At 48.8% G+C, this 57,671-nt stretch carries 50 protein-coding genes, 1 tRNA gene and 1 pseudogene (2 of these 52 running past the window's edge); 27 read left to right on the plus strand and 25 right to left on the minus strand.

Translation table 11 applies throughout. The annotated features are described in order from the left end of the window. The 4 genes from nrdD to treR all read right to left on the minus strand — a co-directional run. Nucleotides 1-574: the start of an anaerobic ribonucleoside-triphosphate reductase gene (nrdD, locus tag OGY10_RS06430; RefSeq protein ID WP_286576480.1), read on the minus strand. Its footprint begins 1,565 nt before the window's first position; only the first 574 of its 2,139 coding nucleotides appear in the window; its start codon is at nt 572-574; the stop codon falls past the left edge of the window. 408 nt (nt 575-982) lie between these two features. Beyond that, nucleotides 983-2,635, minus strand: a complete 1,653-nt coding sequence (treC, locus tag OGY10_RS06435; RefSeq protein WP_286576482.1) for an alpha,alpha-phosphotrehalase — start codon at nt 2,633-2,635, stop codon at nt 983-985. A 49-nt stretch (nt 2,636-2,684) separates the two neighbouring features. Next, complete coding sequence (treB, locus tag OGY10_RS06440) at nt 2,685-4,103, minus strand: PTS trehalose transporter subunit IIBC (RefSeq protein WP_286576483.1); 1,419 nt, start codon at nt 4,101-4,103, stop codon at nt 2,685-2,687. Nucleotides 4,104-4,260: 157 nt separating this feature from the next. Then, nucleotides 4,261-5,208, minus strand: coding sequence for a trehalose operon repressor TreR (gene treR, locus OGY10_RS06445; RefSeq protein ID WP_032942194.1), 948 nt, complete (start codon nt 5,206-5,208; stop codon nt 4,261-4,263). Between the two features lie 191 nt (nt 5,209-5,399). On the opposite strand from treR, the gene mgtL reads away from it, so the two are divergent. The 7 genes from mgtL (at nt 5,400) to OGY10_RS06475 (ending at nt 12,827) form a co-directional block, all read left to right on the plus strand. Further along, a complete protein-coding gene (gene mgtL / locus OGY10_RS23705) occupies nt 5,400-5,453 on the plus strand; it encodes a mgtA regulatory leader peptide MgtL (protein ID WP_223240846.1) in 54 nt (17 codons plus the stop codon). A gap of 144 nt (nt 5,454-5,597) precedes the next feature. Then, nucleotides 5,598-8,306 (plus strand): magnesium-translocating P-type ATPase, encoded by a 2,709-nt coding sequence (gene mgtA, locus OGY10_RS06450; RefSeq protein WP_048215054.1) that lies wholly within the window; start codon nt 5,598-5,600, stop codon nt 8,304-8,306. A gap of 375 nt (nt 8,307-8,681) precedes the next feature. Then, the gene (locus OGY10_RS06455; protein WP_008786055.1) at nt 8,682-9,659 is read left to right on the plus strand and encodes a TRAP transporter substrate-binding protein; all 978 of its coding nucleotides are present in this window, start codon (nt 8,682-8,684) and stop codon (nt 9,657-9,659) included. A 62-nt stretch (nt 9,660-9,721) separates the two neighbouring features. Continuing rightward, complete coding sequence (locus OGY10_RS06460) at nt 9,722-10,231, plus strand: TRAP transporter small permease (protein WP_043018240.1); 510 nt, start codon at nt 9,722-9,724, stop codon at nt 10,229-10,231. Nucleotides 10,232-10,261: 30 nt separating this feature from the next. Next, nucleotides 10,262-11,548, plus strand: coding sequence for a TRAP transporter large permease (locus OGY10_RS06465; RefSeq protein WP_003830349.1), 1,287 nt, complete (start codon nt 10,262-10,264; stop codon nt 11,546-11,548). Between the two features lie 192 nt (nt 11,549-11,740). Further along, a complete protein-coding gene (locus OGY10_RS06470; RefSeq protein ID WP_286576485.1) occupies nt 11,741-12,415 on the plus strand; it encodes a hypothetical protein in 675 nt (224 codons plus the stop codon). Then, on the plus strand, nt 12,408-12,827 hold the full coding sequence (locus tag OGY10_RS06475; protein ID WP_267458259.1) for a hypothetical protein: 420 nt from the start codon (nt 12,408-12,410) through the stop codon (nt 12,825-12,827). Before OGY10_RS06470 ends, OGY10_RS06475 begins: the two co-directional genes overlap by 8 nt. Before the next feature lie 399 nt (nt 12,828-13,226). Here OGY10_RS06475 and ridA read toward each other — a convergent pair whose 3' ends face one another. The 5 genes from ridA to pyrL form a co-directional block, all read right to left on the minus strand. Next, a complete protein-coding gene (gene ridA / locus OGY10_RS06480) occupies nt 13,227-13,613 on the minus strand; it encodes a 2-iminobutanoate/2-iminopropanoate deaminase (protein WP_000047544.1) in 387 nt (128 codons plus the stop codon). A 76-nt stretch (nt 13,614-13,689) separates the two neighbouring features. Beyond that, nucleotides 13,690-14,151: an aspartate carbamoyltransferase regulatory subunit gene (gene pyrI, locus OGY10_RS06485; RefSeq protein WP_003025816.1), complete on the minus strand. Its 462-nt coding sequence runs from the start codon at nt 14,149-14,151 to the stop codon at nt 13,690-13,692. Between the two features lie 13 nt (nt 14,152-14,164). Continuing rightward, nucleotides 14,165-15,100 (minus strand): aspartate carbamoyltransferase, encoded by a 936-nt coding sequence (pyrB, locus tag OGY10_RS06490; protein ID WP_286576488.1) that lies wholly within the window; start codon nt 15,098-15,100, stop codon nt 14,165-14,167. A 2-nt stretch (nt 15,101-15,102) separates the two neighbouring features. Next, the gene (locus tag OGY10_RS23710; protein ID WP_106875647.1) at nt 15,103-15,156 is read right to left on the minus strand and encodes a pyrBI operon leader peptide; all 54 of its coding nucleotides are present in this window, start codon (nt 15,154-15,156) and stop codon (nt 15,103-15,105) included. Next, complete coding sequence (gene pyrL / locus OGY10_RS06495; RefSeq protein WP_003025819.1) at nt 15,137-15,238, minus strand: pyr operon leader peptide; 102 nt, start codon at nt 15,236-15,238, stop codon at nt 15,137-15,139. Before pyrL ends, OGY10_RS23710 begins: the two co-directional genes overlap by 20 nt. A gap of 238 nt (nt 15,239-15,476) precedes the next feature. Between pyrL and OGY10_RS06500 the strand changes: the two genes are divergently transcribed. Continuing rightward, nucleotides 15,477-15,929 carry a YhcH/YjgK/YiaL family protein gene (locus tag OGY10_RS06500; protein WP_048215052.1) on the plus strand — a complete coding sequence of 151 codons (453 nt, stop codon included), beginning with the start codon at nt 15,477-15,479 and terminating at the stop codon, nt 15,927-15,929. A 106-nt stretch (nt 15,930-16,035) separates the two neighbouring features. On the opposite strand, the gene argF is transcribed toward OGY10_RS06500, so the two are convergent. Further along, nucleotides 16,036-17,040 (minus strand): ornithine carbamoyltransferase, encoded by a 1,005-nt coding sequence (gene argF, locus OGY10_RS06505; RefSeq protein ID WP_286576489.1) that lies wholly within the window; start codon nt 17,038-17,040, stop codon nt 16,036-16,038. Further along, complete coding sequence (gene argL, locus OGY10_RS23775; protein WP_373371225.1) at nt 17,010-17,105, minus strand: putative translational regulatory protein ArgL; 96 nt, start codon at nt 17,103-17,105, stop codon at nt 17,010-17,012. The genes argF and argL overlap by 31 nt, the downstream gene beginning before the upstream one ends. Before the next feature lie 98 nt (nt 17,106-17,203). Between argL and rraB the strand changes: the two genes are divergently transcribed. The 3 genes from rraB (at nt 17,204) to OGY10_RS06520 (ending at nt 19,435) form a co-directional block, all read left to right on the plus strand. Next, a complete protein-coding gene (gene rraB, locus OGY10_RS06510) occupies nt 17,204-17,629 on the plus strand; it encodes a ribonuclease E inhibitor RraB (RefSeq protein ID WP_003025845.1) in 426 nt (141 codons plus the stop codon). Between the two features lie 51 nt (nt 17,630-17,680). Next, nucleotides 17,681-18,439 (plus strand): tRNA isopentenyl-2-thiomethyl-A-37 hydroxylase MiaE, encoded by a 759-nt coding sequence (gene miaE / locus OGY10_RS06515; protein ID WP_286576491.1) that lies wholly within the window; start codon nt 17,681-17,683, stop codon nt 18,437-18,439. 165 nt (nt 18,440-18,604) lie between these two features. Beyond that, a complete protein-coding gene (locus tag OGY10_RS06520; RefSeq protein WP_060682819.1) occupies nt 18,605-19,435 on the plus strand; it encodes a hypothetical protein in 831 nt (276 codons plus the stop codon). A gap of 26 nt (nt 19,436-19,461) precedes the next feature. Here OGY10_RS06520 and OGY10_RS06525 read toward each other — a convergent pair whose 3' ends face one another. From OGY10_RS06525 to pepA, 4 genes are all read right to left on the minus strand, one after another. Next, nucleotides 19,462-19,965: a GNAT family N-acetyltransferase gene (locus tag OGY10_RS06525; RefSeq protein ID WP_008786063.1), complete on the minus strand. Its 504-nt coding sequence runs from the start codon at nt 19,963-19,965 to the stop codon at nt 19,462-19,464. 206 nt (nt 19,966-20,171) lie between these two features. Next, nucleotides 20,172-23,027 carry a valine--tRNA ligase gene (locus OGY10_RS06530; protein ID WP_008786064.1) on the minus strand — a complete coding sequence of 952 codons (2,856 nt, stop codon included), beginning with the start codon at nt 23,025-23,027 and terminating at the stop codon, nt 20,172-20,174. Beyond that, nucleotides 23,027-23,470: a DNA polymerase III subunit chi gene (gene holC, locus OGY10_RS06535; RefSeq protein ID WP_003830256.1), complete on the minus strand. Its 444-nt coding sequence runs from the start codon at nt 23,468-23,470 to the stop codon at nt 23,027-23,029. Before holC ends, OGY10_RS06530 begins: the two co-directional genes overlap by 1 nt. A gap of 119 nt (nt 23,471-23,589) precedes the next feature. Then, complete coding sequence (pepA, locus tag OGY10_RS06540) at nt 23,590-25,101, minus strand: leucyl aminopeptidase (RefSeq protein ID WP_003025870.1); 1,512 nt, start codon at nt 25,099-25,101, stop codon at nt 23,590-23,592. A gap of 153 nt (nt 25,102-25,254) precedes the next feature. Between pepA and OGY10_RS06545 the strand changes: the two genes are divergently transcribed. From OGY10_RS06545 to lptG, 3 genes are all read left to right on the plus strand, one after another. Then, nucleotides 25,255-25,305: a hypothetical protein gene (locus OGY10_RS06545; RefSeq protein WP_212723231.1), complete on the plus strand. Its 51-nt coding sequence runs from the start codon at nt 25,255-25,257 to the stop codon at nt 25,303-25,305. Between the two features lie 62 nt (nt 25,306-25,367). Continuing rightward, nucleotides 25,368-26,468, plus strand: a complete 1,101-nt coding sequence (gene lptF / locus OGY10_RS06550) for an LPS export ABC transporter permease LptF (protein WP_032942200.1) — start codon at nt 25,368-25,370, stop codon at nt 26,466-26,468. Further along, entirely contained in the window at nt 26,468-27,550 is a 1,083-nt protein-coding gene (gene lptG, locus OGY10_RS06555; protein WP_008786067.1) for an LPS export ABC transporter permease LptG, read from the plus strand. The genes lptF and lptG overlap by 1 nt, the downstream gene beginning before the upstream one ends. Before the next feature lie 103 nt (nt 27,551-27,653). On the opposite strand, the gene OGY10_RS06560 is transcribed toward lptG, so the two are convergent. Together OGY10_RS06560 and ahr are read right to left on the minus strand one after the other, a co-directional pair. Next, nucleotides 27,654-29,156 (minus strand): helicase HerA-like C-terminal domain-containing protein, encoded by a 1,503-nt coding sequence (locus tag OGY10_RS06560; RefSeq protein WP_191226487.1) that lies wholly within the window; start codon nt 29,154-29,156, stop codon nt 27,654-27,656. A 147-nt stretch (nt 29,157-29,303) separates the two neighbouring features. Beyond that, nucleotides 29,304-30,323 (minus strand): NADPH-dependent aldehyde reductase Ahr, encoded by a 1,020-nt coding sequence (ahr, locus tag OGY10_RS06565; protein WP_191226486.1) that lies wholly within the window; start codon nt 30,321-30,323, stop codon nt 29,304-29,306. A 220-nt stretch (nt 30,324-30,543) separates the two neighbouring features. Between ahr and OGY10_RS06570 the strand changes: the two genes are divergently transcribed. From OGY10_RS06570 to OGY10_RS06600, 7 genes are all read left to right on the plus strand, one after another. Continuing rightward, nucleotides 30,544-30,628, plus strand: a tRNA-Leu gene (locus OGY10_RS06570). 199 nt (nt 30,629-30,827) lie between these two features. Beyond that, nucleotides 30,828-32,096 carry a tyrosine-type recombinase/integrase gene (locus tag OGY10_RS06575; protein ID WP_001219052.1) on the plus strand — a complete coding sequence of 423 codons (1,269 nt, stop codon included), beginning with the start codon at nt 30,828-30,830 and terminating at the stop codon, nt 32,094-32,096. Between the two features lie 209 nt (nt 32,097-32,305). Further along, nucleotides 32,306-33,955, plus strand: a complete 1,650-nt coding sequence (gene dptF / locus OGY10_RS06580; protein ID WP_001274541.1) for a DNA phosphorothioation-dependent restriction protein DptF — start codon at nt 32,306-32,308, stop codon at nt 33,953-33,955. Between the two features lie 4 nt (nt 33,956-33,959). After that, nucleotides 33,960-35,285 carry a DNA phosphorothioation-dependent restriction protein DptG gene (gene dptG / locus OGY10_RS06585; protein ID WP_000283231.1) on the plus strand — a complete coding sequence of 442 codons (1,326 nt, stop codon included), beginning with the start codon at nt 33,960-33,962 and terminating at the stop codon, nt 35,283-35,285. Next, nucleotides 35,266-40,329: a DNA phosphorothioation-dependent restriction protein DptH gene (dptH, locus tag OGY10_RS06590; protein WP_000114123.1), complete on the plus strand. Its 5,064-nt coding sequence runs from the start codon at nt 35,266-35,268 to the stop codon at nt 40,327-40,329. The genes dptG and dptH overlap by 20 nt, the downstream gene beginning before the upstream one ends. Next, on the plus strand, nt 40,326-41,531 hold the full coding sequence (locus OGY10_RS06595; protein WP_000700898.1) for a DUF262 domain-containing protein: 1,206 nt from the start codon (nt 40,326-40,328) through the stop codon (nt 41,529-41,531). Before dptH ends, OGY10_RS06595 begins: the two co-directional genes overlap by 4 nt. Then, on the plus strand, nt 41,522-43,132 hold the full coding sequence (locus tag OGY10_RS06600) for an ATP-dependent nuclease (protein ID WP_000021429.1): 1,611 nt from the start codon (nt 41,522-41,524) through the stop codon (nt 43,130-43,132). Before OGY10_RS06595 ends, OGY10_RS06600 begins: the two co-directional genes overlap by 10 nt. Nucleotides 43,133-43,214: 82 nt before the next feature. On the opposite strand, the gene dndE is transcribed toward OGY10_RS06600, so the two are convergent. Genes dndE through dndB form a run of 4 tightly spaced genes read right to left on the minus strand, consistent with a single transcriptional unit; the run spans nt 43,215 to nt 48,274 of the window. Next, nucleotides 43,215-43,568, minus strand: coding sequence for a DNA sulfur modification protein DndE (gene dndE / locus OGY10_RS06605; protein ID WP_000937299.1), 354 nt, complete (start codon nt 43,566-43,568; stop codon nt 43,215-43,217). Then, nucleotides 43,568-45,568: a DNA sulfur modification protein DndD gene (gene dndD / locus OGY10_RS06610; protein WP_001297570.1), complete on the minus strand. Its 2,001-nt coding sequence runs from the start codon at nt 45,566-45,568 to the stop codon at nt 43,568-43,570. The genes dndE and dndD overlap by 1 nt, the downstream gene beginning before the upstream one ends. A 1-nt stretch (nt 45,569) precedes the next feature. Continuing rightward, nucleotides 45,570-47,192, minus strand: coding sequence for a DNA phosphorothioation system sulfurtransferase DndC (gene dndC, locus OGY10_RS06615; protein ID WP_000041165.1), 1,623 nt, complete (start codon nt 47,190-47,192; stop codon nt 45,570-45,572). Next, nucleotides 47,189-48,274 (minus strand): DNA sulfur modification protein DndB, encoded by a 1,086-nt coding sequence (gene dndB / locus OGY10_RS06620; protein WP_000179013.1) that lies wholly within the window; start codon nt 48,272-48,274, stop codon nt 47,189-47,191. Before dndB ends, dndC begins: the two co-directional genes overlap by 4 nt. A 184-nt stretch (nt 48,275-48,458) precedes the next feature. Here dndB and OGY10_RS06625 point away from each other — a divergent pair. The 5 genes and pseudogenes from OGY10_RS06625 to OGY10_RS06645 all read left to right on the plus strand — a co-directional run. Beyond that, nucleotides 48,459-48,608 (plus strand): annotated as a pseudogene (locus OGY10_RS06625) (IS3 family transposase); the annotation flags it as partial. 395 nt (nt 48,609-49,003) lie between these two features. Beyond that, nucleotides 49,004-50,263 (plus strand): S-methyl-5-thioribose kinase, encoded by a 1,260-nt coding sequence (mtnK, locus tag OGY10_RS06630; protein ID WP_065811021.1) that lies wholly within the window; start codon nt 49,004-49,006, stop codon nt 50,261-50,263. 9 nt (nt 50,264-50,272) lie between these two features. Beyond that, on the plus strand, nt 50,273-51,388 hold the full coding sequence (mtnA, locus tag OGY10_RS06635) for an S-methyl-5-thioribose-1-phosphate isomerase (protein ID WP_052900955.1): 1,116 nt from the start codon (nt 50,273-50,275) through the stop codon (nt 51,386-51,388). A gap of 30 nt (nt 51,389-51,418) precedes the next feature. Further along, entirely contained in the window at nt 51,419-52,060 is a 642-nt protein-coding gene (locus OGY10_RS06640) for an L-fuculose-phosphate aldolase (RefSeq protein ID WP_052900952.1), read from the plus strand. A gap of 103 nt (nt 52,061-52,163) precedes the next feature. Further along, nucleotides 52,164-53,168: a GRP family sugar transporter gene (locus OGY10_RS06645; RefSeq protein WP_000471144.1), complete on the plus strand. Its 1,005-nt coding sequence runs from the start codon at nt 52,164-52,166 to the stop codon at nt 53,166-53,168. A gap of 40 nt (nt 53,169-53,208) precedes the next feature. Here OGY10_RS06645 and OGY10_RS06650 read toward each other — a convergent pair whose 3' ends face one another. The 4 genes from OGY10_RS06650 to OGY10_RS06665 all read right to left on the minus strand — a co-directional run bounded on the left by OGY10_RS06650 (nt 53,209) and on the right by OGY10_RS06665 (nt 56,403). Continuing rightward, nucleotides 53,209-54,195, minus strand: a complete 987-nt coding sequence (locus tag OGY10_RS06650) for a sugar-binding transcriptional regulator (RefSeq protein ID WP_000373366.1) — start codon at nt 54,193-54,195, stop codon at nt 53,209-53,211. A 538-nt stretch (nt 54,196-54,733) separates the two neighbouring features. Beyond that, nucleotides 54,734-55,309 (minus strand): YagK/YfjJ domain-containing protein, encoded by a 576-nt coding sequence (locus OGY10_RS06655; RefSeq protein WP_286576504.1) that lies wholly within the window; start codon nt 55,307-55,309, stop codon nt 54,734-54,736. Between the two features lie 197 nt (nt 55,310-55,506). Continuing rightward, nucleotides 55,507-56,100, minus strand: coding sequence for a hypothetical protein (locus OGY10_RS06660; RefSeq protein ID WP_033805134.1), 594 nt, complete (start codon nt 56,098-56,100; stop codon nt 55,507-55,509). A 96-nt stretch (nt 56,101-56,196) separates the two neighbouring features. Next, entirely contained in the window at nt 56,197-56,403 is a 207-nt protein-coding gene (locus OGY10_RS06665; RefSeq protein WP_000213332.1) for a helix-turn-helix transcriptional regulator, read from the minus strand. 483 nt (nt 56,404-56,886) lie between these two features. Between OGY10_RS06665 and OGY10_RS06670 the strand changes: the two genes are divergently transcribed. Further along, a protein-coding gene (locus tag OGY10_RS06670) for a hypothetical protein (RefSeq protein ID WP_286576506.1) crosses the window boundary here: on the plus strand, nt 56,887-57,671 show its 5' portion. Its footprint extends 100 nt past the window's final position; only the first 785 of its 885 coding nucleotides appear in the window; the start codon lies at nt 56,887-56,889; the stop codon falls past the right edge of the window.

A 57,671-nucleotide genomic window follows, 5' to 3' on the forward strand; every position in this document is an offset into this window, starting at 1 on the left:
TACCCATCTTAAAGCCCTGCGTCAGCATACCTTTCAGGTCGATCAGCATGCAGTTAAACATTGGGAAGAACGGAGAGTAGTCGAGATCGTGATAGTGAATATCACCACGCTCGTGCGCCTGGACGACATCACGCGGCAACAGGTGTTGACGCGCATAGTGTTTGGCGACGATACCGGCCAGCAGGTCGCGCTGGGTCGGGATCACTTTGCTGTCTTTGTTGGCGTTTTCGTTCAGCAGAGCAGAGTTGGTTTGCTCAACCAGACCACGAATTTCCTGGTTCAGACGGCCACGTTTTTCACGCTGTATATCACGGTCGTGGCGATATTCGATGTACGCACGGGCGAGTTGTTTGTACGGACCAGACATCAGCTGGTTTTCAACCGCTGTCTGGATCTCGTTGATATCGACCTGGCTGCGCTCATTCATCTGGCTACTAACGACTTCTGCGACGGTGGCACAGTAATCTGCGTCATCGACTCCCGCTGCTTTAGCTGCACGCAGAATGGCTTCTTTGATGCGCTCTGATTTAAACGGCACTTTACAGCCATCTCGTTTCATCACATGCGGTGTCATGATCACTCCATATTTATAAGAACAGGTTATCCACAGAGGTTGGAGAAGCGGCCATGGCTTTATTCATCTATCTGGCCAATGACTTCCCGCAATCCTGACCCACTTTATCCACAATTCCACCGTTAAACGGTGCACTGTAGTTGTAGCAATTGTAGTCGATTAATACAACATATTGGGTCGGCGTGCATTTTAAGTTCTATATGTAGTGATTTGCATCAAGGATGTTTACGATTTATTTGATGTAGCGCAAAGTAAAAATCGGAGCGTACAGATGACGGGCAGTACAGCGATTGTAAATTGTGGGCAGAAAATTCTGATTAATTATTCAACAAAAACAGGAAGCTAAGCTAAGCGTATGTAGCAACGCCCGGTAGCGCTATGCGTACCGGGCCTGAACATAATTGCAAGCTATTTTTGCAACCACCAGACGGCCTCAAAAGGACGCAGTGTCATGTCCCCAGGTTGGCTGGCAACCTCGGCATAGTTGTGCATCAGCACCTGCCAGTTTCCGTCGGTCTGGGATGGCTGCCAGCTCTGGAAGGTATCGCTTAGATTGGCAATGACCAGCAGCCGCTGCCCTTGCCACTCTCGTTGATAGCACCACAGATGCGGGCTGTCCGGTAGCAGATCCTGGTAGTCGCCCCAGGTGATAACCGGCTCCGCTTTGCGCAAGGCGATCAGCTTCTGATAGGTGTAGAACACCGAGTCGGTATCGTTCAGTGCTGCCGCCACGTTGATGTCTGTTGCGTTGTCACACAGATTGATCCACGGCTCGCCAGGGGTGAAGCCCGCGTGTTTGCTGGCATCCCATTGCATCGGTGTGCGGCTGTTATCGCGTGATTTACTGGCGAGGATCGCCAGCAGTTCTTGCGCATCGCGTCCCTGGCCGTTCAACTCGGCAAACATGTTATGGCTTTCCACATCGCGATAATCGGTAATCTGGCGGAAATGCGGGTTGGTCATGCCAATCTCTTCACCCTGGTAGATGTAGGGGGTGCCCTGCATGCCATGCAGCACCATCGCCAGCATTTTGGCCGACGGAACGCGGTATTTACCTTCATCGCCAAAACGCGACACGATGCGCGGCTGATCGTGGTTACACCAGAACAGCGCGTTCCATGCCTGATTGTGCATGCCCTGCTGCCAGTGGCGGAACAGGGCTTTTAGCGCCACATAATCGGGTTTTGCTAACGTCCACTTCTCACCGTTGGGGTAATCTACTTTCAGGTGGTGGAAGTTAAAGGTCATCGACAGTTCACTACCATCTTGTGCGGCGTACTGCTGGCAATGTTCAAGCGTAGTGGAAGACATTTCGCCCACCGTCATCAGGTTGCGTGGGGTAAAAACATCGCGGTTCATCTCACGCAAAAATTCATGCGCGCGTGGGCCGTCGGTATAAAAACGCCGTCCATCGCCGTCGGGATCGTTCGGGAAGTCCTGGTCTTTAGAGATAAGATTCACCACGTCGAGGCGCAATCCGTCCACACCGCGATCGGCCCAAAACTCGCATACTTTCTTAAGCTCGGCGCGGACCGCTGGGTTTTCCCAATTCAGGTCGGCTTGCTCCGGAGCAAAGAGGTGCAGATAGTGCTGCTCGCTTTCGGCGTGCCAGCCCCAGGCGTTGCCGCCAAACTTGGAGCGCCAGTTATTTGGCGGGCAGTCTGGCGTGCCGTCGCGCCAGAAATAAAACTGACGATACGGGCTGTTTTTATCCAGCGCTTCACGAAACCAGGCGTGCTGGGTTGAGGTGTGGTTAAACACCATGTCGAGAATAATACGGATGCCGCGCGCTTTCGCCTGCGCCACCAGTTCATCAAAGTCTTCCAGCGTGCCGTAGGCCGGATCGACAGACGTGTAGTCTGCGACGTCGTAACCGTTATCAACCTGCGGCGAAATATAGAACGGCGTCAGCCAGATGGCATCAACGCCCAGCTTTTGCAGATAGTCGAGGCGCTGCGTCACGCCGCGTAAATCTCCGGTGCCGCTGCCAGTGGTGTCCTGAAAACTCTTGGGGTAAACCTGATAGATAACGCCGTTTTGCCACCAGTGGGGAATAGTCATGGTTGTTTCCTGGAAATACGCTGGGGCGCAACTGCGCCCCGAAGAAAAGTTAGACAATCTGTAATGTGCCCAGACGGTGTTTACGCTGGTAAACGAGTGAGGTCAGTATCATTGGGATGACAATCGCAATGACCATCGCCATACCAAAGACCTGCCAGTAAGTCGGCTGGATGGAGAGGATGCCCGGCAAACCGCCGACGCCAATCCCGTTCGCCAGCACACCGTTCAGGCCGCACAGCAGTCCGGCGAGACCGGAGCCGATCATCGCGCACAGCATTGGGAAGCGGTATTTCAGGTTGATCCCGTACATCGCTGGTTCAGTTACCCCGAGATAGGCGGAGATCGCGGCAGGAACGGAAATTTCACGTTCGTTGTGTTTGCGACTGGAGATAATGATCCCGACCACCGCAGAGGCCTGAGCGATATTCGACAGTGCGATCAGTGGCCATACCGGCGTACCGCCCATGCTCTGAATCATCTGCATGTCGATAGCCAGCGTGGTCTGATGCACACCGGTGATCACCAGCGGGGCGTACAGGAAGCCGAACAGCGCCGCGCCAATCGGAGCAAAACTGCCGGTCAGCAGATGACGGACCGCAAACGCGACACCGTCGCCAATCATGCGGCCAAATGGACCGATAAAGGCATGCGCAAGGAATACCGCAAGGATCAGCGAGCACACCGGGACGATCACCAGATACAGGTAATCCGGGACGATGCGCTTCATGCGTGTTTCAATAAACCCGAGCGCCAGCCCGGCCAACAGTGCCGGAATGACCTGCGCCTGGTAGCCCACTTTCTCAATGCTGAACAGGCCGAAGTTCCACACGTCCGGCACCTGCTGACCGAGCAAATAGGCGTTCATCAGTTGCGGAGAAACCAGGGTCACGCCCAGCACAATACCGAGGATCGGCGTACCGCCCATTTTCTTCACCACCGACCAACAAATCCCGACCGGCAAATAGAAGAAGATCGCTTCGCCAATCAGCCACAGGAAGTCATAGAGGGTTTTCAGCGAAGGATGCATCTGCGCCAGCGTCTGCCCGTTACTCATGGGCAGATCGCCGATCACGTTACGGAAACCTAAGATCAGGCCGCCGCTTATCAGCGCTGGCAGCAGCGGGAAGAAGATCTCCGCGAAGTGAGAAATCAGCTGCTCGTGCCACTTCATGTTCTGCCGCGCCGCTTTCTTTGCCTGCTCTTTGTCGGCACTGGCTTGTCCGGTGGTCGCCAACAGCGCTTTGTAGTAATCGCCCACCTCGGTGCCAATTACCACCTGAAACTGCCCGGCGTTGGTGAAGCAGCCTTTGACCATTGGCAACAATTCGATCTCTTTCGGTCTGGCGTTTGCAGGCTGATTCAGCACAAAACGCAGGCGAGTAATGCAGTGACTCACCGTAGCGATATTGTCGCGCCCGCCAACCAGCTCAATCAGCCGGTCGATGTCTGCTTGTTTTATTTTGCTCATGATGGTGTGTGTTCCCCGTAGACCGGAAAAGACGCTGTTGCGTCGTCATTCGGCAACTCTCTCGTTGTTGGCGCCAGAGTATATCTTCGATGAATATTTAAAAATGGGAACGTTCCCGAAACGCAGCGAAGATCACAAATTAATGCTCAGAAAGCGATCAGGAGAGGGTGGAAGGAATAACGATTTGTCGTGGTTCGCTACGGCCGTTGATCTGTTCGATCAGCTGCGAGGCCGCTTGTCGCCCGGCTTCGGCGTATCCTGGGTCGACGGTGATAATTTCCGGATGGAGGAATTTCATCAGCGGCGTGCTGCCCACGCTTGCCAACTGCAGGTTCTCAATCCGCTGCTCCTGCAGATATTTGCTGACCCCAAGGGCAAGGGTATCCGTCGCACAGACTAAGGCGGTGGTTTCCGGGGTGATAACGTTGGCGGCCTGCTCATAGCCCTGCTTCATGGCCAGACCCGGCAACGCGGCCACAGGATGTAGTTTGTGTTTTTTACAGAATGCCAGGTAGGCCTCATGGCGGCGTTTACCAGTGGTCACATCGCTATGCGGAACACCAAGAAAGCTAATATGGCGATGCTCGCGTTCGTATAAACGCTGCATCAGGGTACGAATGGCACCCTCATCGTCATAGCAGACGGAGGCAAAGCCTTTTGCATCTCTTGCCAGCAGCACCAGAGAATCTTGCCAGGAGGCGAGCATGGCTTCAGTAATGCCGGTAAAACCAAACAGCACCACGCCATCAATGTTGCGGCGTCTGAGCATGCCGAGATGTTCTTCAACCAGCTCGGGCGAGAACTGGCTTTCCATCATGATCGGATCGTAGCCCTGTTCATAAAAGGCGGGCAGCATGGTCTGCACGGCGAGATTTTCTGAAAGAGAATCCAGGCGCGTGACGATAATCGCCACCACCTTGTCGCTTTGTCCGCGCATGGCGCGTGCGGAGCGGGAAGGGGAAAAACCGTGCTGATTCATCACCGCCTCAACGCGTTCGCGGGTGCGTTCACTCACGCCGCTTTCATTGTTGAGCACACGGGAAACGGTTGATTTTCCCACACCGCTTAAGCGGGCGATGTCTTTAATGGTCAGCCGATTTTGCATCCTGTTTTCCCGTGTTGCGTGTGAAGTTATGCCAAATAGAGAATAACTTTACTCAAGCGCGGCGCAATGGGCAAAGTCTGGTATACGTTTGGTTTAGTTTCCATGGTTTATCATACCGCCATAATTGCCACAAACCTTATGGTTTTCTGCGTATAATCCGCGACGCAAATCATTCACTTACCGGAGGCTATATGGATCCCGATCCCACCCCTCTCCCGAGATGGAGAAACAACCCTTTCCGGTAAGCCTGTCTTTCACTGTCTTACCGGAACAGTAAGACAGTGACGTTCTGACGTCCCTGTTGTGATTTTAATATTGCCACCAGGCAAGGCTTTGCCACGCCTGAAGGATTTACTGCGCCTGTTTATACAGGTGCAGAGGGACTGCCTATGTTCAAAAATATGACCCGCCAGCTGTTTGCCCGGCTAAACCGCCATTTACCGCATCGTCTGGTGCATCGTGATCCATTGCCGAATGCTCAGACCGTTGCCAGCACGCCGATCCCGCCATCGCTAAGCGAACATTGCCTGAAAATGGCGCTGATGGACGAAGACGCGCTGTGGAAAACGTTCGGCGCTCATCCGGAAGGCTTAAACGCCGCAGAAGTCGAAAACGCCCGCGAAATACATGGCGAGAACCAGTTGCCGGCGCAGAAGCCGTCGCCCTGGTGGGTGCATCTGTGGGTCTGCTATCGCAACCCGTTTAATATACTGCTGACCATTCTCGGGGCGATTTCCTATGCCACCGAAGATCTGTTTGCCGCTGGCGTCATCGCCCTGATGGTCGTCATCTCTACGCTGCTGAATTTTGTGCAAGAGGCGCGTTCCACCAAAGCGGCTGATGCGCTGAAAGCGATGGTCAGCAACACCGCCACGGTGCTGCGCGTCATCAACGAGAAAGGGGAGAACGGCTGGGTTGAACTGCCGATCGACCAGTTGGTGCCCGGCGATGTCATCAAGCTGGCGGCAGGGGATATGATCCCAGCCGATCTGCGCGTGGTGCAGGCGCGTGACCTGTTCGTAGCCCAGGCTTCGCTGACCGGTGAATCGCTGCCGGTGGAGAAAGTGGCAACCAGTCGCGATCCGCAGCAAAGCAACCCGCTGGAATGCGATACCCTGTGCTTTATGGGCACCAACGTGGTGAGCGGCACGGCGCAGGCCATCGTGATTTCAACCGGAGCCAATACCTGGTTTGGGCAACTGGCCGGTCGCGTCAGCGAGCAGGAAAGCGAGCAGAATGCCTTCCAGAAAGGGATCAGCCGCGTCAGCATGCTGCTGATCCGCTTTATGCTGGTGATGGCGCCCATCGTGCTTATCATCAACGGCTACACCAAAGGTGACTGGTGGGAAGCGGCGCTGTTTGCCCTGTCTGTGGCGGTGGGACTGACACCGGAAATGCTGCCGATGATCGTCACCTCAACGCTGGCGCGTGGGGCGGTGAAGCTGTCAAAACAAAAGGTTATCGTTAAACACCTCGACGCTATCCAGAACTTTGGCGCGATGGATATCCTGTGCACCGATAAAACCGGCACCCTGACTCAGGATAAAATTGTACTTGAGAATCATACGGATATCTCTGGAAAGCCCAGCGAACATGTCCTGCATTCTGCGTGGCTGAACAGCCATTATCAGACCGGGCTGAAGAATCTGCTGGATACGGCGGTGCTGGAAGGTGTGGACGAAGAATCAGCCCGCCAGCTCTCGACTCGCTGGCAGAAAATCGATGAGATCCCGTTTGATTTTGAACGTCGCCGCATGTCGGTAGTGGTGGCAGAAGAAACCGATGTGCATCAGCTGGTCTGTAAAGGGGCGCTACAGGAGATCCTCAGCGTATGTACCCAGGTGCGTCACAACGGTGAGATAGTCCCGTTAGATGACAACATGCTGCGTCGGGTGAAACGCGTTACGGACACGCTGAACCGCCAGGGGCTGCGTGTGGTGGCGGTGGCGACGAAATACCTGCCAGCGCGTGAAGGTGATTACCAGCGTATTGATGAATCAGATCTGATCCTCGAAGGCTATATTGCGTTCCTCGATCCGCCGAAAGAGACCACCGCACCTGCGCTTAAAGCGCTGAAAGCCAGCGGCATTACGGTGAAAATCCTCACTGGCGATAGCGAATTGGTGGCGGCAAAAGTGTGTCATGAAGTGGGCCTGGATGCGGGCGATGTGGTTATCGGTAGCAGCATTGAAGGGTTAAGCGATGATGAGCTGGCTCGGCTTGCTCAGCGCACCACGCTGTTTGCCCGTCTGACGCCAATGCACAAAGAGCGCATTGTCACGCTGCTCAAGCGCGAAGGCCATGTGGTCGGCTTTATGGGCGATGGTATAAACGATGCCCCGGCGCTGCGCGCGGCGGACATTGGTATCTCCGTTGACGGCGCGGTTGATATTGCGCGTGAAGCGGCGGATATCATCCTGCTGGAAAAGAGCCTGATGGTGCTGGAAGAAGGGGTGATTGAAGGACGCCGTACCTTCTCTAACATGCTGAAGTACATCAAAATGACGGCCAGTTCAAACTTCGGTAACGTGTTTAGCGTGCTGGTGGCGAGCGCCTTCTTACCGTTCCTGCCGATGTTACCGCTGCACTTACTGATTCAGAACCTGCTGTACGATGTATCCCAGGTGGCGATTCCGTTTGATAACGTCGACGAAGAGCAGATCAAAAAGCCGCAGCGCTGGAATCCCAGCGAATTGGGCCGCTTTATGATCTTCTTTGGACCGATCAGCTCGATCTTCGACATTCTGACCTTTTGCCTGATGTGGTTCGTCTTCCATGCCAATACGCCTGAACATCAGACGTTGTTCCAGTCTGGCTGGTTCGTGGTGGGCCTGCTGTCGCAAACGTTGATTGTGCATATGATCCGTACCCGTCGTGTGCCGTTCATCCAAAGCCGCGCCGCGTGGCCGCTGATGCTGATGACGCTGGTGGTGATGGTCGTCGGCATTGCATTACCCTTCTCGCCGCTGGCCAGCTATCTGCAATTGCAGGCATTACCGCTGAGCTACTTCCCGTGGCTGATTGCGATTCTGGCGGGTTACATGACATTGACTCAATTAGTGAAAGGTTTTTATAGCCGTCGCTACGGCTGGCAGTAAACATCAAACGCCTCAGCAGGATGGTGTTAATACCATCCTGCATTCCTCATTTTCATTCGAAGATATTACCTCACAACATTAGTGTTTTATTTTTATTGAAATGCTAACGGGTGTTATTAGTATCAAATCGCCTTCCTTGCGTTGTTTTTTTATCAATAAAACGATCTGCATTGCAAAAATGAAACAGTGTGCTAAAAATTTTAAGCATCTACGATTTTTTGTGAACGCAGTCATCGAAATAAATTGTTACACCAGTTAGTCTGCGCAGGTAACGTCGTTAAGAAAGTTTCTCGCTGCCCGTTTTTAATTCCGGCAGTCATTTGCTCTGCAAGCTATTCCTGTTAATGGATATTATGAACTTCTGGAGAAGGACAAATGAAACTGACAAAAAACCTGTTAAGTCTATGTATTGGCGCGTCTGTATTACTGATGAGTCATGCAACGCTGGCACAAACTTTTCGCGCCGCAGATGTGCATCCGGCTGATTACCCTAACGTTGTTGCTGTCAAACATATGGGGGAAAAACTTAGCGCCGCGACCGACGGGCGTCTGGAGATTAAAACATTTCCTGGTGGCGTGTTAGGCGATGAAAAACAGATGATTGAACAGGCGCAATTAGGCGCTATCGATATTATTCGTGTCTCAATGACGCCTGTTGCCGCCATTCTCCCTGAAATTAACGTGTTTACCCTGCCATATATTTTCCGCGATGAGGACCATCTGCATAAGGTTCTCGACGGCATGATCGGTCAGGAGATTGGCGACCGTCTGACGGCTAATACTAAATCGCGGCTGGTGTTTCTCGGCTGGATGGATGCCGGCACGCGTAACCTGATCACCAAAAATCCGGTGGTGAAACCGGAAGATTTACACGGTATGAAAATCCGCGTTCAAGGAAGTCCGATAGCGCTGGATACCCTGAAAGCGATGGGCGCTAACTCCGTTGTCATGGGCGTCAGTGAAGTATTTAGCGGCATGCAGACCGGCGTTATTGATGGCACGGAAAATAACCCGCCAACGTTTGTTGCGCATAACTATTTGCCGGTCGTGAAAAACTATACCTGGAGCAAACACTTTATTATTCCTGAGCTTTTTCTGTTTTCGAAAGCTAAATGGGATAAGTTGAAAAAAGAAGATCAGGATCTCATTATTAAACTCGCCAAGGAAGCACAGATAGAGCAACGAAAACTTTGGCAGGATTATAATGCGAAATCACTGGAGACCATGAAAGCCAACGGCGTTCAGTTCCACGATATTGATACGGACTATTTCTATAAAGCCACGCAGTCAGTGCGGGATAATTACGGTAAAGACCACCAGGATTTGATCAAACGTATTCAGGATGTGAAGTAATTCATCAGGTGGAGGATATCAACCCTCCGCCTGAATCTTTTGATTAATTCGAGGTGATAATTATGGGTGAATGCTATTCATCGGTAATGGATTTTCTTTATCGGGTGTCAATGTGGATTGCCGGTATCGCATTATTGGTCATGGTCGCCATTATCCCCATTGGTATATTCGCGCGTTATGTTCTGAATAACGCCCTGTCATGGCCTGAACCCGTCGCTATTCTCTGTATGGTGACATTCACCTTTATTGGCGCGGCGGTGAGCTATCGTGCAGGCTCGCATATCGCGGTGAGCATGGTGACTGACCGTCTGGGTGATGCTTCTCGCCGATATTGCTCGGTAATCGCTGACGTTATGTTGGTGGCGATAAGTCTGTTCATTCTGTGGTACGGAACCAATCTCTGTCTTGAACTGTGGGACCAGCCCGTGGCGGAATTCCCGCTTTTAAGCGCCGGGCAAAACTATCTTCCGTTGCCGATAGGCTCTGCCATAACGCTGCTGTTTATCGCTGAAAAGATTTTCCGTGGTCCGCAGTACCAACGTCCCGTTGTCATGCTGGGATCGACCAGCTAGTTACCGCCCCCATTTCAGAAAGGAAAGCAGATGGATGCATTTATTCTCGTATTTACGCTCGGCATTATGCTGGCGATTGGGGTACCGGTAGCGTACGCGGTTGGCATTAGCGCCATCATTGGGGCCTGGTACATAGATATTCCGCTGGAAGCGGTAATGATCCAACTGACCAGTGGGGTGAATAAGTTTTCGCTGCTGGCGATCCCATTCTTTATTCTGGCCGGGGCTATTATGGCCGAAGGGGGAATTGCGCGGCGACTGGTGAACTTTGCCTATATTTTTGTTGGTTTTATCCGCGGCGGACTGTCGCTGGTAAATATTGTGGCATCAACCTTTTTTGGCGCAATTTCCGGATCGTCTGTGGCTGATACCGCGTCCATCGGTTCGGTAATGATCCCGGAGATGGATAAAAAAGGTTATCCGCGTGACTTTGCCGCAGCGGTAACGGCCAGCGGTTCGGTACAGGCGATTCTTACGCCGCCCAGCCATAACTCGGTTATTTACTCGCTGGCGACCGGCGGCACGGTGTCGATTGCCGCGCTGTTCATCGCCGGGATCCTGCCGGGGCTGCTGTTAAGCCTCAGCCTGATGGTGATGTGCGTGGCTTTTGCGCACAAGCGCGGTTATCCAAAAGGAGAACGTGTACCGTTTCGCCAGGCGCTGAAGATTTTCGTCGATACGCTGTGGGGCCTGATGACCGTTGTGATCATCATGGGCGGTATCCTGTCAGGTATCTTTACCGCAACGGAGTCTGCGGCAATTGCCTGCCTGTGGGCCTTCTTTGTCACCATGTTTATCTATCGTGACTATAAATGGTCTGAGCTGCCGAAGCTGATGTTCCGCACGGTGAAAACGGTCACTATCGTCATGATCCTGATAGGCTTTGCCGCCGCGTTCGGTGCCGTCATGACTTATATGCAGTTGCCGATGCGTATCACTGAAGCCTTCACCAGCATCTCGGACAACAAATACGTCATCCTGATGTGTATTAACATCATGCTGCTGTTGATCGGTACGCTGATGGATATGGCACCGCTGATCCTTATTCTGACGCCGGTTCTGCTGCCGGTGACCAACGCGCTCGGCATTGATCCGGTTCATTTTGGCATGATCATGCTGGTGAACTTAGGGATCGGCCTGATTACGCCGCCGGTAGGGTCGGTGCTGTTCGTGGCCAGTGCGGTGAGTAAACAGAAAATAGAGCAGGTGGTGAAGGCGATGTTGCCATTCTACCTTGTGCTATTCCTGGTGCTGATGCTCGTGACGTACATTCCGGCGATTTCGCTGTTCCTGCCGAAACTGTTTGGTGTGATGTGATAAATGCCCGGTGGCGCTCGCGCTTACCGGGCCAACCTAAATTCATTCCGGGCTTCCATGCCCGTTTTTTTTGTGTTTCAACCAATACAGCTAAATATTTTCTGAATTATGGCATTGCCAGTGTCTTCCAACAGAATATGCTAGATTATAAATGTTAACATCTTGTCATGTTAATTATTCTTAGGAAGTATTATGTTCGGTTATATATTGGGGAGAGAGGAACCTGAATATAGTGTTGATGTTGGAAGTGGTGAATGGTGCAGTGCGGGGCATTTTTCGGATCAATTTTATTATTATAAATATTACCTGGAGCAGTTGATTGATGGGAGCTTATATTTAAAGTATCGCTATCCTTTTGCACGAGAAAATTTACTGCATTATTTGCAAAATACGGGTGAAGACATACATATTAACTTAACTGATATGATGGGAAAATCAGCCCAGTTAAGGGATAATTATGTACAATTATTGGATGAGGCAAAGAGTTTTTGTATAACATTACCGCCAGGTCAACATGAGTTTACTTCTGCGCATGTTAATACTGATGATTTTATTTCTAGCGATCCAGACTTGTTTTATGCTATAGGAGGTTATCAATACTGGGGTAAAGGTCGGGTGCAAATTACCGAAGATAAGTATAAAAATACGATGAGCAATGGTAGTAGATTATGTAGTTATAATTTGACATTTCAGTTTAAGTTTTTTGACAGGTATAACTGGAATGTAAGTGTCGCAAATTCTGGCGTTCGTTTAGGTAGTGTCGTTCCTGTGAATGATACTTTTATGGGGAGGTTTCATCAGGAGTGTCTGGCCAGAGAGTACAATATTTTTGGTGCCATTGAGTCAGAGGTAAAATGGCATGACTGAGCATAGCACTTTATTTTTCATGGAAAAAATACTCACTTTCGCTTTAGTTTGTGCCTTTTGTTATATGCTGTATATTATTTCGGTTTGCTGGTTACCCGTGCGTGAAAGTCACTATCTTCTGGTTGTACAATGGTGCCGTAACGATGATTCAAATACCCACTATGCAAAGAATTTATCTTGGCATGGTTTATATGTTTATTTGGAGAAATCGTCTGGGAATATTATTGTAAGGGAAATGAACACTCCTCTACATGATCCATTTCAGCCTTACCGGTACGTTTACCGTAAAATTGCACATGAAAATGATATATCCTTGGTCGCAGAGAAATGGGGGATAATTAAGTGTCAGGAAAAAAATAAAGCGCTCATTGGTTCATCTGGCTATTCTTTTTTATGGGGACATGATCAATGAACACTTTTATAAGACGAATTACTCTAAAAATATTTTTTTTAATAATTATAATGTTTATCTGTGTTTTTTCTATTAATTCAGTTGAAAGATATAACAATATTGTTAGTTTCAATATTCACAATAAGATAGTTTATACATTGGAAAAGATGAAAAATGATAGTGATAATGATATTAAAATTAATGTTTATAGTTCAAGGTCGAACTGGGTTTTAGGACAAACCTGTTTCTCAGAGAATATAGAATTACAGCAGAAGGGGGAAATGGAATTATATAATTGGGGAATAGGGATAATCGAAAATGAAACTATCACCTTAAAGAATAATGGAAGAGAATTGATTTTTTTAGTTATAGGCTGCAATACTTAAGGAACCCTGCCTGAGCAGGGCTCTCTAATAAGACTTAGCGACGAACGGCGATCGCTTCAATCTCGATTTTCACGTCTTTCGGCAGACGGGCAACTTCTACGCAAGAACGCGCAGGGAAGGTCGCGTTGTGTTCGGTGAAGAATGCTTCGTAGGTCGCGTTTACGGTTGCGAAATCGTTCAGGTCTTTAACGAAAACGGTCGTTTTTACGATGTCGCCCACTTTCAGGCCTGCTGCTTCAACGATAGCTTTTACGTTTTCCAGCGACTGACGTGCCTGAGCGGACACGTCTTCCGCTACGGCACCGGTTTTCGGATCGACCGGGATCTGACCGGAAGTGATTACCATGCTACCCAGGTCAACGCCCTGAACGTATGGGCCGATTGCTGCTGGTGCATTTTCCGTCGCGATAGTCTTGCTCATGATTTCTCCTGAATTACAGCGGTAGTAGAATGTTCCCGCTCATTATAGGGAGCCGGGATCTCATAACCAACCCCAATTAGTTGGCCAGCACCACATAATGCGAAAACTCTTTTTCACAGTATTTGCATTTGAGTGCGATGTCATCGGCACGCTTTTTCACTGCAAAACTGGAGGAAACCGGCTCAGCATGGCTGATACAGTTGCTGTTCGGGCAAACCAGTACGTTGTCGATACGCTCTGGCAGGCTCGGACGTGATTTACCCACCACGTCGTAATCGTCAATGCGGTTTACCGTTGCCTGCGGGGCGTACAGGGATAGCTGGTTTACCTGCTCGTCGGTCAGGAACGTGTTTTCAATTTTAATCAGGTCCTTACGGCCCATCTCGCCTGACGGCAGGTTCAGACCGATGGTGATACGCTGGTCGGTTTCTGTCAGTTTGAACAGCGTCAGCAGCTTAAAACCAACCTGTGCGGGAATATGGTCAATCACGGTGCCACGTTTGATGGCTTCAACCTGCAGTTTGTTATCGTGTGTCATCTCTTTTTCTCCCTTACAGTGCCAGTTCGCTATTCAGTACCAGTGCCAGTAACGCCTGGCGGGCGAAGATGCCGTTGCCAGCCTGCTGGAAATACCTGGCATGCGGCGTCTTGTCGACGTCGGTGGTGATCTCATCGATACGCGGCAGCGGATGCAGTACCTTCATGTTTGCTCTGGCGCCGTTCAGATCGCTGGCGCGCAGAACAAACTGCGCTTTCACGTTGGCGTATTCGGACGGGTCCAGACGCTCTTTTTGTACGCGGGTCATATAGAGGATATCGACCTCCGCCATCACCTCTTCAATAGTGCCGTGGAGGCTCCAGGCGATACCTTTTTCATTCAACATATCCAGAATGTATTGCGGCATCGCCAACGCGTCCGGGGCGATGAAGTAGAAACGGTTACCTTCGAACTTCGCCAGCGCCTGGGTCAGGGAATGGACGGTGCGGCCATATTTCAGGTCACCCACCATGGCGATGTGCAGATTGTCCAGGCGACCCTGAGTTTCCTGAATGGTGAACAGATCCAGCAGCGTTTGGGTAGGATGTTGGTTGGAGCCGTCGCCTGCGTTCAGTACCGGAACGTTACCGGAGAACTCCGTAGCCAGACGCGCGGCGCCTTCCTGCGGATGGCGCATTACGATGGCGTCGACATAGGTGCTGATGACGGAAATAGTGTCGGCCAGCGTTTCACCTTTTTTGCCCAGAGAGGTATTGCTGCTATCAGAGAAACCCACCACGCTGGCGCCCAGGCGGTGCATGGAGGTTTCAAAGGATAAACGGGTGCGGGTTGAGGCTTCAAAGAAGCAACTGGCGATAACCTTATGCTTTAACAGCTCCGGCTGTGGGTTAGCTTTTAATTTCGCCGCTGTTGCGAGGACCAGATTGAGGTCATCGCGGCTGAGGTCGTTTATGGAAATGATGTGTTTTTGATAGAGCGGGTTAGCCATGTTTATCTCCTGACGCCTGGGCAAAAAAAAAGCCCCTCAATTGAGGGGCTCGGAATGGGTGATCAACGGAAAGAAAAACGGCAGGCCAGCGTCCTTTTTCAGACGCGGTAAGACAAAATGTCGTACACACTGAACCATACATCCTCCCGGCAAATTGTCCGCGATTATACTCAGCTCCGTTGTGGGATCAAGCGAAAAATGCACAAATTATTCATCGCAAACGATTCTCATGAATATTCATTCACCCTGAATGCCAAACAGCAACAATGAGATAAACATGCGTTGACGCAAAATATCGGCAAATAGCAGTAGTATGGCAGACCGTTTTTTCGTATAACAACTAAAATGAAACGATGTTTTAATTAAGGGGTTTAAGATGATTGTCGGCAATATTCACAACCTGGATGCCTGGCTGCCGGAAGAGCTGCGTCAGGCGATTGAACACATTAAAGCGCATGTGACGGATGAGACGGAAAAAGGTAAGCACGACATCGACGGCGATCGTCTGTTTTATCTGATTGCTGAAGATATGACGGAGCCGTTTGCACAGCGCCGTGCTGAGTATCACGCGCGCTATCTGGATATTCAGATCCTGCTCAAAGGTCAGGAAGGCATGACCTTCAGCACACAGCCTGCGGGCGCGCCGGAAACTGACTGGCTGGCGGATAAAGATATCGCCTTCCTGCCGGAAGGAGTACAGGAGAAAACGGTGGTGCTGAACGAAGGTGATTTCGTGGTGTTTTATCCGGGCGAAGTGCATAAACCGCTGTGCGCGGTCGGTGCACCAGCTCTGGTACGCAAAGCCGTGGTGAAAATGCGGGTGGCATAAGCGTATTTGCCGGGGGCGGCTTCGCCTTACCCGGCCTACGGGAGCGCGATTGTAGGCCGGATAAGATGCTTAGCATCGCCATCCGGCATTCTTTTCATCCATGCTCTTACTTCGCCAGCGTCGCCACCATCACCGCTTTGATGGTGTGCATCCGGTTTTCTGCCTGATCAAATACGATACTGGCGGGGGATTCAAAGACCTCATCGGTCACTTCCATTCCGCCGTGCAGACCATATTCCTGTGCCATTTGTTTGCCAAGCGTGGTTTGATCGTCATGAAACGCGGGCAGGCAGTGCAGGAATTTCACCTGCGGATTGCCGGTCAACGCCATCATCGCGCTATTAACCTGGTACTTACGCAGCAGCGCAATACGTTCGGCCCACTTCTCTTTTGCTTCGCCCATTGATACCCAGACGTCAGTATAGATGAAGTCCGCGTCTTTCACGCCCGTGGCGACATCTTCGGTCAGCGTAATATTGCCGCCGTTTTTCTGTGCCAGCGCTTTGCACTCCGCAACCAGACTTTCCTCCGGCCAGCAGGCCTGCGGTGCAACCAGACGCAGATCCAGCCCGGTTAACGCGGCGGCTTCCAGCATGGAATTGCCCATATTGTTGCGGGCATCACCGGTGTAGACCAGCGTCATTTCATTAAACGTTTTACCCGGCAGGTGTTCCTGCATAGTTAACAGATCCGCCAGGAGCTGGGTGGGATGAAACTCGTTGGTTAATCCGTTCCACACCGGAACTCCGGCATATTCCGCCAGCGTCTCGACAATCTCCTGACCGTGGCCCCGATACTGAATACCGTCGTACATGCGGCCGAGCACGCGGGCCGTGTCTTTGATCGACTCTTTATGGCCAATCTGGCTGCCGCTTGGCCCGAGGTATGTCACGCGCGCGCCCTGATCGTATGCGGCAACTTCGAAAGAGCAACGGGTACGGGTTGAGTCTTTTTCGAAGATGAGCGCGATGTTTTTACCGGTGAGCTTTGCGACTTCAGTGCCGTTTTTCTTATCCGCCTTCAGCTGTGCGGCGAGCTGAAGCAGTGACGTGAGTTCAGCAGAGGTGAAATCAAGCAGTTTCAAAAAATGTTTCTGATAAAACGCAGACATGGTTCCCTCACATGGCTTAGGCCATTTATTGAATTAAAATTCAATTTATATGTATGTTTATTCATTTGCAACCTTGTTTAACAAATCTTTCCTGGAAAGGTGGAGGCAATGACAGCGGTATGTGACAATAAGAGTATCGGCAGGACATTATGAGGAACGAGCCATGGCAAACCCGGAACTACTGGAAGAACAGCGTGAAGAAACGCGCTTGATTATTGAAGAGTTACTCGAAGATGGCAGCGATCCAGACGCGCTGTACACCATCGAGCATCACCTTTCCGCGGATGACTTCGAAACCCTGGAAAAAGCGGCAGTAGAAGCCTTCAAGCTGGGTTATGAAGTGACCGAGCCGGAAGAGCTGGAAGTGGAAGAAGGCGACACGGTTATTTGCTGTGACATTCTGAGCGAATGTGCACTGAATGCGGAGTTGATCGATGCTCAGGTTGAGCAACTGATGAACCTGGCCGAAAAATACGATGTGGAATACGACGGTTGGGGCACTTATTTTGAAGACCCGAACGGCGAAGAAGGTGAAGACGGCGACGATGAAGACCTCGTCGACGAAGATGATGACGGCGTGCGTCACTAAGTCATCAACTGACCTGCGGTAGCCCAGGCTGCCGCAGGCCAAGGACAACGTATGGATTACCTGCAAATACTCTCCCCGATCCACAATTTCCTGCACTGTAAAACGCCCCAGGACTGGCTTGATAAAGCGCGGGACCCGGCAAATCTGCCTCTGTTATTGACCGATCACCTCGTCTGTGAGCTGAAAGCGGCGCAAACGGCGATGCTGCTGGTGCGTAAGTATGTCGCAGATAAACAGGGATCGCAGGCGCTGCTGGACTGGCTGAAACCCTATGAAGCGTTTGCTTTCAGAGAAGGGGATGAGCCGGATTTTATCGCGCTGAATAAACAGATAAGCAAAAGCGTGATGCCGCAAACCGACGACCCGTGGGGACGCAAGCTTATCGACAGCATGGTTTTGCTGATCAAAGAAGAGCTGCATCACTTCTGGCAGGTGCGTGAGGCGATGATGAGCCGCAACATTCCCTATATTAAGATTACCGCCAGCCGTTACGCTAAAGGCATGCTCAAAGAGGTACGCACCCACGAGCCGCTGACGCTAATCGATAAACTGATTTGCGGGGCTTACATTGAGGCGCGTTCCTGCGAAAGGTTCGCCGCGCTGGCACCGTATCTGGATGATGATCTGCAGGCGTTTTATCTGTCGCTGCTGCGATCCGAGGCCCGACACTATCAGGATTACCTGGCGCTGGCGCAGCAGGTTTCAGCCGATGATATCAGTAGCCGGGTTCGGTTTTTTGGCGAAGTAGAAGCCGCGTTGATCACCTCTCCTGACGATGAATTCCGTTTTCACAGTGGTGTGCCAGCTTAATTCCTTTCTTTGACGCGCGGTGTCCATCGCCGCGCGGATTAATCCTTCCTCTTTCTGTTAGCAAAATCTGGTGGCTGGAAATCGCTCGCTGCTGCCGTAATAATCAAAACACACGAAGGGGAAATATATCCCCGTAACAGAGATGATTTGGCATAAGGATGGTTAATGAACTGGGCACACGTTTTGTTGGCAGGTTATATCGGGGCGGTGATTGCTATCGTCGTCGGCATGTTTCGCAAAAAAGGCTGGCTGGGCAAGATCTCCGGCGCGGTGGTTTTTGTGGTGGCGATTATCGCGTGGAATCTGTTTGATGTGCACTACCTGATCCCACGCGAAAGCCCGGATTATGGTCTGACCGAAGAGCAGCAGTTTGAAAAGGCGATGCTCTCCAATCCGGCGTTTCAGGTGATTAAGGAGCAGGAACCTGAGCTGACACAAAAAATTATCAGCCAGGCTGCGCAGATGAAGAAAGCAGGGAGTAGCGAACAGCAGGTTATCGACGCGATACAGCCGCAAATTCTTCAGTTGCAAATGGCGAGATTGCAGCAGGCGCCAGATGCCAATGTCATTGAATATATGAAAATTAACCTTGAGCAGATCGCTGCTGTGGCCAAAATCGGTGATGACGAATGCTTCCGCTTTCTGTTTCCGGCAGTGAAAGGGGGGATTAATCCGGCACGTCTGGTTCCGCGTGAGATCATGAACCGTCGTATGGCGAGTGATATGAGTATGATGCGTGCTGCCTATGGTCCAAACAAACATACGGTCACGGCAGAAGAGAAACAGCTGGCGTTGCAGGATCTGCAAGCAATAAGCCCTGGGCTAGTACAGCGCTATGGGCCGGATATTCAGATCATGGCCGATCCGACTAAAGCGATCGGCAAAGAGAAGATTGCCTGTGAGATAGTGCAGGATCTCTGGTCACAGGTGCTGAAGCTGCCAACCGCCCGCGCGGCTGGCGTTATTCGACTGATGCTCTCAGCCGAGATGCAGTAACGTGGCTAAAGCCTCTCGGCGTAAGGTCAGAGGGGCTTTAACATCCGCACTTCACAATCTACGTGCCCGGTACAGCCCAGCGCTTCGCTGATATGCTCAAAGCCTAAATGTTCATACAGGCGGATTGCCTCAGTCAGAAAAGCCGTGGTCTCCAGATAGCACTGTTTAAAACCCTGCTCGCGGGCATGTTCGAGCGCCATCAGCGCCAGTTTTTTCGCCAGCCCCTGACCGCGCGCGCTCGACAGGAAGTACATCTTTTGCAGCTCGCAAATGTCTGGTTCACTACATCCTAACGGTGCAACACCACCGCCGCCCACGACTTCACCGTTTTGCTCAACCACCCAGTAGGCTGCGCCCGGCTGGCTGTAAACCTGGAACAGTTCGTCCAGATTAGGGTCGGCAACGGTATAGCCCTTATCGGCGGTAAGCCCGTATTCAGCGGAAACTTTGCGGATAACGAGGGCAATGGCGGCGTTATCATCGGCAGAAATTCGGCGCAGCGTTGCCGCGACGGAGGTAATGGCACTCATAGCGAACTCATGACATAAAAGTGAGACATATGCAGTTAATACCACTGCGGTGAGGGGAAGTGCAAGCGAGGATAATTCAATAAAAAGCCTCTGAGCATATGCGTCAGAGGCTTTATCGTCTGTGGTGTCGGATGCGCTAGACTTATCCGACCTACGTTGACGGTGCCCGTTTGCCGGATAAGCTCAGCGCTATCCGGCATAGGCGATTACAGCGCAGCGATGACCGCCTGCTGTTCAATCAGCTTCGCTTTGGCTTCTGCGTAACCGTCCAGCTTCTCACGCTCTTTGGCGATAACTGCTTCCGGTGCGCGGGCAACGAAACCTTCGTTGGAAAGTTTGCCTTCGATACGGGCAATCTCACCTTCGATTTTCGCCACTTCTTTCGCCAGACGTGCCAGCTCATCTTCTTTGTTGATGAGGCCAGCCATCGGGATCAGCAGCTCGGCGCCGTCGATGATTTTGGTCACGGAGACCGGGCCTTTGTCATCGGCTGGCAGCACGGTAATGCTTTCCAGACGTGCCAGGTTCAGCAGGAAGCTGCGGTTGTCGTTCACACGACGCATCGCATCAGCGCTGCAACCACGCAGCAGCAGCTCCAGCGGTTTGCCCGGGGCGATGTTCATTTCCGCACGGATGTTACGTACGGCGACGATCGCCTGCTTCAGCCATTCGGTATCAGCCAGCGCCGCTTCATCAACCTGTGCGGCGTTATATTCCGGGAACGGCTGCAGCATGATGGTATCTGCAGTGTTGCCGCAAATCACTTTCACGCGCTGCCAGATGGTTTCGGTGATGAACGGAATGATCGGGTGCGCCAGGCGCAGCAGACCTTCCAGCACGGTGACCAGCGTATTGCGGGTGCCGCGCAGTTCAGATTCGGAACCACCGTTCATGACCGGCTTGGTCAGCTCCAGATACCAGTCGCAGAACTGGTTCCAGGTGAACTCGTACAGAATGCCCGCGGCGATATCGAAGCGGAAGTTATCCAGCGCTTCGCGGTACGCTTTGATGGTCTGGTTGAATTCAGCGAGGATCCAGCGGTCTGCCAGAGACAGGGTCATTTCGCCGCCGTTGAAGCCGCAATCCTGATCTTCGGTGTTCATCAGCACGAAGCGGCTGGCGTTCCACAGCTTGTTACAGAAGTTACGGTAACCTTCCAGACGCTTCATGTCCCAGTTGATATCGCGACCGGTAGAGGCCAGCGCCGCCAGGGTGAAACGCAGGGCGTCGGTGCCGTGCGGCTCGATGCCGTCCGGGAACTGCTTCTCGGTACGCTTGGCAATTTTCTCAGCCAGCTGCGGCTGCATCATGTTGCCGGTACGTTTCTCCAGCAGTTCTGCCAGAGAGATACCGTCGACCATATCCAGCGGGTCAATCACGTTACCCTTGGATTTGGACATCTTCTGGCCTTCGTCGTCACGAATCAGACCGGTCATGTAGACGGTCTTGAACGGAACCTGCGGCTTGCCGTTTTCATCTTTGATGAAGTGCATGGTCATCATGATCATGCGGGCAATCCAGAAGAAGATAATGTCGAAGCCGGAAACCATCACGCTGGTTGGGTGGAACTGACGCAGCGCGTCGGTATTTTCCGGCCAGCCCAGCGTAGAGAAGGTCCACAGTGCAGAAGAGAACCAGGTATCGAGAACGTCTTCGTCCTGACGCAGAGCAACGTCGGCGCCGAGGTTGTTTTCCTGACGCACTTCGTCTTCGGTGCGGCCAACGTAGACATTGCCGTCGTTGTCATACCATGCCGGGATACGGTGACCCCACCACAGCTGACGGGAAATACACCAGTCCTGAATATCGCGCATCCAGGAGAAGTACATGTTTTCGTACTGCTTCGGTACAAACTGGATGTCGCCGTTTTCAACCGCTTCAACCGCCGGTTTTGCCAGCACGTCGGCACGGACGTACCACTGATCGGTCAGCATCGGTTCGATAACCACGCCGCCACGGTCGCCGTAAGGTACGGTCAGGTCGTGTGGTTTAATTTCTTCCAGCAGGCCCAGCGCATCAACGGCGGCAACCACCGCTTTACGCGCAGCAAAACGTTCCAGCTTCTGGAACTCAGCCGGGATTTCATTGGAGTAAACGTCGGACTCTTCGCCTTTGGTGTCGTATACTTCCGCGGTTTCGCGGATGTCGCCGTCAAAGGTCAGAATGTTGATCATCGGCAGGCCGTGACGTTTCCCGACTTCGTAGTCGTTAAAGTCGTGCGCCGGGGTGATCTTCACGCAGCCGGTGCCTTTTTCCATGTCGGCGTGTTCATCGCCGACGATCGGAATGCGACGGTTAACCAGCGGCAGGACAACGAATTTGCCGATCAGATCTTTGTAGCGCGGATCTTCCGGGTTAACGGCTACGCCGGTATCACCCAGTACGGTTTCCGGACGGGTGGTGGCGACGACCAGGTAATCTTTACCGTCTGCGGTTTTCGCGCCGTCAGCCAGCGGATAGCGGATGTGCCACATGGAGCCTTTAGACTCGCGGTTTTCCACTTCCAGATCAGAAATAGCGGTGCGCAGTTTCGGGTCCCAGTTGACCAGACGCTTGCCACGGTAGATCAGATCTTCTTTGTACAGGCGAACAAAGACTTCTTTCACGGCATTGGAAAGACCTTCGTCCATAGTGAAGCGCTCGCGCTCCCAGTCAACGGAGTTGCCGAGACGGCGCATCTGACGGGTAATGGTGCCGCCGGATTCCGCTTTCCACTGCCAAATTTTGTCGATAAACGCTTCGCGACCGTAGTCGTGACGGGTTTTACCTTCTTCAGCGGCAATCTTACGCTCAACCACCATCTGGGTAGCGATACCCGCGTGGTCGGTACCGGCCTGCCACAGGGTGTTTTTACCCTGCATGCGCTGGTAGCGAATCATGGTATCCATGATGGTTTGCTGGAAAGCATGACCCATATGCAAACTGCCGGTGACGTTCGGCGGCGGGATCATGATGCAGAAGGACTCTTTGCTTTCATCGCCGTTAGGTTTGAAATAGCCCTGCTTTTCCCAGTGCTCGTAAAGCGGCTGTTCGATATCTTGTGGGTTGTATGTCTTTTCCATTATTTCCAGGTTGCCGTATTCAGGTTAAAACCAGCCACGCGGTAAGCTTTGTAGCGATCGCGTGCCGATTGTTTCAAAGAATCTTCGTAAGGAACGAAGTCTATCACTTCTGTGAAAGCGGTGGCAAAATCTGCAAAGCCAACGCGCAAACTGATGAGCAGGTCGCGCGGGCTGCTATTGCGTTTCTCCGGCCAGGCAATCTCTACCGGCGCGCCGCCTCTGGGGCCTTCTCCCGCCAGATTATGCGGAACAAAACTTTCTGCCGGTCTCGCCCACAGAGCTTCATCCAGTCGAAGAGCCTGCTTTTCGTTTTCACAGGCGATCAGCACGCGCTTGCCAGCACGCCAACGTTCTGCGGCAATTTCACACACCAGTTGTTCAACGGCGCTTAAGCCATCGACGGTGTTGTCATTGTCCAGAATATAGAACGTTGCGTTTCTCATGATATGGGGCTTCTTGTTGTGGATTTAAATGCAAAGCCGGGTGGCGCTACGCTTACCCGGCCTACGGTTGAGTGATGTTGTAGGCCGGGTAAGGCGAAGCCGCCACCCGGCGTTTTACATCACTCTTCGCCGTTAAAACCGGCACGATTGAGCAGGAACTGCGACAGCAACGCGACCGGACGACCGGTTGCGCCTTTGGCTTTCCCTGAACGCCATGCGGTACCGGCGATATCCAGGTGCGCCCAGTTGTACTTACGGGTAAAGCGTGACAGGAAGCAGCCCGCGGTAATGGCACCGCCAGGACGTCCGCCGATGTTCGCCATATCCGCAAAGTTGGACTCTAACTGCTCCTGGTATTCATCACCCAGCGGCAAACGCCATGCGCGGTCACCAGCCTGCTCGGACGCACCGATCAGCTCATGCGCCAGCGGGTTGTGGTTCGACATCAGGCCGGTGATGTGATGGCCCAGCGCAATCACGCACGCGCCGGTCAGGGTCGCGACGTCAATCACCGCTTCTGGCTCAAAGCGCTCGACGTAGGTTAACACGTCGCACAGCACCAGACGGCCTTCGGCATCCGTATTGAGCACTTCAACGGTCTGTCCAGACATCGTGGTCAGCACGTCGCCTGGGCGATACGCGCGGCCACCCGGCATGTTTTCACAGCCCGCCAGCACGCCGACAACGTTGATGGGGAGCTGAAGCTCGGCCACCATGCGCATCACGCCGTATACCGCTGCTGCGCCGCACATGTCGTACTTCATCTCATCCATGCCTTCGGCTGGTTTGATGGAGATACCGCCGGAGTCAAAGGTTAACCCTTTACCGACCAGCACAATCGGACGCGCGTCTTCGGACGGATTGCCTTTGTACTCAATGACCGACATCAGCGACTCGTTCTGCGAGCCGTGACCGACGGCCAGATAAGAGTGCATGCCCAGCTCTTTCATCTGCTGCTCGCCGATTACGCGGGTCACAACATTTTTGCTGTAGCTGTCTGCCAGCTGGCGCGCCTGAGAGGCCAGATAGGCGGCGTTACAGATGTTCGGCGGCATGTTGCCAAGATCTTTTGCCGCTTTAATGCCGGCGGCGATCGCCAGACCGTGTTGGATCGCACGCTCACCGCTGGTCAGCTCGCGGCGGGTCGGCACATTGAAGACCATTTTACGCAGCGGGCGACGTGGCTCGCTTTTGTTGGTCTTCAGTTGATCAAAGCTGTACAGCGTTTCCTGTGCCGTCTCAACGGCCTGACGCACTTTCCAGTAGTTATTGCGCCCTTTGACGTGCAGCTCAGTCAGAAAGCAGACGGCTTCCATTGAGCCTGTATCATTCAGGGTATTGATGGTTTTCTGAATGACCTGCTTGTACTGGCGCTCATCAAGTTCGCGCTCTTTGCCACAACCAATAAGGAGAATTCGCTCAGACAGAACGTTAGGAACATGGTGCAGCAACAGGGTTTGACCCGGTTTGCCTTCCAGTTCGCCGCGACGCAGCAGTGCGCTGATGTACCCGTCGCTGATCTTGTCGAGCTGCTCTGCAATCGGAGAGAGGCGGCGTGGTTCAAAGACACCCACGACGATGCACGCACTCCGCTGTTTCTCCGGGCTACCGCTTTTTACACTGAACTCCATGCACTACGCTCCTGAATCTTAAAGACAACGGCGGTGGCTACGGATAGAATTGCAAGCTTTCGTAACTCATACCCGCTGTTGCGGTGACTTCGTGTTAATCTTAACGTTATTACGGCATTGGCACGTCAGAACAATTTCTGAGAGGTGGATCCGTTGAGTATAATGATCTTAGCGACGATTTCGACGACTCAAGAGAATAAATGACGTTTAAGCCATGAAACAAGCTAAATTCCGGCAAAAGACGGGTTTTTACGGGCGTATTTAAAGTGATAATCATAAGATATCTGGTTCGGGAAACGCTCAAAAGCCAACTTGCGATCCTATTCATCCTGCTTTTGATCTTCTTTTGTCAAAAGTTGGTCAGGATCCTTGGTGCGGCGGTTGACGGTGATATCCCGGCAAATCTGGTGCTCTCGCTGCTGGGGCTGGGCGTGCCAGAAATGGCGCAACTTATCTTGCCCTTAAGCCTGTTCCTCGGGCTGTTGATGACGCTGGGCAAACTGTATACCGAAAGCGAAATTACGGTCATGCACGCCTGCGGGCTGAGCAAGGCAGTGCTCGTGAAAGCGGCGATGGTGCTGGCGCTGTTTACCAGTATTATTGCGGCGGTCAACGTGATGTGGGCCGGGCCGTGGTCCTCCAGACATCAGGACGAAGTCCTGGCGGAGGCGAAAGCGAACCCCGGTATGGCGGCGCTTGCTCAGGGGCAATTCCAGCAGGCTACCAACGGCAGTTCGGTGCTGTTTATCGAAAGTGTTGACGGCAGCAACTTCAAAGACGTGTTCCTCGCGCAAATCCGCCCGAAAGGCAACGCTCGTCCTTCGGTCGTCGTAGCCGATTCCGGACATCTTACCCAGATGCGTGATGGCTCTCAGGTCGTGACGCTGAACCAGGGGACGCGCTTCGAAGGTACCGCGCTGCTGCGCGATTTCCGCATTACCGACTTCCAGGATTATCAGGCGATTATCGGTCATCAGGCCGTGGCACTGGATCCAAACGATACCGACCAGATGAACATGCGTACGCTGTGGACGACCGACACCGATCGTGCCCGCGCGGAGCTGACCTGGCGTATCACGTTAGTATTCACCGTATTTATGATGGCGCTGATGGTTGTACCGCTGAGCGTGGTGAACCCGCGTCAGGGGCGCGTGCTGTCGATGCTGCCAGCAATGCTGCTCTATTTGCTGTTCTTCCTGGTTCAGACGTCGCTGAAGTCGAACGGCGGTAAAGGTAAGCTGGATCCAGTGTTCTGGATGTGGACGGTTAACCTGGCATATCTGGCGCTGGCGATTGTGCTTAACCTCTGGGATACGGTGCCGATGCGCCGCTTGCGTGCCCGTTTTATGCGTAAAGGAGCGGTATAATGCAGCCTTTTGGTGTACTTGACCGCTATATCGGTAAAACCATTTTCACCACCATCATGATGACGCTGTTCATGCTGGTGTCGCTCTCCGGGATCATCAAGTTCGTTGACCAGCTGAAAAAAGCCGGGCAGGGGAGCTACGATGCGATGGGCGCCGGGCTGTATACCCTGCTCAGTGCGCCGAAAGATATCCAGATCTTCTTCCCGATGGCGGCGCTGCTGGGGGCATTGCTGGGGCTGGGCATGCTGGCCCAGCGCAGTGAACTGGTGGTGATGCAGGCTTCCGGCTTTACCCGTATGCAGGTGGCGTTGTCGGTGATGAAAACCGCGATTCCGCTGGTGCTGCTGACGATGGCTATCGGCGAATGGGTCGCGCCACAAGGCGAACAGATGGCGCGTAACTACCGTGCGCAGCAGATGTACGGCGGCTCGCTGCTTTCTACCCAGCAGGGGTTGTGGGCGAAAGACGGTGACAGCTTTGTCTACATCGAGCGGGTGAAAGGCGACGCCGAGTTAGGCGGGATTAGCATCTACTCGTTTAACGACAAGCGCCGTCTGCAGTCTGTACGCTACGCTGCGAGCGCGACGTTTGACCCGGAGCAGAAGGTCTGGCGTTTGTCGCAGGTGGATGAATCCAACCTGACCGATCCGAAGCAAATCACCGGCTCGCAAACGGTGAGCGGCACCTGGAAAACCAACCTGACACCCGACAAGCTCGGCGTTGTGGCGTTGGATCCTGACGCGCTGTCGATTAGCGGTCTGCATAACTACGTGAAGTACCTGAAGTCGAGCGGCCAGGATGCCGGACGCTACCAGCTCAATATGTGGAGCAAAGTCTTCCAGCCGCTGTCTGTAGCGGTCATGATGCTGATGGCGCTGTCGTTTATCTTTGGTCCGCTGCGTAGCGTCCCGATGGGCGTGCGCGTGGTGACAGGGATTAGCTTTGGCTTTGTGTTCTATGTGCTGGACCAAATCTTTGGCCCGCTGACGCTGGTGTACGGCATTCCGCCGATTATCGGTGCGCTGCTGCCAAGCGCCAGCTTCTTCCTGATAAGCCTGTGGCTGATGCTGCGTAAGTCGTAATCACAGTAATCGTAGGCCTGATGGCGTTGCGCTTTTCAGGCCTACTCCGGACCCGTAGGCCGGATAAGGCGTTTACACCGCCATCCGGCAACGTAACACGGGGCTAGCGTTTTCTCCCGCCCATCAAACTCCCCAACATGCCGCGAATTATCTGATTGGTAACCTGTCGCGCCGCGCTTTTCGCCACGCTCTGCACCACGCCATCGCGCTTACCGCCGCGCGGTCCGGTGCTGCCAAACAGAATATCCTTCAACCCACCGAGAATACCGCCGTCCACATCGACGGCTTTACCGTTGGCGGGAGGCGTATTTTGCTGCTCGGTACTGGCCTGCACGCCTTGCTGCAAACGTTCATAGGCGGACTCGCGGTCAATATCTTCTTCATATTTGCCGTACAACGAAGAGTGATTAATCAGCCCGTTGCGCTCGTCATCCGTCACCGGTCCCATCCGTGAGCATGGCGCAATCACCATTGCTCGTTCAACCACCGACGGGCTGCCTTTGGCGTCCAGAAACGACACCAGCGCCTCACCGGTTCCCAGCTCCTTAATGGCTTTTTCGGTATCAAATGCCGGGTTGGCGCGCATGGTTTGCGCCGCGCTTTTCACCGCTTTCTGATCTTTCGGCGTGAACGCGCGCAGGGCGTGCTGCACGCGGTTTCCCAACTGACCAAGCACGTTGTCCGGAATATCCGACGGGTTTTGTGAGACGAACCACACGCCGACCCCTTTCGAGCGGATCAGGCGGATCACCTGTTCGATTTTATCCAGCAGCACCTGTGGAGCATCGTTGAACAGCAGGTGTGCTTCATCGAAGAAAAACACCAGTTTTGGTTTTTCCAGATCGCCCGCTTCCGGCAACTGTTCATACAGCTCGGAGAGCATCCACAGCAGGCTGGCGGCGTACAGTTTTGGCATCTGGTAGAGCTTCTCGGCGCTGAGGATATTAATCATCCCTTTGCTGTTGGCATCGGTACGCATCCAGTCTTTGATGTCCAGCATCGGTTCGCCAAAGAAGTGTGCCGCTCCCTGCTGCTCCAGCGACAGCAGTCCGCGCTGGATCGCCCCGACCGAGGCGCTACTGATATTGCCGTACTGATTCTGGAAGGATTTAGCGTTATCGCCAATGTACTGGGTGATGGCCCGCAGGTCTTTGAAATCGAGCAGCAACAGACCCTGGTCATCGGCAATGCGGAAGATTATATCCAGCACGCCGGACTGCACGTCGTTGAGGTTCAGCAGACGGGCCAGCAGCAGCGGACCGAGGTCAGATACCGTGGCCCGCACGGGATGACCTTTTTCGCCGAAGATATCCCACACCGTGACCGGATTAGCATGCGGTTGCCAGTCAGTAATACCGATATTTTTCAGGCGGGCGAGCAGCTTGTCAGAGGCTTGTCCTTCCTCGGCTACGCCGGTCAAGTCACCTTTCACATCGGCCATAAATACCGGTACGCCAATCTCGGACAGCGATTCGGCCAGCTTCTGTAGCGTGACGGTTTTACCGGTCCCGGTCGCGCCGGTAATCAGCCCGTGACGGTTGGCCATGCCTGGCAATAAAAACAGTTCGGTGTCCGGCGTGCGGGCAATTAGCAGGGGTGCGCTCATTGAGATTTCCTCCATTTATCCTGCCTGGAGTATAGGCAACCGTGACGCACTCTTCACCGCTAAATTGCGGAGATTGTGAGGAGAATTTAACCTGTCTGGAATAGCGGGGAGAATAGCCGGGAAGCTTACGCCACCCGGCAAAGACGATCAGAAGTCTGCTTTAAGCACTACGCGGTAGCGGGCTTTGCCGTCACGTACATGTTGGATTGCTTCGTTAATTTGCGACATCGGGTACAGTTCGGTGGTGGGCGACACCTTGCTGCGCCCGGCAAACTTCATCAGTTTGCGCAGTTCGAACGGCGTACCTGTTGCCGAACCGGAGATGCTGCGATCGCCGGCTATTAAGGTGAACGCCGGAACCGGCAGCGGCTTCAGCACCGCACCGACGGTATGGAAGTTACCGCCGTAGGCCAGCGCTTCAAAATAGGGCTGCCAGTCGAGATCGACGTTAACCGTGTTAATAATGAGATCGAACTGGCCCGCCAGCGCTTTTAGCGCATCCGGATCGCGGCTGTTGACGACTTTATCCGCCCCCATTACCAGCACTTCCTGCTCTTTCGCCGGATTGGAGCTGAACGCGGTCACTTCGCAACCCATCGCGTGTAACAGCTTAATGGCGATATGCCCCAGGCCGCCGATGCCGATCACCCCGACGCGGCTGGTGGCGGTGATATGGTGCATAAGTAGCGGTTTGAACACCGTGATGCCGCCGCACAGTAATGGGCCAGCTGCCGCCAGATCGATACTCTCCGGCAACGGGATCACCCACTGCCAGTCGGCCCGCAGCTTCTCGGCAAAGCCGCCGCGATTAAGAATTGTGGGAACAGACCCTTCCAGACAGTTAATCTGATTGCCGCTGATACAGGCATCGCAGTGCCCGCAGCTGCGCGCTGTCCAGCCAACGCCGACGCGCTGACCAACCTTCAGACCTTTATCCTGCGCCGCGCTGCCGAGCGCCGCCACGCGACCAATCACCTCATGCCCGGCAACCAGCGGATACTGAGAGAATCCCCATTCGTTGTCGATCATCGACAAATCAGAATGGCAGATACCGCAGTAATCGACCTGGACTTCGACATCTTCCGGCTTAAGCTCGCCCGCATCATATTCATAGAGTTCGAGTTCGCTGCCCGCCGCTTTTGCAGCGTAGCTTTTTATCATCGACATCGTGTTTCCCTCAGTGTGGTGTTGAACTGGAAGTGTAGAGCATGGGGAAACGGGACGCTTCGCAGAAGGGGGGATTAAGGAGGGGGCAAACTGTGATGATGGTTACAGGTAAGAAAGGTAATGCTGAAATTTTCAACACTTAGCGAGCCAGACACACGCTGGCGCTTGCATGGTGGCGCATGACAGGTATAATCCACAACGTTTTCCGCATCCCTTCCGTGCCGGAGTGGCGAAATCGGTAGACGCAGTTGATTCAAAATCAACCGTAGAAATACGTGCCGGTTCGAGTCCGGCCTTCGGCACCAAAAGCATGTAAATGGACCTCAACTGAGGTCTTTTTTTATGCCTGAAATCCCCGTCATACAAGGCCTTCCGCGATTTTCCTTTCAACAGAAGTCAATCTGAGTCAACCCACATCAAGTCGCTTGTGAGTATAGAACCGAGTATATATGCTGGTTCGATAATGGTTGTATACTCACAGCGGCACATGGAAGGAGAACTTTTATGGCTCTGACAGATACTAAAGTACGTTCTGCGAAACCGCAGGAAAAGGAGTACACCCTAGTCGATGGGGATGGCATGTTTTTGCTGATTCATCCCAACGGCTCAAAATACTGGCGGTTCCGCTTTCGCTTCGGTGGCAAGCAACACCTGATGGCTTTCGGTGTTTACCCTGAAACTTCACTGGCTGATGCCCGTCAAAAAAGAGAAGAGGCTAGGAGACTTGTTGCTGCTGGAATCGACCCTCGCGAGCATAAACGTGCTGTGAAAGAAGAACAGGCGAAAGAGGCTATTACCTTCGAGTCAGTTGCCAGAGAATGGCACGCTACTAATAAGAAATGGTCCGAAGAACACAGCCGAAGGGTATTGAAGAGCTTAGAGGACAATTTGTTCTCGGCAATTGGCAGACGAAGTATCGAAGAGCTAAAAACTCGTGACCTGCTTGCACCCATAAAAATCGTGGAAGCGACAGGCCGCTTTGAAGTTGCTTCTCGCCTTCAGCAGAGAACCACAGCAATCATGCGCTATGCGGTACAAAGTGGGCTGATTGATTACAACCCGGCTCAAGAGATGGCTGGCGCAGTTGCTTCCAGTAACCGTGTCCATCGCCCTGCACTTGAGCTGAAACGTCTACCTGAACTGCTCCACCGAATTGACGGTTACACGGGACGCCCTTTGACCCGCCTGGCTGTTGAGCTAACCTTATTAATCTTCATTCGTTCCAGTGAATTGCGCTTTGCCCGCTGGTCTGAGATCGATTTCGATACGGCAATGTGGACGATACCGGCAGAACGAGAAGCTATCGAAGGAGTGAAGCACTCTCAACGTGGTTCTAAAATGCGCACACCTCATCTGGTGCCATTGTCTCATCAGGCTCTGGCAATCCTCAAACAGGTTCACAAGCTTAGTGGCGAGCGCGATTTTGTTTTCATTGGCGATCATGATCCGCGTAAACCGATGAGTGAAAACACGGTGAACAAGGCGCTGCGCGTTATGGGTTATGACACTAGGGTAGAGGTTTGTGGGCATGGTTTCAGGACTATGGCATGTAGCTCGCTGATTGAGTCAGGGCTGTGGTCGAGGGATGCGGTAGAGCGTCAGATGAGCCATATGGAACGTAACTCCGTTCGAGCGGCTTATATCCATAAGGCAGAACATTTGGATGAGAGAAGATTGATGTTGCAGTGGTGGGCGGATTTTCTAGATGTAAATCGCGAGAAAGTGATTAGCCCGTTTGATTTTGCCAAAATTTTTGCGTCGTTAAAGCGCTAAAGCTGTGTAACAAAAATAGAGCCTACCGTCACACTTTGTTAAGTAGGCTCGTTGGTCAAAGTTGCAACAATTTCATGATGGTAGCTGTCCGCGCATTGGTTTCAGGTAGTTCTGCAGAGTATTGAACGTACCTGGAGAAAAAGGCATATGGTGCTCAATTGTTAGCTTGTATAGAATAAGGATATTCTTTCTTTAGAGAACATGAAGTTATGAGCGCGATCACATTACGTAAAGCGTTAGGTGTACTTGCGAAGTCATCTTCGTTTTCCGTAACCACAGAAACTCATCGGCAAAAGGATGTGTTCGATGAGCTAAAAGAACAACTCTTTGTTAAACAAGAGATTGAAGAAGAGTTACAGCGTTATCTGGATACAGCTACTCCCGGTGAGATCATTTTTCTATGCGGAAGTAGTGGAGACGGGAAATCCGAAATTTTAACCCGCTGTAAGTCAGATCCACAATATCAACAGAAGTTTAGTTTCCATCTGGATGCGACACATAGCTTTGCGCCTCAACAATCGGCTATCGATGCACTGAATGATTTATTTGAAAATCATCATTCGCAATCATACCCGCTCCTCATCGGTATCAACACCGGGATGCTAGCCAATTTTGCCAGAGAAGGTTCTGAGTCCCATATGGCTATCCGTGCTGCTATTGACTCATTCTTGTCAGCGCAACAGGAAGGCCAGCGTCCTTACCGCAACGAAAATTGTATATTTTTTGATTTCGAACATTATCCAAAGTTCGAGTTTGACGAAGAGCGGGAATACTCCCCTTTTATCAAAAAATTAATGAATCAATTAACGGGGAATGACGACAAAAACCTGTTTTACACAATTTATCAACGTGATGAATCAATAGGACATGATTTAAAAACCGTTGCTAACTTTAAACTACTGTGCATGCCCGGTGTTCAGAATGTTTTAATAACACAGCTATTTAAAGCCCGATTAATAAAAGATCAATTTGTTACCACAAGAACCTTATTGGATTTTTTACACCACCTGCTGACAGGGCCTGGGTACCTGTTTGATAATCTGTTTAATGGTGCAGAGAATGATCTAATTAAAAAGGTTTCTGATTTTGATCCTGCCAGATTGCATACATACGAGATTGATCAATTTATTTTGCGCTATGAGCTTGGATTAGTTGATCCCGAACTGGATGATTTTCTGAGTACACTTGCGAAATTACATCTTACGTTTGATCGTCAATGTGTTAAGCCTGGTGACGCAGCTTCATTAATTAGACTTTTCTGGCTACTACAACATGAATCTTTAGGGAATAACTATCACAAAAGGTTCTCTGTATTCTTTAAAGAAGCGCTCTTTGAGCGTTATTCAGAGATTTGGCATCTGCATAAAAACTATACCGCAGATCCGGAACAAAAAAGAACACTAAACCGCTTTTACTCTTTCGAGCTTATCGCTGGTATTCAGCGTTACGCAAACCGTAAAGCACCTGAACTGAGTACCCAAAAAGAAGAGTTCTTTTTAGGCGAATTTGGTGGGATTAAAATCACAGCACCTGTTGCGCTGAAACCGGACTGGGATTCAATTCTCAAGAAAAATACAGCCCATACAACTTGTTTCGATATCTATTTAAAAGTAGGACAAGATCCGCTAGATCCGATTCGGATCGGTCTTAATTTATTTGAGCTATTGAGCAAACTAAATAATGGCTATCGCCCTAATAAGTATGATAAAAGTGCGATTGTCTTACTGGACGAAATCGTTGAACTAATCGCAGAAAAGGCAAAATCCAGCAGCGAAATCAAGTTTTATGATGGCCTAAAGCGGGTCTATAGTGCAAGAGCGGACGATGACATGATTACTATCAGCGGCATGGAGGGATAACATCATGTATCCCATTGCAACAAATTTAAAAGTTAGTAATAACCAGCTGGATAGCTACCTTCCAATACGTAATAAGAATAACAATATTGACTGGCAAATCGTCACAGGTTTAGTACTGAGCTATGCCGTGAAGTATAAAATCGATACATACAGTCTCGAGCAGTTTCGCGAGGATTGTAAAACTCATCTGCAAATATTGATCGATGAACCTGCGTTCTTGTCCGTGCTGGAACGGATGTATTTTTCCAGTCAGGATATTTTTCGTGTCTCCCCGCTGTTCTTGCTGTTCCACGCTCAGTTTGATGGTGAAAAGATAAGTGCAGGCTCGACTGCCGACAAACGCCTTGGAACACTGTTTGCCAATTTGATGAGAGATTTTAGCCTTAATAACCCGATACAAGATAAGTTGAATTTTATTGAAAAAGAGATGCTGAATAAGCTCAATAAAAAATTAATCCGACTGGGTGAGGGGCCATTTGCAAAAGAACAACCTTATTTACCCTATCTGGTAACGTGTTTTCAGTCTGATTTGGCGTTTCTGGCAGAGCACCCACAATATCTTTTGCAGGAGCTGACCAATACTCTACGTTTGTATGCCTTTAGTTGGTGCGCACAACTGGCGCTCAATCTGGACAACTGGCAAGACGGCGAGCCGCAGAGTAAATCATTGTTCTTTATCCTCGATACTGAAAAAGCTAGCTCCGAACGAGATAAAATAAAGCTCTTCGGCTATAAGTGGTTTGCCCGCCAAAGTGAAAAATTATTCCCCGTACTCTCTGCATTAGAGGTATTACAAGTAAAAGGTGAGGAAAAGCGCCCTCTTTGGCAGGTATATCAAGATTGCTTAGGTTATTCAGATACATCGAATCGAGTACTAAATGAACTCAATAATTATATACAGAAGTTCATTAGTAAGGAGGAGCGAGACCTTCCTGAACGCGATCGTGCTACAAACCTGGAAGATGCCTTTAAACAGCTGTTATCTGTTGCCGTTGAACAGTTTCAGGGTAAGAAAACCGAGCGAGCAGCGGTAAATCGCAAATACATCAACGAGCTGGAAAGCCAGATTTGCACTGACTTCATTCAGGTTCGTGGCCGAGCGGGGAAAGTGCTGGTACTGAACCAGGATCGACTACTGCTACTAACTAACCTTACCGTGGGTAAAAACAAAAAACTCCGTCTGCATGAGCTGCTACGTGGTTTTGAGCAACGCGGATTTTATCTGGATAACCAGTCTACACAAATGCTGGTTGCGTTTTATGAACGCATGGGAAATGTGGAGAGAATGAGTGACAGTGGAGACGCCGTATATGTCCGTAAAACAGTATGAAACCTATCTGGCAGAAACCTTCATTGAATGGGTTAGCAGCATCATCCAGCCTGGTGAGCGCTACCAGTTTAAATCTCCCGATCCGGATAACGCCTTAAAGCTCTGGAAGGCTTTCGACTCTTTAGCAAATGGAAATAAACTAGAAATTGCACCGGAGCAATTTCTTACCTACGTCCAATGTAATAATATCCAGCTTATTCCGGTACTGCACGGCACCACTACCCCTGCATTCACAGAAAACTATATTTCTCATTTACGCGATCAGGTTTCTGGCCGCAATGGCATTTTTGCCCAGACAGCGTTGTTGATTATCCACAACAGCATGCTGGATACCTTACTCAATAGTACCAAAGATGTCGCTGCACCGGATGCTATCTGGCATCCAGAAACCTTCCGTCACCAGCTCGAAAAGTTAATCACAACGGACAGCGCCCGTTCTCAAGTATCCCGCTGTTTGCTGGGCGATCAGTTGACAACAATATTGGATGAAGGCGCTACGGTTTTTGGATTTTCATCGTTATACCGTCTGCTGGACGACGGCAATCTGGATTTCTCAGAGCTAAAGTTATTCAACGATAATAACCTGCTGAATTTTAGTGATAAGCAGTTGCGCGCCCGGCTCAATGAAAACCAAAAGTTATATCGCCAGATAGAGGACAGTGTTGAACGCTACAGCGGGCAACTGGAGAATGTACTAACTGAATTTAGTGCAAAATTCATTCAGGAGCATTTCGTTGACAATGACGATTGGCGTGAGCTTGATTTCTCCGTCTACCTGAATGAAAAAGCACAAAACAGTGAACAGAAACTGGTGTTGGAAAACATTACTGCTGAAAACGGTGAGGTCTGGCAAAGAGCCAAAAGCACCAGTAAAGCAGGTAAACGAGATATCAGTGTCCTGGTTCAGGTTCTACCGGGGCAGTCACAAGTTGAGCTGGAGTTTATCTTCCAGGGTAACGACCTTCAGGACAATCAGGTAAAAATTGCTCATCATCGTCCGTTACAGAAAGAACGATTCTGGCGTACTAGCCGGCTCGGGGGGAGAAACTCTAAGATACTGGCATCAGTGCCTTTTGATGGTCGGCCCTGCTTCTTTAGCCTCGAAATCATTAACCGCAATAACTCAGCAGAAGAGTACAAGTTTCGCCTGCTGTTAGTTGAACAAGGGCAATTCTGGCTTAATGAAATCCAGCATTGTTATCGTATTGAACCTGGTAAAGGTCAATTAACTCTGCAACTGGAAGATAATGAGTTACGTATTGCAGAGTTCGGCGACAAGACCTGTTTACTTGATGAAGAAAGTGATGATGTTGATTGCCGCCATTATGCACTCGTTAATTTTGAAACGCTGGCGAATCAAAGTGAGCTGATCAAATTTACCTTGATTTCAGGTGACTCCCGTTTACTGTTTAACATCGAAGGTCCAGGAGCAGAGGAAGGATTAACACTGCCTCTGCTTTTTGATCAGGGTCGTTTCAATAAACTCTTTAAAGAAGAAGGGAATGCAACCTGGAACAAGTTGAAAGGTCGCGTCATCCTGGACAATATCGAACATAATGTGGTTGGTGTTCGCCAGCAGTTGCTTATGCAAGAGTACGCCCTGATCGAGCGTAATCTGCTCAGCACTGGCAGTAATGGTAGTGAGTTTGCACTGGATGAGCTTCTGGCGAGCTATCCCGACCTCCATAATGCGTACCACCAATTGTTCGTTTACTATCAACGTCGAAATACCCTGCCGAGTCTGGTGTCATGGTCAGCAGAATATCGTGTATTAGTCAGTCACATGATCGCTACTTTTGAACAGGCATTACAGCAAATCAGTCTAAGCAGAGCATTAACCATCCAGGAAAAACGTCTGTTACATCTGGGGATTTGCCGCGGCGACGATTATGAACGTCTCTCGCCTCTGCACCCATTGGTAATGGCTTATCATTTACAGCTAGCTGAAACTATTATCGCCGAGCCCGGATACCCCACATCAGCTTCCTTCGCTTCATTACCAGAGATTACTCTAGATCGTCTGGTCGTCTCTGGCCTAATGCCATTTGTGTATCATAGCGAACATGAATACGCACAGTTACAACCGATGGTAGAAAACCGCTTCTGGATAGATATTGTTCCCCAGCGCCAGATGAGCCACGAATATGTTAAGCGTCTGGTGAAAGACAAGCTAAACGAATTTACAGATGCCTATTCTCGGCTGTTCCAGAGTGCAGGAAATAATGCCCTGGTTATTAATGCTATTAATATGGGAGAAGCCAGAGAGCTATTCCTGGGACTGGTAGATTATTTTAAGCAGGAAAAAGATAACGCAATTTCGATACACGTAAACTGCTATGACGAACGTCTGCTACCCAATGCCTTTGACCGCTTTGCCGAAAGCGGCAGCTATGAACAACTTAAAAATGATCTTGGTCTGAACAGCGGTGCGTGGCGTTCTGAAGCCGATATGTTGATCGATCTGCTTCGCAGTCGCTTAACATTCAGCAAATTTATCCTGCCACCGGAAAGCGATCAACTGGCTTACGCCCATCTCGCATTTTTCACCAACACCGCACCGGTTGATTGCCGCCAAATTCGCATTGAGGATGCTGCCAGCGGGGTTTTATGTCATGGCTTGATTGCAGGCGAAGGGGCTGAAACACAAGGCGATGCTTACTTTACCGCGTTTGGTCTGCGTAATGTCGATACTGAATCGTCTTGCGCCCTGCGTCTCGCCCGCTTGTTAGGCTGTCTGTGGCAACCGGCACGGCAGAGCAACAGCCAGTATCACGGTCAGGGAATTAGTCTGGCTGTGAGCGGTAACTTTAAGCAACTGCTGAATCGCTCTTATGATAGCTCTCTCTGGACCACAATTATCGACCCTAAGGTCACACTCGATTTCTTTACTAGTCAAAAAGATGTCGTACTAATTCATTACTCTGACCAGTACACCAGTTGTGCTGGTTATGACGCCGTAACTGTCACAAAACAGGTTGAGTTGTTCCTGCGTCTCCTTCAAACAGGACAATCCACCGTTGATAGCCAGCAACTACTTGCTGAATTTAATGCCTTTAACGGTGAGTGGCTGTTAAAAATGTTGCGTTCAAATGAAAAGGAGCGCAAAGAAAAACACGGCATTATCGGTGCATACAAATTCGTACAGTCTATGCTGCTCCAGTCAGATATTTGCTGGATTCCACTGTCAGTAGCTGAGATGATCCGCGTGTCCGGCAACGTCGGGCTGAGAATGAAAGAAAGCGATTTATCGCGCCATTTACAGGGTTATCAGAAAGGAGCGATCTCTGACGATGTGCTCTTTGTCGGTTTCAAAGATAACAACCTGTATCTGTTACCACTTGAAGTAAAAACAGGAGCTCGCCCCGATTACAACCATGCGGGGCAGCAGGCCCGCGAGCTAAAACGCTATTTACAGCAAGATATTCTTGGGCCGAAAACTCTAGCATCACAACTATACCGGGCACTTTTTATCCGCCAAGTATTAATGCAGGTAGAGAAGTTGCGTCTGTATGGTGTACTGGATAACGACAAGCTATCCCCTCTGCTGGAACGACGTGAATGGTGGCTCACTGGCGACTATCAGTTAGGTGAGCTTGCTGATTATGCAGAAGGCTTTGTGGTAGCTCATGTAGACAGCGGAACCTGTTTTGATCTCTCTTATAAAGAAACGGCAGAGAATATTCTACAGATCGAAATCCCCTATTCATTGCTTCCATCGTTAATTGCAGCACAAGGTGATCAACCTCCACTAGCTGAACGCTATCGGGTGCCGGAAAAATATCTGCTCAAACCAGAGTGTGATGTCAATTCTTCACACCCAGTACAGGTAGCAACAACAACTGAGCCGCCGCCCATTTCTGCGCTGGAGCTTCCACAACCTGAAGCATCGGCACTAACCCCCAGTAATGTCCGCAATACACCATTACAGATCTTGTTTGGTCATGATGCTGTGCGTCAGAATCCATTGTACTGGGAACCAACCAACACCGCTAAGTTCATGAATACTAATACCGGCATTATTGGAACAATGGGCACCGGGAAAACCCAGTTTACTAAATCGCTGGTTACGCAACTGATGCGCAATCAGTCCTACAACGTTGACGGTAAACCGATTGGCTTGTTGATCTTCGACTATAAATCCGACTATGTGGATGATGCGTTTCTTGAAGCTACGGGAGCTAAGAGGTATCAGCTATCGTTGTTACCTTACAATCCGTTATCGTTATTTGGTGATATGCCCATGTTACCGAGGCATACGGCCATGGCATTCGCTGAAACGATGGGCAAAGCGTATAACCTTGGCGTAAAACAACGCATGAAGCTGGTTACGTTAATAATGGAGTGCTATGACTTAGCAGGAATAGTGCCTCATGATCGATCAACATGGAATCGTGTAGCACCGACTATTGAAGATGTGTGGCAGCAGTACCTGGCACAAGAGAAGGTCGACGAAGATTCATTATATGCTGCACTTTATAATCTGGCTGGTTTCCAGATTTTTGAAACGGATCCAGAGAAGATGACCAGTTTGTACGATCTGGTTGATGGAGTCACAGTTATCGAACTCGCTGGTTATCCATCAGAGATTCAAAACCTGGTAGTTGCACTGACACTGGATCTTTTTTATGCGCAGATGCAAAAGCGTGGGAAACCGACGGTGCGAGGTGATTATCGCCAGTTAACCAAAATGATTCTGGTTGATGAAGCCGATAACTTTATGCGCCAGGATTTTGCCAGCTTGCGTAAAATCCTTAAAGAAGGCCGTGAATATGGTGTAGGGGCGATTCTATCAACACAAGAAATTACTCACTTTAAAACAGGCGAGAATAATTATGCTTCTTATATTCTCACTTGGGTAATTCATCGAGTTTCTGAGATTAGGAATTCGGACATTAAGGCGGTATTTAACATTGACGATAAAAGTGAGCAGGAGTCTTTAATGGGCCAGATACGACAACTTGAGAAGCATTTTAGCCTGTATATAGATGGAAATAAAAAAGTTAGGAAAATGCGTGATAAAGCATTCTGGGAGTTAATGAAATGAAAATAAATACTACAGATCCAGATTTGAGGACTATATTTTCTAGGATTCATGAAGGAAGTCTAGATCTCCAACCCGATTTCCAGAGGGCGGAAGTCTGGCAACTTCCGAAGAAAAAACTTTTAATCGATACTATTCTAAGAGGGTGGCAGGTTCCACCTGTCCATGTTATTTTAAATGAAGATTCCTATATTCAAGAAGTTCTCGATGGACAGCAACGATTAAGTGCCATAAGAGATTTCATGTATAATAAATTCAAAATAAATGGATTAATTGAACCTATTGATGATGATATCAAAGAATTAGATGGATTAACTTTTGATAAATTACCTCAAAGAATAAAAAACAGATTTGAACGGTATGCCATTCGAGTATTTGAGATTGTTGAATACAATCAGGGAGAGCCCGGTGAACTATTCAACAGATTGAATGAATCTCTTAAATTAACTTCAGCAGAAAAGAGAAATGCTTATGTTGGCGATTTAAGAAACCAGATAAAATCTCTCGTAGATTATATGTCGGATTGTGGGCTTGACAAGCACTTTCTAGGCTTTAGTAATCAAAGGATGGCATACCATGATCTTTTCATTAAACTTTGCTACATGCTTGAGAAGGATTCATTGATTGCTTCTTATACAGAAAAGCAATTAAACGACAGGGCTCGTGAAGATGAGCCTTTTGATAATTCAATCATAGAACTAGTAAAAAAATCCATTTTAATATTAAGTAAGGCAAAGAAAAAGATTGATAGTGAAGAAAGTAAGGTTCATATAACAAAAGCCACTTTAACTTCATGGCTTTATTTTTTTTCAACCATTTTAAAATCGAATTATAATTTAGACGATAGCCTTAGTGATTTCTTTTACCGCTTTGAAAGTGGTAGATTCGTTTTCAGAGAAGAGGGAGTGTTGGATGGATTGTTTTATTGTGAAAATAAAGATGAAGTAAAGGAGTTATTGGAAGAATTTAATTTTAGGGCTGTATCAAGAGTAATGACTGGTACTTCCTTACTCATCAGAGACTTTATAATATCTCTATTTTTCTTGAAGAGTGACCCCAGTAAAGCAGATGTGTTCAATACGATGAAAAAAAATAATCTAAAAACTGCGCATAGAGCACTTTATCATGAAAATGAAAAGAATCTGATAAGCGTCGTCAACAATTATGCAGATTCTGTTTTAGCGGGGGTAACTACATGTCAATAGAAACAATTAAAATGGCAAAATTAGCTGATTATTGGAATCATGTGGCAAACAGGAAAAAGTTTAATATTAAAATATGTAGTTTATCCATTAAGAATGTACCACTCTTTGAAGATGCTGATATTACGATAAACTCAGCTTTAACCTCTATATGTGGAAGAAATGGCATTGGTAAAACGTCGTTATTGAAACTTATCTATGGTATACTGTCGAAAGATATATGTAATGTTGGGATTTTTAGCTCTTCTGATATTGATAATATCTCCATTGATATAATAATTAATGGAGAGAAACAAACTTTCACTTCGTCTTTGGGTGATGGACTAAGAAATGTTGAATATTTTGATGCTTCATCAATGGCATTAAAAATCATAAACGAAATAAACACATCGCCAAACAAAAATGGATGGTTCAATACATCAAATTCTTATCATTTGCTAAATGAAAATCTTTTTTTTGTTCAGAAAATCACAGGCAAGAAATATGAGTATGTAAAAGTTAATGAGGTAGAAGGAATTATTGATGATTTAACTTTCCCATACTTTGAGGTTAAAGAGGTTAACAGTAATATAGTTTATACGTCAGAGAGTATGGGGCAAGGAGAACATAAGTTACTTATAGCAATCTGGAAACTTATTTATACGGAAAAAAATTCAATCCTCTTCATTGAAGAGCCAGAGAGTTTTATTTGCCCGGTAAGCCAGAAAAATTTCATGGATTTTTTAGCCTACACAATCGATACTAAAAAATTAAATGTTTTGATGGCTACTCACTCTGAACACATACTCAGCCCTCAAGGCTTAAACTCAGTATTAGTCTTAGCTAAAAAAGGCAAAAAATATACCATATCAAATTGTGGATATAATTATAGATATTTCAATGCACTGGGTTTAGCTCCTGAAAGGAAAAATATTTTCCTGATAGAGGATGACTTTGCAAAACTTGTACTTGAATATATCTTAAAAATAAAAAACACACATCTTTACTCTACATGTTACTTACATAATCTACAAGGTGAATCTAATATACAAAAAGTATCTGAGCATTATAAAGATAGCTCTGGCCTGAACATAGTATCTGTTTACGATGCCGATCAAGTTAAAAGCAGAGGAATAAATTCAGATTGTATTAAAAATGTTTTCCTACCCTCAGAAAATAATTTACCACCAGAAGCAGAAGTTATAGAGTGTATAAAAAATAACATTCAGGCTTATGCTGCAAAATTAGGCGTGGATGCCGATTATCTTGAGGGCGAGTTCGATGCTATGACTTGTGATCATCATGATTTTTTCATTGAGCTGTCTAAAATCTTATCGGATAAGCATTTATCTACCTTAAAGGGTTTTGCAATTGCTCTTTGGATTGAAACTAACGAATATGAGATAGAAAAATTCTTATATTGCTTAGAAAATATCAATAATGAATTCAGGATCGAACTAAAAGAGAAAAGTGAGAATGAAAATTACCGATATGCTGAGGTTGCTAACGGACGCTTTAAATTTAAAGTGGACAGCAACTTCAATTCTTGCAAGTGTGGTTCACATTTAGCTACGCTGATACATTCGCCTGATGCCGGTGAATTAATTTTAAAATTAGCAATATGACAATTATAAAACTCAATCACCACCTCCCTAGGAGGTGGTTTTAGGTTGAAAACAAAAGGTCATACCAATAAATTTAAATGTTTTATATAGCATTTAATAAGCTAATTAAACTTTTATGATTTCTCAATGCCGCAATCCCATCCTCAACATGAGCAGCCCATGCCTTAATCAACGCCTTTTGCTCTAATTGTGGATAAAGCATCTTCAGCACCAATTCTGTAGCTTGTAGTGTCTCCCCCAGCCACGTAATTTTATCCAGCACCAGCGTACCATCCAGCTTCTTACTATCTCGTTCAGGTGAATAGCGAAACTCACTCTCCACCGAGCGGAAAAATGCTAGCCGGGCAGCAATATTGGGTGTAATCCCAGTATACCCTTTAAGCTTTTTAAGCTGATCTTCAGTCTGACGGCTAAGCGCCATTCGATTCGGGAGCATCAGATAGCCTCCTTAGTTAATTCCCAGAAATAACCAGGCTTCAGCGTTGATGACTTAGTATGTGCATTAAACACAATCTCATAAGCATGAGAGATATCATCACGCAACTGATCAACAAAATAACGTTCATCTACTTCAGTATCGGTAGAAAGCAACACAACCTGATGACTGGCTTCAGGGAAGTAGTGATTAATCAATTTATCTCGATGTTGAGAGTCCAGACGACCCAATGGTGTATCAATGATCACTGGTAAATCACGGCCAGAGGTTTTCGCCAGCGCCTCAAGAATAGCAATTGCATAAATCTGTTTTTCACCAGCAGAAAGTAACTTACGGTTAATTACTGAGCCATTCTCATCAATTAATTCAACATCAAACGTTTGAGGGTTGATATGCGCACTAAGTTGTAAATCCTCTTTGCGAGCCAACTTACGGTAAGCAAGCTCGAAGTTTGTCGACAGCGTTTTTACCCGAGCCTGGGTTAATACATCGCTGTAGCGATCGAGTAAATTTATCGTTTCCTGAGCATTCTTAAACGCACTGCTATAACTGTGCTGATAACGAGCGGCGTCATGCGCTTTTTGAATCTGACGAACACAATCCAGTTGCTGCTGTTTTTTACGTTTAGCATCTTCTAGCAATGACCGATATTTCTGCAATTGGGCTTCGCGCTGCCTATCCAGGTCACGTAATTTTTCAAAGAGATCCATCAGCTGCTCATCTTCAGGAGCGCGGGCAATATTAGCAGCCGCTTGTTCTAACTGTTGTTCAATCTCAGATAACTGTGTGCGATAAAGCTCGAAACGCTGCCATGCTCTTTTACTATCTATCTCAATAGACTGTTGAAGCATACCTGCTTCACGCTCAGAGATATCAAAGAGCAAATCACCTTTTGGTTTCGTTGCCATATAATCTTTTAGATTATCGGTAATCGCTTCAGCTGCTATTTTGCCAGTCCCCGCAGAACGAAATGCAATATCATTTCTGAGTTGCGTTAAAAACTGGCTCAGCTCTTTTTCAAAGCTTTTTGCCTGTTTAATTTGCGTTTCATCAGCAATTTGTTGCAGCAAATGAGACAAAATAGTGGGCGCAAGCGCATAAGGTAGCGAGCCATCGCATTCTTGTCTCAGTGCTTTTTCCAGATGTTCTTTATCTTTTAGCAGCGTTTCGACTTTCTGTTTTTCCTGCGCTTTAGTCTGGGCAAAAGCGCCCCCCTGAGCATTTAGCAAGCCTTCATAATGGGTTATATCTTTAGATAGAAACTCAATCCGCGATTTGGCAAAATCGGCGCTTTCCAGCAGTGCTTCTGTCTGGCAGGCTAATTCTTTACTCTGTTTTTCAAGCTCTGCAATCTGTTGTTGCTGAGAACTTGCTAGCTGGCTGGATTGCTGACGCTTAACAAAAATCATTAAATCGTTACGCAGTTTAGAGATGAGATCCAGCCCCAATAAGCGTCGTACGGCAGTACGTAAAATATTACCGGATTCGTCCTCAGCAAGTTCTGCAATTTTCTCGCCATCGAAAAAGAACAAATCAGCAATGCCATGCGGAATTAACTCATTTAGAAATCCCTGGCACTGATCGTAATCCAGCTCACTGAGTGGCTGCCCATCCTGTTGCAGAGAAAGGCGGTCCCTCTTCCCCTTTTTCCAGGTTCGCGTAACGGTAAATTCGGCCTCATGACCGCCTTTATTATAGGTAAACGTCAGTTCTACAGATGCTTCTTCCGGCTGCTCAATATAGTACGCGCCGTTATGAATCAATGCACTGAGTTGTTCGATATACTCTTGCTGTTGAGTCGCTAGCCCAAACGCCAGTCGTCCATACAACGCTATGCGGATCGCCGACAGGATAGACGTTTTCCCTGCGCCGTTTAAACCACCAAACAGCACAATAGGTCGTGGATTCAAATCGTGCGGACGCTTTCTGGGTGCCAGATCAATGGTATGTGTACCGTTAAATACCCGAAAATTATGTAATACCAGCTGTTTAATGAGCACGTTATTTCTCCTCCCCAATCAGTAACGAGGATTCACTGGCATCAACAATTCTGCGCTGTAAAACCTGAAGTTCAGTTTCCAGCTTTGTAAGTTCTTCCTGATGAATATCTCGTTCAACTCGTTTTTGCAGAGTGACCTGTTGTTGTTCAATTTCTTCGAGAGTGCCCCAGTCCTGCTTTAAAATCGTGCCAAGTTTGTCAAAAATGCCCTGACGACGGCTTAAGCCTTCCATTGAAACTTCCAGCTCGATGAGTTTCATCACCATTTCAGGCACAACGTCAAATCCCTGCGCTATCTGCACCAACAGATCTGCATCGCTGGCATCAAAGCGCGACTGATCGTCCACCACCCAGTCTAAATCCTGTTGATACACTTCACGGTAAATACCCGGCAGCGTGTCATACCAGTCTGGTTCATTAGGATCTTTCAACCACTCCTGACGAATCGCATGCAGCTCTGGTTTGGTAATTAACGTAATGGTATGGCCTTGAGCATTCAAATCGCGCTCTATCTCCAGCAATTCTTTGAGCCATTGCTGACGGTATTTTAGCCAGTAAGGACCTGGAACATGCTTACGCTCAGCCCCCGGCTCATCACTTTCTTTAGCGTACTGATAGCTCACCTTACCAGTACGGCGCTTATAGTTTCGAAACGTGTCTTTATTCACCGGATCGGTGGTAAATGCCAGCAGATCACGATATTTCAGCAACGGAGACATCCATTCTTCACCGTTTTTGATCAGGCTTTCCATCGCCTTATCTTTAGTGACAACGGTACAGGTCCAACAGCCAAAACGCGAGTTGCCGCAGGAAGGGGTACTATCATCAATTACCAGAGGACATTCACCCTGTGCGGAAGAATCCATATACAACGTCCACAGTGGACGGTTGTTTCCACCCCACGGGCTTTCCCACTCGTCGATATCTTCAGGGGCATAGCGGAACGCGCCCCGCAGCAGCTTCCAGACATCTTCTACATCCCAGGTATCAATGGGGGTATAGATGAATGCATTTGCCAGCGTGGTATGCCGGGCAAGGCGTGATCCATCAATCTTGTGCTTTGCGATCACCTGCGCACGAGAAGCACTTTCACTACTGCGCGAACCAAGTACGACGATGACTTCATCAAACTGGCTGACCTTATCTTTAATAAAGTCACTCACCGGGTTGATTTTCATGCGCTCAGTGCACCAACGGAAACTACGAGTTGGAGCCGGATAACCTTTCCCCAGCAAATTGACCCAGAAGGTTTCATTCGTTTTAGGCGTTACCGCGTGTTGAGTGATCGGCAAGCCGTTACGCTTCGCTCCCGCCTCAATCTGCAACATCGTTTTCTTAATCAGATCCACGACTACCGGTGTTTCGACCAGCGTATCGGACGACACCACAAAAATATCTTTGCTGCGCATTTCCGGGGGCAGGCCGAGCAAGGCCAGATACACCAGCGTGATCACAGCGGAAGAATCTTTCCCACCGCTGTAGCCAATCACCCACGGACGTTTATCCGCACAATAAATTCGTTGAACCTCAGCAACATATTCGGCCAGAGGACGTCCGGCGAACTGTTCCTGATTAATAAAATCTTCGTATTCGGCCAAATCATAGGCCTGAACTAATTTACTCATGAGACAACCATTTGAGCTTCAAGCTCCTGTTCTTCAGGAGTGAGGGGAATTGAGAGTGCGGTTTTTAGCGCATTGCAGGTTAACTGGATCGCGGTACTGGTTTTACTCAACTTCCCATGCTGCATCGCTCGCTTGATGAGGTCCGGATTGTTTCTACGCCAGTTAAATGTTTTGAGTGCAGCGATTTTCTCCGGCCATTGCTCAGGATAATCCGTCAGCAGGGTATATCCTAGTTGCCCAAGTGCCTGCAATCCAATGCCATGAGCGTGAACATAATCTTGTCGCAATTGAACCGGTGAAACTTCCTTTTTAGCCGCTAATTGCCAATCAGGCATTACACTAAAAATAGCCTGCCAATATTGGGTAGCAATGTGGGTGCATTCCTCAAAGTTATCCTCTTTGGGATCTTTGCCCAACAATGCGCGGGTAGCCTGCTTGATGCTGCTCAACGTAAATAGCTTATTCGACCTCTGGCTAATGCCAGATTTTTCCAGTTCCGTCATCCCAACAAACGGCTCTACTGACATTGCCAGATAACGCGCCAGATTCGAACAGGCATCGCGATGATCGTATAGCGACGCCAGCGATGGGCTGGGGCGAATGGCGTATTTATTCAGATCGGCGAACATCTGCTGGCTACGCTTTAAGCCTTCATCGACAAAGAACAACACCGGGATATTATCCTGGCCCAGCTCCGGACGAGCGTCTAAAGCGTCTTCAATCGCTTTACGGCGATGTTGTCCATCATTGATTAGAATTTGCGCATCCATTGGTACGCACAACGTCCCCAGATTGTTAGAACCTGGAAACTCATCAAATTGAACGTCTACGGCAATGGAAGCCGTCAGAGCTGAAAACACATAATCTTTAGGGTTTTCCAACAAATAACGTACCATCTCGGGAATGCGCGATTTATTTAGCGTGCGCTGTGCGCGTAATTCCGGTGGCACATCATTTTCATCAAAACTGAATATTTTCGGGATGATACGCATCGGGCATGTGGCGATATAGAAAGGGCGACCAGCCTGAATGCCACGTATAGCCGGAAACGAGTAGCAGTAATCTGCATCAACACTAGCCATGCTGTAATCCATAAAAGCATAAGGTGAATTTTGTTACGTTATATTTTACGTAACACTGGCTAGAAATTACAGCTTTTTCACGTAATAAATTGCGTACCACCTTTCAATATACCCGCAATTTTGCTCTATAACCCAGAGCAACCGTGCAGACATGCTCTGTACTTCTGTAGAGCGCTAACGCATAAGCTTTAGCGAAGCTGCTCATGCGATCACAGACTATATCATCGGGTATTACAGCTCGCTAAGACCGCATGACAATAACGGCGGGTTGCCCCCAAACGAATCGGAACACCGCTACTGGAAAAACTCTAAATCGGTGGCCAGTTTAAGTTGACCACTTCAGATGGGCTGTTGGCCCTCGAATCTACTTGTCTATTAGCATCGGCATGACAAATACCATGCACCCTTCTAACAAAAGACATAAGAAAAATACATATGTATAAAGTGAGTGTAATTTATTCTGTCACTTCAATATTTCCTTTCGCCTAAGATTGCCCGCAATTATTCCCCATGCAGTACGATTGTTTTGGTTTAAATTATTGAATTATATGCAAATTATTGGCGTCCGCCCATGCTGGTTCCTGTAAAGAACATGACTCCATACGACATCATTTCTAATTTTCTCCAGTTCAAAAAATCTACACACGTCACAAATGCTTTTACATTTGATAATGTATAGTTGTCACATGACAAGTTGATTATCATTCTGTGTAGACAAGGAGAACTGTTATGACGGATTCAATTCCATCAGGTTACAAGCCGCTGACATGTGACACGCTGCCGGGTTATCTCTCGTCCAGACTGACCCCTTCATGCGAACCGGGAGGGTTACCTGAAGAGTGGAAAGTTTCAGAAGTGGGGGACGGAAACCTGAACATGGTGTTTATCGTTGAGGGGACACATAAAACCATCATTGTAAAACAAGCTCTGCCCTGGCTTCGCGCAGGGGGCGAAGGATGGCCTTTATCTCTGAGCCGTGCGGGCTTTGAGTACAACGTCTTATGTCAGGAAGCCAAGTACGCGGGTCACACACTGATTCCGCAGGTCTATTTTTACGACCCGGAAATGGCGCTGTTTGCCATGGAGTATCTGACTCCTCACGTAATTCTGCGTAAGGAACTGATTAACGGTAAAAAATTCCCTAAGCTAGCTGAAGATATCGGCAGATTTTTAGCACAAACTCTCTTCAATACGTCTGACATTGGCATGTCAGCAGAACAGAAAAAAGCGCTTACTGCCGAGTTCGCGTTGAATCATGAGCTGTGCAAAATTACGGAAGATCTGATCTTCACAGAGCCCTATTACAACGCTGAACGGAATAACTGGACTTCTCCTGAGCTGGACGATGCCGTCCATAAGGCCTGGGCTGATGTAGAGATGATCCAGGTTGCCATGCGTTATAAGTACAAATTTATGACAGAAGCGCAGGCATTGTTACATGGCGACCTTCATTCAGGCTCAATCATGGTGACCGACACGGATACCAAAGTGATTGATCCGGAGTTCGGTTTCATGGGGCCAATGGCGTTTGATATCGGCAACTATATTGGCAACCTCCTGCTGGCGTTCTTCTCACGCCCTGGGTGGGATGCGAATGAGCAACGTCGCGCTGACTATCAGGAATGGCTGCTTCAGCAGATTGTCCAAACCTGGTCCGTTTTCACCCGGGAGTTCCGTCAACTCTGGGACAACAAAACACAGGGCGACGCGTGGCCGACAGAAATGTATCAACAGAACAGGGCCGCTCTTGAGGACGCACAGGATCAGTTTTTTGCCACGCTGCTTGAAGATTCCCTGGTGAATGCCGGCATGGAAATGAATCGCCGGATCATTGGTTTTGCTGGCGTTGCCGAGCTGAAACAGATTGAAAATACAGAGCTTCGCGCAGAATGTGAACGACGTGCATTGACCATGGCGCGCGATCTTATCGTCAATGCCCGCCAGTTTAAAAATATGGATTCCGTCATCCAGTCTGCGAAGGTTAAGTAAGAGGTCATTATGAATATTAAAGGTAAACACTACCGTACGGTCTGGGTTTCCGGGGATGGAAAAGCGGTAGAAATCATCGATCAGACTAAGTTGCCTTTTAAGTTCGAGGTGGTGGCGCTTACCTCTGCGGAAATGGCCGCTACGGCTATTCAGGAGATGTGGGTTCGTGGCGCTCCGCTTATTGGTGTCGTTGCAGCCTATGGTATCGCGCTGGGAATGAATCACGATGCCAGTGACATGGGTCTGCAGCGTTACTATGACCTTCTTATCAAAACCCGACCAACGGCAATTAACCTCAAATGGGCTCTCGACAGGATGATAGCCACACTGAAGGATCTCTGTGTATCAGAGCGCAAGGATGTGGCTTGGGCGCTGGCGGCAGAAATTGCCGAGGAAGATGTCGCGTTGTGTGAACAAATTGGATTACATGGTGCAGAAGTCATCAGCGAAATAGCCCAGAAAAAACCGGCCGGGAGTGTGGTCAATATCCTGACACATTGTAACGCAGGCTGGCTGGCGACTGTAGACTGGGGAACAGCGCTTTCTCCCATCTACAAAGCGCATGAAAACGGAATCCCTGTTCACGTCTGGGTGGACGAAACGCGGCCACGTAATCAGGGCGGACTCACGGCATTTGAACTGGGCTCACACGGTATTCCTCACACCCTGATCGCCGACAACGCGGGTGGCCACCTGATGCAACACGGTGACGTTGATCTCTGCATTGTTGGGACCGATCGAACCACGGCCAGAGGGGATGTCTGTAATAAAATTGGTACCTATCTTAAGGCGCTGGCGGCCCATGATAACCATGTTCCCTTCTACGTCGCGTTACCTTCTCCCACTATTGACTGGACTATCGAGGACGGAAAAAGCATTCCGATTGAGCAACGTGACGGAAAAGAGCAGTCCCATGTCTATGGGATAAACCCTCAGGGAGAATTGAGCTGGGTCAATACCGCCCCTGAAGGAACCTGTTGTGGGAACTACGCTTTCGACGTCACGCCTGCCCGATACATTACCGGCCTCATTACTGAGCGCGGAGTCTGTGCTGCCAGTAAGTCAGCGCTGGCGGATATGTTTGCTGACCTGAAGAGTAAAGCACTCCAGGATGAGCAGCATTAAAACGACGACCACTGCTGTTAAGGAGCAGGAATGGAAAGGATTAAGTTAGCAGAAAATATCATTTCCACTTGTCGGGAAATGAATGCGTCAGGTCTTAATCAAGGAACATCAGGTAATGTGAGTGCCAGGTATACCGGTGGCATGTTGATTACGCCGAGTGGGATCGCTTATTCAAAGATGACGCCGGACATGATTGTCTTTGTAGACGATAAGGGAATACCTGAAGCGGGTAAAATACCATCAAGTGAATGGTTATTTCATCTGGCGTGTTATAAAGCCAGACCAGAATTGAATGCTGTCATACATACGCATGCGGTGAATTCTACGGCGGTGGCAATACATAATCATTCAATTCCGGCCATTCATTATATGGTGGCGGTATCGGGGACGGATCATATTCCCTGTATTCCCTATTATACCTTTGGCAGCCCTGAACTGGCCGACGGTGTATCTAAAGGGATCAGAGAAAGTAAGTCCTTGCTGATGCAGCACCACGGTATGCTGGCCATGGACGTCACGCTGGAAAGGACGTTGTGGCTGGCGGGTGAAACCGAGACGCTGGCTGATTTATACATCAAATGTGGCGGATTACATCACGATGTTCCCGTTCTGTCTGAAGCCGAAATGACCATTGTTCTTGAAAAATTCAAAACGTATGGTTTGAAAGCATAATTACAGCTTTATTTTAATTAATAACATATAGCAGCCATTCGCGGAATGGCTGCAATCCCCTCTGTCCACAACGATTGATTATAACTACCACAAGGAGTTATTTATGTTTATCGTGGAATCGTATGCTGTCGCCATAATAATGTGTTTTATTACCATGATTTGCTGGGGTTCATGGGCGAATACAACCAAACTTGTCAGCAATAAAAAATGGGAGTTCCCTTTATTCTATTGGGATTATTCAATTGGATTATTGCTGTGTTCTTTGTTATTTGCCTTCACGCTGGGTTCTATGGGCGAAGCCGGTCGCAGCTTTATACCTGATATTCAGCAGGCGAGCAGCAGTAGTCTGATGTCGGCAATACTGGCAGGGATTATCTTCAATATTTCCAATATTCTTCTGGTCGCTTCTATTAATCTTGCCGGTATGGCGGTAGCTTTTCCGGTGGGCGTGGGGCTGGCACTGGCTCTGGGTGTGATCACCACCTATATCGGCAATCCGCAGGGCGATCCGCTCATTCTGTTCCTCGGTGTCGCCTGCGTTGTGATCGCCATTATTTTTACCGCGATAGCCTATGGTCGTGTCACTCAGGAGGCGGATAAATCTCGCCGTAACAAAGGACTCATCACTGCCATTCTGGCGGGTATCATCATGGGATGGTTTTTCCGCTTCCTGGCGGACTCCATGTCTGACAATTTCAGCCAGCCTGCCAGCGGTCTGATGACGCCATACTCCGCACTTGTTCTGTTTGCCGTGGGGCTGTTTTTGTCGAACTTTGTCCTTAACACGCTGGTCATGAAAAAGCCTATTTCAGGAGAACCGGTCAACGGGAAAATGTATTTTTCCGGGAGTTTACGGGATCATGTGTGCGGCTGGCTGGGCGGTATGATTTGGTGTGTCGGTCTGGCATTCAGTCTGATTGCGTCTGGTCAGGCGGGTTATGCCATTTCCTACGGTCTGGGACAGGGTGCCACGATGATTGCCGTGATCTGGGGGGTCTTCATCTGGAGAGAATTTGCCAGTGCGCCAGCCGGAACCAATAAACTGCTGCTGACCATGTTTATTTCATACATTGTGGGTATTGTTCTTATTATCGCCGCTAATCAATAAAATCCTGCCCCATATCCACATGGGGCAGTTGTTCATTCTTTTAGTGTGGTAATTCACACGCCAGCAAAAACTCTGCCGTTCCTTCATCAACAATCAGGTCCGTGACATATCCTCCCAGCAGGGCACCCAACGTTGCGTCATAGCCTCTTTCCCCACCTGCAAGGAAGATCTTCCGTTCAATCTGCCTTAACTGAGCCAGACTGATTCCCAGAATACGCTGGTCAACATCAGCCACGACGGGCATCCCTTCCTTGTCATAGAAGCGGCCACAAATGACACCTACTGCGCCTAAATCCCGATACGTCTGCATTTCCTTCTTATTCAGCACGCCCACCCGAATCAGGGGATTTTCATCAAGCGCGTTACCCACGACAAAAAAGGCTTTCGTACAGCGAGTCAGAACGTCAAAATTCGATCGAATAATAGGCTCTGCCTGTAACTCCATGGCCAGTCTTGCGCTTGATACCACTGCGGGAACGTGCAGCGAGGCGACACGGCCTGAAAGCTTGTAGGCGATTTGCGATGAGGATTCAATAATCGTCAGGTCTGGTTGAGAGGGCATGGAACCGAGCATCTGAATAACGGTGACATTTTTACATGACTTCGGCGTCATGGTTTTGCTCATCTGATGAATTGTTCTTCCCCAGGCAACTCCCAGCACATCACCATTCTCAATTACCTGATTCAGATACATGCCACCGGCACGTGAAAGACGAGTACGCATCAGCTTTGTATCATCACGTTTTCCGGCATGTTCGCCATCAGGCACGATGATCACTCTCTGGAGATTGAATTTATCGCGAATTTGCAAAGCAGCGTCGATAGAGCCAAAGACATTCACATCCAGGTTGATATGAACCAGTCCATTTTCCCGGGCTGTTTGCAGGTATTTGACAACCGTGACGCGGGACACCCCCATGATAGCTGCAACTTCAGTCTGGCTTTTGCCTTCCTGATAGTACAGCCATGTTGCATGAAGTACGGGATCATCATTGAACAGGCTGCTGTTTGTTTGATCTCTATCCACTTTTGTATACCTGTATTAAACCGGGGAAATGCTCATCTTAACCCTGTTTACCCGGAGAGTTGATGCAGATTGCCAGTGGCATGATTTTATACAGATATTTTATTCTTTTACATTAAATACACCAGCACACCATTTAAGCGATCGCCCTCTGTTCCCCATGCTAAAAAGCCGGAGACATACTCCAGATTTATAGAATTACTGAGAGTACACCCCTCCAGCATAATCAACGGTTCGCCGGTTGCGGATTCGTTAGAGGTGATAAAATGTCTGTTGCCGGTATTGACGAGGTAAAAACTTCAGCATGTGCATGTTGGCACCCTTGCAAAGACGTTATGTGCAATGTTGTATTCAGTTGACCGTTGCCATCGAGGGTGCGAAGGATTTGGCGAACATAGTATTGCCTCATGCCAGACAATTTGCAGGCGTAAACCGTCCCAGCAGGACTGACAGACACCGTGCTGTTGAATGGTTTAAAGGTGTTATGAGGGTGGGAGTAGTGTTGTTCTCACACAATGAGATGCTGGCGTAAAAAATTGCTTTACTTAGAGACATTCTTACGTGGCCGTCCACTCGAAGGTCGTTCGGGGACCTCATTGCAACCAAACAGTAACAGCCCATGCTTCTGCTGAATTTTGGTCATATACGCCAGTACCTGTCGGATGTTGGTGATACTGTCCGGATCGTCGTAACGTACCGGAATATTGATATTGGCATGGTAATGCTCTTTAAACTCACACCGGTGATACCAGCCTTCCCGGTCAGTTATATCGCTCCAGTACAAACCGACCTGCTGCGCCCAGGGATAGGTATTCTGTGTTTTACTACCATCCAGCCAGAACACGACATGGGCATGGTAGTGGTGGTCTTCTGTCCATTCGATAACCCAGAAGAAACCGGCTACCGCTTCGGGTTGCATCATACGGTTCATCAGTTTTCGGATATCCCATTCGAGCTGCCGGTGATCCTGCAGGAAAAACTTAGCGGTATGATTCTGATAGAACAGATCGATGCGTAGTGCCCGCAGGCAGGAGTAGCGGTCAACCATTTCGTCGATATGATTGTTCAGGAGGGATCCCAGGAACCAGTCTTGCTCCCATCGTTGTTTGTTTTGCATAGGATAAATTTCTTTAGTGCTGGCAAGGGCCAGCCAGTGGAATACACCAGGCCTTCAGGAAGGGTCATGGCTGGGGGGAGCTGCATGGATTGAGGGATGGTTGTAAAAAGGGAGTACCTATTAATTATATTAATTAACCTAAATTAATTTTCACTCCCCAATAACCCTCAAATCCCTTGCAGGACTATGGATGAAGCCTAACTCAGTGGTTCAGCTGTCGTCCGCCATGCAAAGCAGACATACTCGTCCATCATACTGGTCAGCGCAGGGTTTTCAGCCTGCCGGTCATTGATCCAGATATCCATCTCTTTGTCTTTTTTGAACCTGAGGTTATCGGTCCAGTCATCAAGGCAATTCCCCAGCATCAAATCGTACCAACACAGCCAGACCAGCTTCAGACGCAGCTCACTGCCGCTGAACTGGCGGAACAAACTGATGAGCTTATTTGCCAGAGGGCGTTGTTTTAAACGCACGCACTCAGACAGCAAAATCCCCTCCAGCATGGGATGGTGAGCCAGCAGATGCTCCTGGGTAAATAAACTGACGCTCAGGTCTTCATTAACAGTCAGTGGGGCTGCTGCTCTACCATAAATAATCCGGTGCAGGCACTGGGGGACAATAGCAATAACCTCTTCCTCTCCCGGAAACTTAAGGCTGCCAACCGTCAGGGTATGATGGTGGTAGATATTCTGGTGACACATCCCCGATCTGACCGTCAGCTTCGTAAAATCAGTCAACCAGACCTGATAATATCTATAAAGTTCTTCGTAACGAGGCTTGTAATCTTTCATAGTTCAAATTCCTTAAGGCTTAAATGACAGACTGCAGAAAACCTCCGGAGTAACCGGATAGTTATTATTCTGCTGAGGGTTTAGTCTGGTAGGAGGTTATTTACGGGACTGGTCGATTCTTTCCTGTAGCCAGTTTTCGACTTCGCTTTTTAACCATCGGGAGCTTCGGCCCAGCTTGATGGGTTTGGGAAAGACTCCATCCTTAATGAGCTTATAAATCCACTTATCTGTCATTTGCAGCAGACTGGTGATAAATGCCATGTCAACGAACTGGTCTTCGGTCAGTGAGGGGCGGGTAGTCATGATTTGTATCTCCGGTTAAGAAAGGGAAGCCGGATTAGTGAAGTTTGATAACGACGACTGCTCCGGGACATATACAGGTGGAGATACGTAAAAAAAGAGAGTTATGATTACCTCTGTTCCTACTTTGATATCCGTGCAGGTCTTTTTCAAATAAATAAGATAATGAAGTGTGATTTCTGGTAGTGCCATTTTTTAGATGGAAAATTGTATAGCAACTAGTTGCTGTCTATATTGGAAGCGGTTGCCACTATTAATCAAAAAATGTAAGAAGAGTGTGTATTAACTAGAGTAGTAATAATTTCTATTTAGCGCTGAAGAGAGAAATGTGATCATCATTCTCATTTGCCTATGTAAACTACATCACATAACTGTCATTTTTCCCTTGGTTCTTATACATGAATGTTATTGATATACAGTATGGATTTATGATAAAAGTCATTAATTCACTGTAAATCACTTAGTGATATCAAGGAAGGTGCCGTTATGGTTAAGCTGGTGGGGAATGACAGTAGTAAGATTAAATATCTTGAAAATAAATTAATTGCGAATGGTTATCATTTCTATTCTGGTGGGGTAGATAAAGATTACCGGGCATATCAGGTGCGGGTTTTCAATTATCTTATTTCACTGAATATTCCAGAGCAGGAAATAAATGCTTTCTTTGCTAAAGTAGATAATAGCTATGCAAGCGGCTTTCCATCCGAAAATGAACTGGATTGGTACCGTAATGATCCACGAGCAAGCTTATGGTTGTCTTGTGAGTTATATGAGAAATTAAAAGAAGAAACTCCTAAGTACAATATTGATTTTCTATCTCCAGAAGCATTACAACCTGATCATAATGTGAGAATTGAAGCGATACGTCATTGTATGGATGAATGGCCTATGTATTTTACAACACCGGCTGAATTCATTAAGGATAAAAGTATTGAGTGGGCTGAGTTACTTGATCAACATGATTTATTCAGAAGTGTTAGATCCAGTAAGGTCGATGTCTGTTCTTGGCTAAGAGATTACTTAAGAGGGAATACATCAATAGGTCTGAAACGTATTTGTGGTAATTCTTCCGAGGAAATAATGTCGTGGTGCTATGCAAGTTACTTTATCTGGAGAAAAAACAACCTGCATTCTCCGGATTCTGTCGAGTTGTTCATTAGAAAGTTTAAGAGTGCCTGGTCCACTCAAAAAAACAGGAATAAAAATAAAGAAGAGAAAAAACTTGTGACAATGAGTGTAAATATCTCTCAGCAAGCTCATGATATGCTGAG

This window comes from Citrobacter sp. Cpo148 (genome assembly GCF_030332375.1).
GTDB classification, from domain to species: domain Bacteria; phylum Pseudomonadota; class Gammaproteobacteria; order Enterobacterales; family Enterobacteriaceae; genus Citrobacter; species Citrobacter portucalensis.

Excerpts from the sequence above, each read along its gene's own strand:
- treC (WP_286576482.1), bottom strand. The coding sequence starts at position 2,635 with ATGACTATTCCCCACTGGTGGCAAAACGGCGTTATCTATCAGGTTTAC.
- treB (WP_286576483.1), bottom strand. The coding sequence starts at position 4,103 with ATGAGCAAAATAAAACAAGCAGACATCGACCGGCTGATTGAGCTGGTT.
- treR (WP_032942194.1), bottom strand. The coding sequence starts at position 5,208 with ATGCAAAATCGGCTGACCATTAAAGACATCGCCCGCTTAAGCGGTGTG.
- mgtA (WP_048215054.1), top strand. The coding sequence starts at position 5,598 with ATGTTCAAAAATATGACCCGCCAGCTGTTTGCCCGGCTAAACCGCCAT.
- OGY10_RS06455 (WP_008786055.1), top strand. The coding sequence starts at position 8,682 with ATGAAACTGACAAAAAACCTGTTAAGTCTATGTATTGGCGCGTCTGTA.
- OGY10_RS06460 (WP_043018240.1), top strand. The coding sequence starts at position 9,722 with ATGGGTGAATGCTATTCATCGGTAATGGATTTTCTTTATCGGGTGTCA.
- OGY10_RS06465 (WP_003830349.1), top strand. The coding sequence starts at position 10,262 with ATGGATGCATTTATTCTCGTATTTACGCTCGGCATTATGCTGGCGATT.
- OGY10_RS06470 (WP_286576485.1), top strand. The coding sequence starts at position 11,741 with ATGTTCGGTTATATATTGGGGAGAGAGGAACCTGAATATAGTGTTGAT.
- OGY10_RS06475 (WP_267458259.1), top strand. The coding sequence starts at position 12,408 with ATGACTGAGCATAGCACTTTATTTTTCATGGAAAAAATACTCACTTTC.
- ridA (WP_000047544.1), bottom strand. The coding sequence starts at position 13,613 with ATGAGCAAGACTATCGCGACGGAAAATGCACCAGCAGCAATCGGCCCA.
- pyrI (WP_003025816.1), bottom strand. The coding sequence starts at position 14,151 with ATGACACACGATAACAAACTGCAGGTTGAAGCCATCAAACGTGGCACC.
- pyrB (WP_286576488.1), bottom strand. The coding sequence starts at position 15,100 with ATGGCTAACCCGCTCTATCAAAAACACATCATTTCCATAAACGACCTC.
- pyrL (WP_003025819.1), bottom strand. The coding sequence starts at position 15,238 with ATGGTTCAGTGTGTACGACATTTTGTCTTACCGCGTCTGAAAAAGGAC.
- OGY10_RS06500 (WP_048215052.1), top strand. The coding sequence starts at position 15,477 with ATGATTGTCGGCAATATTCACAACCTGGATGCCTGGCTGCCGGAAGAG.
- argF (WP_286576489.1), bottom strand. The coding sequence starts at position 17,040 with ATGTCTGCGTTTTATCAGAAACATTTTTTGAAACTGCTTGATTTCACC.
- argL (WP_373371225.1), bottom strand. The coding sequence starts at position 17,105 with ATGAATAAACATACATATAAATTGAATTTTAATTCAATAAATGGCCTA.
- rraB (WP_003025845.1), top strand. The coding sequence starts at position 17,204 with ATGGCAAACCCGGAACTACTGGAAGAACAGCGTGAAGAAACGCGCTTG.
- miaE (WP_286576491.1), top strand. The coding sequence starts at position 17,681 with ATGGATTACCTGCAAATACTCTCCCCGATCCACAATTTCCTGCACTGT.
- OGY10_RS06520 (WP_060682819.1), top strand. The coding sequence starts at position 18,605 with ATGAACTGGGCACACGTTTTGTTGGCAGGTTATATCGGGGCGGTGATT.
- OGY10_RS06525 (WP_008786063.1), bottom strand. The coding sequence starts at position 19,965 with ATGAGTGCCATTACCTCCGTCGCGGCAACGCTGCGCCGAATTTCTGCC.
- OGY10_RS06530 (WP_008786064.1), bottom strand. The coding sequence starts at position 23,027 with ATGGAAAAGACATACAACCCACAAGATATCGAACAGCCGCTTTACGAG.
- holC (WP_003830256.1), bottom strand. The coding sequence starts at position 23,470 with ATGAGAAACGCAACGTTCTATATTCTGGACAATGACAACACCGTCGAT.
- pepA (WP_003025870.1), bottom strand. The coding sequence starts at position 25,101 with ATGGAGTTCAGTGTAAAAAGCGGTAGCCCGGAGAAACAGCGGAGTGCG.
- lptG (WP_008786067.1), top strand. The coding sequence starts at position 26,468 with ATGCAGCCTTTTGGTGTACTTGACCGCTATATCGGTAAAACCATTTTC.
- OGY10_RS06560 (WP_191226487.1), bottom strand. The coding sequence starts at position 29,156 with ATGAGCGCACCCCTGCTAATTGCCCGCACGCCGGACACCGAACTGTTT.
- ahr (WP_191226486.1), bottom strand. The coding sequence starts at position 30,323 with ATGTCGATGATAAAAAGCTACGCTGCAAAAGCGGCGGGCAGCGAACTC.
- OGY10_RS06575 (WP_001219052.1), top strand. The coding sequence starts at position 30,828 with ATGGCTCTGACAGATACTAAAGTACGTTCTGCGAAACCGCAGGAAAAG.
- dptF (WP_001274541.1), top strand. The coding sequence starts at position 32,306 with ATGAGCGCGATCACATTACGTAAAGCGTTAGGTGTACTTGCGAAGTCA.
- dptG (WP_000283231.1), top strand. The coding sequence starts at position 33,960 with ATGTATCCCATTGCAACAAATTTAAAAGTTAGTAATAACCAGCTGGAT.
- dptH (WP_000114123.1), top strand. The coding sequence starts at position 35,266 with ATGTCCGTAAAACAGTATGAAACCTATCTGGCAGAAACCTTCATTGAA.
- OGY10_RS06595 (WP_000700898.1), top strand. The coding sequence starts at position 40,326 with ATGAAAATAAATACTACAGATCCAGATTTGAGGACTATATTTTCTAGG.
- OGY10_RS06600 (WP_000021429.1), top strand. The coding sequence starts at position 41,522 with ATGTCAATAGAAACAATTAAAATGGCAAAATTAGCTGATTATTGGAAT.
- dndE (WP_000937299.1), bottom strand. The coding sequence starts at position 43,568 with ATGCTCCCGAATCGAATGGCGCTTAGCCGTCAGACTGAAGATCAGCTT.
- dndC (WP_000041165.1), bottom strand. The coding sequence starts at position 47,192 with ATGAGTAAATTAGTTCAGGCCTATGATTTGGCCGAATACGAAGATTTT.
- dndB (WP_000179013.1), bottom strand. The coding sequence starts at position 48,274 with ATGGCTAGTGTTGATGCAGATTACTGCTACTCGTTTCCGGCTATACGT.
- mtnK (WP_065811021.1), top strand. The coding sequence starts at position 49,004 with ATGACGGATTCAATTCCATCAGGTTACAAGCCGCTGACATGTGACACG.
- mtnA (WP_052900955.1), top strand. The coding sequence starts at position 50,273 with ATGAATATTAAAGGTAAACACTACCGTACGGTCTGGGTTTCCGGGGAT.
- OGY10_RS06640 (WP_052900952.1), top strand. The coding sequence starts at position 51,419 with ATGGAAAGGATTAAGTTAGCAGAAAATATCATTTCCACTTGTCGGGAA.
- OGY10_RS06645 (WP_000471144.1), top strand. The coding sequence starts at position 52,164 with ATGTTTATCGTGGAATCGTATGCTGTCGCCATAATAATGTGTTTTATT.
- OGY10_RS06655 (WP_286576504.1), bottom strand. The coding sequence starts at position 55,309 with ATGCAAAACAAACAACGATGGGAGCAAGACTGGTTCCTGGGATCCCTC.
- OGY10_RS06660 (WP_033805134.1), bottom strand. The coding sequence starts at position 56,100 with ATGAAAGATTACAAGCCTCGTTACGAAGAACTTTATAGATATTATCAG.
- OGY10_RS06665 (WP_000213332.1), bottom strand. The coding sequence starts at position 56,403 with ATGACTACCCGCCCCTCACTGACCGAAGACCAGTTCGTTGACATGGCA.